Source organism: Pseudogulbenkiania ferrooxidans 2002, from assembly GCF_000174355.1.
GTDB lineage: Bacteria > Pseudomonadota > Gammaproteobacteria > Burkholderiales > Chromobacteriaceae > Pseudogulbenkiania > Pseudogulbenkiania ferrooxidans.
Genome location: NZ_ACIS01000004.1, coordinates 294,754 through 352,424 on the forward strand (window position 1 = coordinate 294,754; position 57,671 = coordinate 352,424).

At 65.3% G+C, this 57,671-nt stretch carries 45 protein-coding genes and 1 pseudogene (2 of these 46 only partly in view); 27 read left to right on the top strand and 19 right to left on the bottom strand.

The window, feature by feature from the left end; genetic code table 11:
• On the bottom strand, nt 1-724 hold the 5' portion of the coding sequence (locus tag FURADRAFT_RS08795; protein ID WP_008953778.1) for an MFS transporter. Its footprint begins 590 nt before the window's first position; only the first 724 of its 1,314 coding nucleotides appear in the window; its start codon is at nt 722-724; the stop codon falls past the left edge of the window.
• A 103-nt stretch (nt 725-827) separates the two neighbouring features.
• Nucleotides 828-1,997, bottom strand: a complete 1,170-nt coding sequence (locus FURADRAFT_RS08800; RefSeq protein ID WP_008953779.1) for a M20 aminoacylase family protein — start codon at nt 1,995-1,997, stop codon at nt 828-830.
• 126 nt (nt 1,998-2,123) lie between these two features.
• Here FURADRAFT_RS08800 and FURADRAFT_RS08805 point away from each other — a divergent pair, with 126 nt between their 5' ends.
• Entirely contained in the window at nt 2,124-3,077 is a 954-nt protein-coding gene (locus FURADRAFT_RS08805) for a LysR substrate-binding domain-containing protein (RefSeq protein WP_008953780.1), read from the top strand.
• Between the two features lie 217 nt (nt 3,078-3,294).
• On the opposite strand, the pseudogene FURADRAFT_RS21035 reads toward FURADRAFT_RS08805, so the two are convergent.
• The 3 genes and pseudogenes from FURADRAFT_RS21035 to FURADRAFT_RS08820 form a co-directional block, all read right to left on the bottom strand.
• Nucleotides 3,295-4,125 (bottom strand): annotated as a pseudogene (locus FURADRAFT_RS21035) (CobW family GTP-binding protein); the annotation flags it as partial.
• 264 nt (nt 4,126-4,389) lie between these two features.
• A complete protein-coding gene (locus FURADRAFT_RS08815; protein WP_008953782.1) occupies nt 4,390-4,593 on the bottom strand; it encodes a YbdD/YjiX family protein in 204 nt (67 codons plus the stop codon).
• 12 nt (nt 4,594-4,605) lie between these two features.
• Nucleotides 4,606-6,669 carry a carbon starvation CstA family protein gene (locus FURADRAFT_RS08820; protein ID WP_008953783.1) on the bottom strand — a complete coding sequence of 688 codons (2,064 nt, stop codon included), beginning with the start codon at nt 6,667-6,669 and terminating at the stop codon, nt 4,606-4,608.
• 280 nt (nt 6,670-6,949) lie between these two features.
• Between FURADRAFT_RS08820 and FURADRAFT_RS08825 the strand changes: the two genes are divergently transcribed.
• Nucleotides 6,950-8,290 carry a cache domain-containing protein gene (locus FURADRAFT_RS08825; protein ID WP_008953784.1) on the top strand — a complete coding sequence of 447 codons (1,341 nt, stop codon included), beginning with the start codon at nt 6,950-6,952 and terminating at the stop codon, nt 8,288-8,290.
• A gap of 136 nt (nt 8,291-8,426) precedes the next feature.
• Complete coding sequence (locus tag FURADRAFT_RS08830) at nt 8,427-9,074, top strand: response regulator (RefSeq protein WP_008953785.1); 648 nt, start codon at nt 8,427-8,429, stop codon at nt 9,072-9,074.
• 193 nt (nt 9,075-9,267) lie between these two features.
• Here the strand turns inward: FURADRAFT_RS08830 and FURADRAFT_RS08835 are convergent, their stop codons facing one another.
• Together FURADRAFT_RS08835 and tsaD are read right to left on the bottom strand one after the other, a co-directional pair.
• Nucleotides 9,268-11,175 carry an ATP-binding cassette domain-containing protein gene (locus tag FURADRAFT_RS08835; RefSeq protein ID WP_008953786.1) on the bottom strand — a complete coding sequence of 636 codons (1,908 nt, stop codon included), beginning with the start codon at nt 11,173-11,175 and terminating at the stop codon, nt 9,268-9,270.
• A gap of 188 nt (nt 11,176-11,363) precedes the next feature.
• Nucleotides 11,364-12,389, bottom strand: a complete 1,026-nt coding sequence (gene tsaD / locus FURADRAFT_RS08840; RefSeq protein ID WP_008953787.1) for a tRNA (adenosine(37)-N6)-threonylcarbamoyltransferase complex transferase subunit TsaD — start codon at nt 12,387-12,389, stop codon at nt 11,364-11,366.
• A gap of 309 nt (nt 12,390-12,698) precedes the next feature.
• Here tsaD and FURADRAFT_RS08845 point away from each other — a divergent pair, with 309 nt between their 5' ends.
• The 12 genes from FURADRAFT_RS08845 to flgL all read left to right on the top strand — a co-directional run bounded on the left by FURADRAFT_RS08845 (nt 12,699) and on the right by flgL (nt 23,446).
• Nucleotides 12,699-13,118: an OsmC family protein gene (locus FURADRAFT_RS08845; RefSeq protein ID WP_008953788.1), complete on the top strand. Its 420-nt coding sequence runs from the start codon at nt 12,699-12,701 to the stop codon at nt 13,116-13,118.
• Nucleotides 13,119-13,338: 220 nt separating this feature from the next.
• A complete protein-coding gene (flgB, locus tag FURADRAFT_RS08850) occupies nt 13,339-13,749 on the top strand; it encodes a flagellar basal body rod protein FlgB (RefSeq protein WP_008953789.1) in 411 nt (136 codons plus the stop codon).
• Nucleotides 13,750-13,751: 2 nt separating this feature from the next.
• Nucleotides 13,752-14,162: a flagellar basal body rod protein FlgC gene (gene flgC / locus FURADRAFT_RS08855; protein ID WP_008953790.1), complete on the top strand. Its 411-nt coding sequence runs from the start codon at nt 13,752-13,754 to the stop codon at nt 14,160-14,162.
• A 17-nt stretch (nt 14,163-14,179) separates the two neighbouring features.
• Nucleotides 14,180-14,872, top strand: a complete 693-nt coding sequence (locus FURADRAFT_RS08860; protein ID WP_008953791.1) for a flagellar hook assembly protein FlgD — start codon at nt 14,180-14,182, stop codon at nt 14,870-14,872.
• 36 nt (nt 14,873-14,908) lie between these two features.
• Nucleotides 14,909-16,168, top strand: coding sequence for a flagellar hook protein FlgE (gene flgE / locus FURADRAFT_RS08865; RefSeq protein WP_008953792.1), 1,260 nt, complete (start codon nt 14,909-14,911; stop codon nt 16,166-16,168).
• A gap of 22 nt (nt 16,169-16,190) precedes the next feature.
• Complete coding sequence (gene flgF, locus FURADRAFT_RS08870; RefSeq protein WP_008953793.1) at nt 16,191-16,931, top strand: flagellar basal-body rod protein FlgF; 741 nt, start codon at nt 16,191-16,193, stop codon at nt 16,929-16,931.
• 36 nt (nt 16,932-16,967) lie between these two features.
• Entirely contained in the window at nt 16,968-17,750 is a 783-nt protein-coding gene (gene flgG / locus FURADRAFT_RS08875) for a flagellar basal-body rod protein FlgG (RefSeq protein WP_008953794.1), read from the top strand.
• A 30-nt stretch (nt 17,751-17,780) separates the two neighbouring features.
• On the top strand, nt 17,781-18,464 hold the full coding sequence (locus FURADRAFT_RS08880; protein ID WP_008953795.1) for a flagellar basal body L-ring protein FlgH: 684 nt from the start codon (nt 17,781-17,783) through the stop codon (nt 18,462-18,464).
• A gap of 36 nt (nt 18,465-18,500) precedes the next feature.
• Entirely contained in the window at nt 18,501-19,601 is a 1,101-nt protein-coding gene (locus FURADRAFT_RS08885; protein WP_008953796.1) for a flagellar basal body P-ring protein FlgI, read from the top strand.
• 92 nt (nt 19,602-19,693) lie between these two features.
• Nucleotides 19,694-20,662 (top strand): flagellar assembly peptidoglycan hydrolase FlgJ, encoded by a 969-nt coding sequence (gene flgJ / locus FURADRAFT_RS08890; protein WP_008953797.1) that lies wholly within the window; start codon nt 19,694-19,696, stop codon nt 20,660-20,662.
• A gap of 48 nt (nt 20,663-20,710) precedes the next feature.
• Nucleotides 20,711-22,507 (top strand): flagellar hook-associated protein FlgK, encoded by a 1,797-nt coding sequence (gene flgK / locus FURADRAFT_RS08895; protein WP_008953798.1) that lies wholly within the window; start codon nt 20,711-20,713, stop codon nt 22,505-22,507.
• Nucleotides 22,508-22,531: 24 nt separating this feature from the next.
• Nucleotides 22,532-23,446 (top strand): flagellar hook-associated protein FlgL, encoded by a 915-nt coding sequence (gene flgL / locus FURADRAFT_RS08900; RefSeq protein ID WP_008953799.1) that lies wholly within the window; start codon nt 22,532-22,534, stop codon nt 23,444-23,446.
• A 64-nt stretch (nt 23,447-23,510) separates the two neighbouring features.
• Here flgL and astE read toward each other — a convergent pair whose 3' ends face one another.
• The 3 genes from astE to FURADRAFT_RS08915 all read right to left on the bottom strand — a co-directional run bounded on the left by astE (nt 23,511) and on the right by FURADRAFT_RS08915 (nt 26,350).
• On the bottom strand, nt 23,511-24,524 hold the full coding sequence (gene astE / locus FURADRAFT_RS08905; protein ID WP_008953800.1) for a succinylglutamate desuccinylase: 1,014 nt from the start codon (nt 24,522-24,524) through the stop codon (nt 23,511-23,513).
• A gap of 225 nt (nt 24,525-24,749) precedes the next feature.
• On the bottom strand, nt 24,750-25,541 hold the full coding sequence (locus FURADRAFT_RS08910) for an enoyl-CoA hydratase-related protein (RefSeq protein WP_008953801.1): 792 nt from the start codon (nt 25,539-25,541) through the stop codon (nt 24,750-24,752).
• Between the two features lie 20 nt (nt 25,542-25,561).
• Nucleotides 25,562-26,350, bottom strand: coding sequence for an alpha/beta fold hydrolase (locus FURADRAFT_RS08915; RefSeq protein ID WP_008953802.1), 789 nt, complete (start codon nt 26,348-26,350; stop codon nt 25,562-25,564).
• A 206-nt stretch (nt 26,351-26,556) separates the two neighbouring features.
• Between FURADRAFT_RS08915 and FURADRAFT_RS08920 the strand changes: the two genes are divergently transcribed.
• From FURADRAFT_RS08920 to aauR, 9 genes are all read left to right on the top strand, one after another.
• Nucleotides 26,557-28,329 carry a GGDEF domain-containing protein gene (locus FURADRAFT_RS08920; protein WP_008953803.1) on the top strand — a complete coding sequence of 591 codons (1,773 nt, stop codon included), beginning with the start codon at nt 26,557-26,559 and terminating at the stop codon, nt 28,327-28,329.
• Nucleotides 28,330-28,861: 532 nt separating this feature from the next.
• Complete coding sequence (locus FURADRAFT_RS08925; protein WP_008953804.1) at nt 28,862-30,007, top strand: ABC transporter ATP-binding protein; 1,146 nt, start codon at nt 28,862-28,864, stop codon at nt 30,005-30,007.
• Nucleotides 30,008-30,017: 10 nt separating this feature from the next.
• Complete coding sequence (locus FURADRAFT_RS08930) at nt 30,018-30,938, top strand: ABC transporter permease subunit (protein WP_008953805.1); 921 nt, start codon at nt 30,018-30,020, stop codon at nt 30,936-30,938.
• Nucleotides 30,931-31,830, top strand: a complete 900-nt coding sequence (locus tag FURADRAFT_RS08935) for an ABC transporter permease subunit (RefSeq protein ID WP_008953806.1) — start codon at nt 30,931-30,933, stop codon at nt 31,828-31,830. Before FURADRAFT_RS08930 ends, FURADRAFT_RS08935 begins: the two co-directional genes overlap by 8 nt.
• A gap of 178 nt (nt 31,831-32,008) precedes the next feature.
• Complete coding sequence (locus tag FURADRAFT_RS08940) at nt 32,009-33,391, top strand: sensor domain-containing protein (RefSeq protein WP_008953807.1); 1,383 nt, start codon at nt 32,009-32,011, stop codon at nt 33,389-33,391.
• Between the two features lie 585 nt (nt 33,392-33,976).
• Entirely contained in the window at nt 33,977-35,866 is a 1,890-nt protein-coding gene (speA, locus tag FURADRAFT_RS08945) for an arginine decarboxylase (RefSeq protein WP_008953808.1), read from the top strand.
• A gap of 464 nt (nt 35,867-36,330) precedes the next feature.
• Nucleotides 36,331-37,632, top strand: coding sequence for a dicarboxylate/amino acid:cation symporter (locus FURADRAFT_RS08950; protein WP_008953809.1), 1,302 nt, complete (start codon nt 36,331-36,333; stop codon nt 37,630-37,632).
• 135 nt (nt 37,633-37,767) lie between these two features.
• Entirely contained in the window at nt 37,768-39,630 is a 1,863-nt protein-coding gene (locus FURADRAFT_RS08955) for a sensor histidine kinase (protein WP_008953810.1), read from the top strand.
• On the top strand, nt 39,623-40,948 hold the full coding sequence (aauR, locus tag FURADRAFT_RS08960) for a two-component response regulator AauR (RefSeq protein ID WP_008953811.1): 1,326 nt from the start codon (nt 39,623-39,625) through the stop codon (nt 40,946-40,948). Before FURADRAFT_RS08955 ends, aauR begins: the two co-directional genes overlap by 8 nt.
• 293 nt (nt 40,949-41,241) lie before the next feature.
• On the opposite strand, the gene FURADRAFT_RS08965 is transcribed toward aauR, so the two are convergent.
• Complete coding sequence (locus FURADRAFT_RS08965; protein WP_040652658.1) at nt 41,242-43,395, bottom strand: methyl-accepting chemotaxis protein; 2,154 nt, start codon at nt 43,393-43,395, stop codon at nt 41,242-41,244.
• 241 nt (nt 43,396-43,636) lie between these two features.
• Between FURADRAFT_RS08965 and mmuM the strand changes: the two genes are divergently transcribed.
• A complete protein-coding gene (gene mmuM / locus FURADRAFT_RS08970) occupies nt 43,637-44,602 on the top strand; it encodes a homocysteine S-methyltransferase (protein ID WP_008953813.1) in 966 nt (321 codons plus the stop codon).
• A 263-nt stretch (nt 44,603-44,865) separates the two neighbouring features.
• Here mmuM and kdpE read toward each other — a convergent pair whose 3' ends face one another.
• The 7 genes from kdpE to kdpF all read right to left on the bottom strand — a co-directional run bounded on the left by kdpE (nt 44,866) and on the right by kdpF (nt 52,926).
• On the bottom strand, nt 44,866-45,549 hold the full coding sequence (gene kdpE / locus FURADRAFT_RS08975) for a two-component system response regulator KdpE (RefSeq protein WP_008953814.1): 684 nt from the start codon (nt 45,547-45,549) through the stop codon (nt 44,866-44,868).
• Nucleotides 45,550-45,551: 2 nt separating this feature from the next.
• Nucleotides 45,552-48,224, bottom strand: a complete 2,673-nt coding sequence (locus FURADRAFT_RS08980; RefSeq protein ID WP_008953815.1) for a sensor histidine kinase — start codon at nt 48,222-48,224, stop codon at nt 45,552-45,554.
• Nucleotides 48,225-48,237: 13 nt separating this feature from the next.
• Nucleotides 48,238-48,813 (bottom strand): potassium-transporting ATPase subunit KdpC, encoded by a 576-nt coding sequence (gene kdpC / locus FURADRAFT_RS08985; RefSeq protein WP_008953816.1) that lies wholly within the window; start codon nt 48,811-48,813, stop codon nt 48,238-48,240.
• 100 nt (nt 48,814-48,913) lie between these two features.
• A complete protein-coding gene (gene kdpB, locus FURADRAFT_RS08990; RefSeq protein ID WP_008953817.1) occupies nt 48,914-51,034 on the bottom strand; it encodes a potassium-transporting ATPase subunit KdpB in 2,121 nt (706 codons plus the stop codon).
• Between the two features lie 13 nt (nt 51,035-51,047).
• Nucleotides 51,048-52,544: a potassium-transporting ATPase subunit KdpA gene (kdpA, locus tag FURADRAFT_RS08995; RefSeq protein WP_008953818.1), complete on the bottom strand. Its 1,497-nt coding sequence runs from the start codon at nt 52,542-52,544 to the stop codon at nt 51,048-51,050.
• The gene (locus tag FURADRAFT_RS21245) at nt 52,541-52,837 is read right to left on the bottom strand and encodes a potassium-transporting ATPase subunit KdpA (protein ID WP_008953819.1); all 297 of its coding nucleotides are present in this window, start codon (nt 52,835-52,837) and stop codon (nt 52,541-52,543) included. Before FURADRAFT_RS21245 ends, kdpA begins: the two co-directional genes overlap by 4 nt.
• Nucleotides 52,834-52,926 (bottom strand): K(+)-transporting ATPase subunit F, encoded by a 93-nt coding sequence (kdpF, locus tag FURADRAFT_RS20700; RefSeq protein ID WP_008953820.1) that lies wholly within the window; start codon nt 52,924-52,926, stop codon nt 52,834-52,836. Before kdpF ends, FURADRAFT_RS21245 begins: the two co-directional genes overlap by 4 nt.
• A 499-nt stretch (nt 52,927-53,425) precedes the next feature.
• Here kdpF and FURADRAFT_RS09000 point away from each other — a divergent pair, with 499 nt between their 5' ends.
• Nucleotides 53,426-55,297 (top strand): methyl-accepting chemotaxis protein, encoded by a 1,872-nt coding sequence (locus FURADRAFT_RS09000; RefSeq protein WP_008953822.1) that lies wholly within the window; start codon nt 53,426-53,428, stop codon nt 55,295-55,297.
• A 7-nt stretch (nt 55,298-55,304) separates the two neighbouring features.
• Here FURADRAFT_RS09000 and FURADRAFT_RS20535 read toward each other — a convergent pair whose 3' ends face one another.
• Nucleotides 55,305-55,547: a hypothetical protein gene (locus FURADRAFT_RS20535; protein ID WP_150105038.1), complete on the bottom strand. Its 243-nt coding sequence runs from the start codon at nt 55,545-55,547 to the stop codon at nt 55,305-55,307.
• A 384-nt stretch (nt 55,548-55,931) separates the two neighbouring features.
• Between FURADRAFT_RS20535 and FURADRAFT_RS09005 the strand changes: the two genes are divergently transcribed.
• On the top strand, nt 55,932-57,671 hold the 5' portion of the coding sequence (locus FURADRAFT_RS09005) for an HDOD domain-containing protein (protein WP_008953824.1). It continues 387 nt past the right edge of the window; only the first 1,740 of its 2,127 coding nucleotides appear in the window; its start codon is at nt 55,932-55,934; its stop codon lies beyond the right edge, outside the window.

Here is a 57,671-nt window from a genome sequence, read left to right on the forward strand (position 1 = left end):
ACACGGCGGCCACGCTGCCTAGCCCTTCCTCGGCGTGGGTGCTGTCGGCGGTTTCGTGCAGGTGACGGCGGATGTACATGCCGATCGGCACCACCAGCATGCCGAGCACGAAGGGCATGCGCCAGCCCCAGCTCTCCAGTGCGTCCGTCGGCAGTAGATAGGTCAGCGCGAGGCCGCACAGCGAGCCCAGCAGCACGCTCAGGGCCTGGCTGAACAACTGCCAGCTGCCGTAGTAGCCGCGAGAATGGTCGTCGGCGTATTCCAGCAGCAGCGAGGTGGACGCGCCCAGCTCACCGCCGATGGCAAAGCCCTGGATCAGGCGTCCCAGCACGATCAGCACCGGCGCGGCGAGGCCGATCTGGGCATAGCTCGGCGTGATGACGAACATGGCCGAGCCCAGCGCCATCAGCCACAGCGTCAGCATCATGGCCGGCTTGCGTCCGGCGCGGTCGGCGTAGGCGCCGATGACGATGCCGCCCAGCGGGCGCATGGCGAAGCCGACGCCGAAGGTGGCGAGCGACAGCATGAGTTGGCCGAAAGCGGTATCGACCGGGAAGAACAGCCGACCGATCAGGGTGGCGAAGAAGGTGTAGACGGTGAAATCGAAAAACTCCAGACCATTGCCCAGGGTGATGGCGGCAATGGAGCGGGCGTTGGCCGAGCGGCTCGCCGGGGCGGCACGGTGAGCGGCCGCCCCGGCCGGCGAGGTGAGGCTGGTTGACATGATGGTTTCTCTCTCTTTGTAGATAGTGATATACGGTCCCGGTCGCCTTGTTGTTTTATTCGGCCGAACCGCCCGACCGGGTGGCGATCCGGTTGGCTATCTCTCAATCCAGGAAACGTTCGGCCAGCTTGACCCAGTAGCTCGCCCCCAGCGGCAGGCAGGCGTCGTTGAAGTCGTAGCCGGGGTTGTGCACCATGCAGCCGCCTTCTCCGTCGCCGTTGCCGATGATCAGGTAGCAGCCGGGGCACTGCTGCAGCAGGAAGGCGAAGTCCTCGCTGCCGGTGAGGGGAACCATGCCGTCGATCAGGCCCTCTTCGCCGAGCCAGTCGTGCGCCACCGCGCGGGCGAGGGCGGTTTCGGCCGGGCTGTTCACCAGTACCGGGTAGCCGCGCCGGTAGTCGACCTCGGCCTTGGCGCCGAATCCTTCCGCCTGCGCGTGCGCCAGGGCGGTGATGCGCTGTTCGAGCAGGTCGCGCACCGCCGGGTTGAGCGAGCGCACCGACAGCCGCATCTCGGCGCTGTCCGGGATCACGTTGGCGGCTTCGCCGGCGCGGATGGCGCCGACGGTGACGATGGCCATCTCCAGCGGCGGCACGTTGCGCGCCACCACGGTCTGCAGCGCCATGGTCAGGGAGGCGCAGACCACCACCGGGTCGACCGAGCGGTGCGGCATGGCGCCGTGGCCGCCACAGCCCTGGATGCGGATGGTGACGGTGTCGGACGAGGCCATGAAGGCGCCGGGCAGAAAGCCGAAACGCCCCGCCGGGTAGCCCGGCATGTTGTGCAGGGCGAAGACGGCGTCGCAGGGAAAGCGCTCGAACAGGCCGTCCTCGAGCATCTTGCGTGCCCCGGCCAGGCCTTCTTCAGCGGGCTGGAAGATCAGGTTGAGCGTGCCGTCGAAGCGACGCGTCTCGGCCAGGTAGCGGGCGGCGGCCAGCAGCGTGGCGGTGTGGCCATCGTGACCGCAGGCGTGCATCTTGCCGGGGTGGTGGCTGGCGTAAGGCAGGCCGGTGGATTCCGTGATGGGCAGGGCGTCCATGTCGGCGCGCAGGCCCAGGCGCTTGGTGCCCGAGCCATGCCGCAGCGTGGCGACCACGCCGGTGCCGCCGATGCCGCGATGCACGTCGTAACCCCAGGCGCTCAGGCATTCGGCGACGAGATCGCTGGTGGCGAACTCCTCGAAGCCGAGTTCGGGGTGAGCATGGATCTGGTGGCGCAGCGCGATCATCTCATTCTCGATGGCGCGGATGCCGGGCAGGACGGGGTCGGTCATGACATTCTCCTCGGGCTAGGCCCGCCGTGGCGGGGGATGGGCTGAACTGATCTTAGTCAGCGCCTGGCTGTCCCGGGAGTACCAGTTTTGTTATCTTGATAACCTTTGGTTGTCGGGTGGGGCAGGATGAAGCTGCATCAATTGCAAGCGTTGGTGGCCATCGCCGAGAGCGGCAGCATCCGTGCCGCGGCGCGGCGGCTCGGGCTGTCGCAGGCGGCGCTGACCAAGGCGGTGCGCGAGCTGGAGGCCGAGCAGCACTTGCCGCTGCTGGTGCGTCACGCCAGTGGGGTGTCGTTCACCGAGTACGGCAGCGCCTTGCTCGGGCACGCGCGCCTGGTGGTGGGACAGTTGCAGCGCGCCGACGCCGAGCTGGCGCGGCTGCGCGGCCAGGCGGAAGGGCGGCTCAGCATCGGCGTGACGCCGTTCATCGAACTGACCTTTCTGCCGGAGGTGGTGCGGCGTTTTCGCGAAAAGATGCCCGAGGTGCGCCTCGAGCTGTTCGAGGGGCTGACTGCGGTGGCGCTGCCGCGTCTGCGCAACGGGGAGCTCGATTTCGTGGTGGGGCCGATGATTCCGGCGATGCCGGCGCCGGAGTTCGAGTGCGAGGATCTGCTGCTGTTCAACAGCGTGGTGATCGCGCGCCAGGGCCATGCGCTGGGCGGGAGCCGCTCGCTGCATGAACTCCTAGACGCGGATTGGGTGGTGAATTACGCGCCCAGCGCCTACGACGCCTTCATGCGCAACCTGTTCTGGCAGCACGGCGCGGCGATCGACGAGCGGCGCCTGGTGCGGGCTCACTCGCTGACCCTGTTGCTGTCGCTGATCCGCCACGCCGACATGCTGAGTTACTGCCCGGAGCCGCTGATCGTGGCCGAACCGCTGCGCGACTGGGTGCAGGTGCTGAGGTTGGCCGAAGGCTTCGAGACCGGGCGGCTCGGCGTGATCAGCCGGCGCGACACCACGCGCAGCACTGCGGCGCAGTGCTTCGTCGATTGCCTGTTGCAGGAAATCCGCCGGCGCAGCCGCTCGGCGCGGGCGGAAGACCGCCAGCTGTGTGACCTGCTGCAGTTGCTGGTGTAGGCCGGAAAGAAGGCCGCCGGCAGGCGACCTTGGGCGGGGAGGGCGTTAAGCCAGGCAGGCGGCGAACTCGGCGCGGATGGCGTCGGCCGGGAGTTGCTGGCCGATCAGCACGATGTCGCAGCGGGGCGTTTCGTCGTCCTGCCATGCCCGGCCGTAGTCGAAAGCCGGTGATGCGGTGCACGCCCTGGAACACCAGGCGGCGCGCTTCGCCAGCGATGGCGAGCACGCCCTTGTAGCGCAGCAGCTGTTCGGCATGCTGCTCGACCAGCCGGTTCATGAAGGCGCTGATGCGTTGCAGGTCGAGCGGGCCGTCGTGGGCCAGATGGAGCGCGGCGATGTCGTCGGCGAACGAGCGTGTGGCGGCCGGGCGGAAGCTCAGGTTGCGCTCGCCTGTTGCCGGGCGCAGCAGGTTTTCGTCGAGGTGGAAGCCGCGCAAGCCGAACGCCAGCGCCGGCGCGATGCGGCCCTGAACCAGCCGATGCTGCACGGCCTGGCTGTTGATGGCAGCAAGACGCGCGCCGAGGCGCTCGAGGCTGGTTTCGTCGACGAGGTCGGTCTTGGAGATCAAGAGGCGGTCGGCGAAGCCGGCCTGCTTGCGCGCCACCAGATGCGCGTCCAACTGCTGCTCGCCGTGCACGGCGTCGACCACGGCGAGCACGCCGTCGAGGGCGTAGGCTTCGGCCAACGTGTCGTCGCTGAAGAAGGTCTGGGCGATCGGCGTCGGGTCGGCGAGCCCGGTGGTTTCGATCACCAGCCGGGTGAAGGCGAGCTCGCCGTCGCGGCGGCGCTGGTAGAGCGAATGCAGGTGGCGCGACAGGTCGCCGCGGATGGTGCAGCACAGGCAGCCGTTGGTCATTTCCACCAGTTCGTCGCGCTCGCGGATCAACAGTTCGCTGTCGATGCTGACCGGGCCGAACTCGTTCTCGATCACCACGATGCGCTCGCCGGCTTGGGCCAGCAGGTGGTTGAGCAGGGTGGTCTTGCCCGCGCCGAGAAAGCCGGTGAGCAGGGTGACGGGGATGGGGGTATGGGTCATGGGCATTTCCATGAGAAGGGCGTATCACACCCTGTGAGGATTAGAACCTGTTGTAGTAGGCGAGCGAGCCACAGCAGGTTGGGCGCTGCCAGCGCACAGGATCCGGAATGGACATATGGTCCATGAGGATTCCTGATCGCTGAGCCGATCACTGCGTGCAAATCCATCGCTGAGCCAATCGAAGATTGGCACGCAGGGATTTGCCCAGCGATAGATCGGCACGCAGTACTGCCGGCGCTCAAGATGCAAAGGCGCAGCCGCCTAATGCGACAGGTTTCAGCAGCAGCGTCCCACCTTGCCACTCCCCCCGCCGTAGCGGGCGTCCTGGCGCTCCCGGAAAAACTCCTCGTACGTCATCGGCGTCTGGTCCGGGTGGGTGGTACGCATGTGCTCCACGTAGGTGTCGTAGTCGGGCAGGCCCACCATCAGGTTGGCGGCCTGCCCGAGATACTTACCCAGTTTGCCAAGCTGGTCGAACATGGTCTGTGTCCGTCAGGCGCGGCCGGCTTCGGCCACCACCGGCGCGGTTTCCTGCACGGTCGGGTGGGCGCTGCGCCAGGCCTGCAGGCAGGCGCGCAGGCCGAAGCCCAGCACGCTCAGCACCACCAGGATGAACAGGATGGCGAGCCCGGCGTCCAGACGGTCGTTGAACACGATCTGGTGCATCTGCTCGATGCTCTTGGCCGGGGCCAGCACCTTGCCTTCGACGATGGCGTTCTGGTACTTGGCGGCGTGTGCCAGGAAGCCCACTTTCGGGCTGTCGGCGAACACCTTGAGCCAGCCGGCGTACAGGGTGCAATACAGCAGCCAGGCCGTCGGCACGATGGTGACCCAGGCGTAGCGCTCGCGCTTGAGCTTGAACAGCACCACGGTGGAGAGGATCAGCGCCACGGCGGCCAGCATCTGGTTGGAGATGCCGAACAGCGGCCACAGCGTGTTGATGCCGCCCAGCGGATCGACCACGCCCTGGTACAGGAAGAAACCCCAGGCCGCCACGCACAGGCCGGTGGCGATCAGGTTGGCCGGCAGCGAGTCGGTCTTCTTGAACGACGGCACGAACACGCCCAGCAGGTCCTGCAGCATGAAGCGTCCGGCACGGGTGCCGGCGTCGACGGCGGTGAGGATGAACAGCGCCTCGAACAGAATGGCGAAGTGGTACCAGAACGCCTTCATGCCGTTGCCGCCGAACACCCCGGAGAGGATTTCGGCCATGCCGACGGCCAGCGTCGGGGCGCCGCCGGCGCGCGAGATGATGGTGTGCTCGCCCAGCGTCTGCGCGGTATGGGTCAGCATCTCGGGGGTGATGACGAAGCCGAATTGCGACACCGCCAGCGCGGCCGATTCGGCGGTGTGGCCGAGCAGGGCGGCCGGGCTGTTCATGGCGAAGTAGACGCCCGGCTCGATGCAGGCGGCGGCCACCAGCGCCATGATGGCGACGAACGACTCCATCAGCATGCCGCCGTAGCCGATGAACGGGGCGTGGCTTTCGTTTTCCAGCAGCTTCGGCGTGGTGCCGGAGGAGATCAGGGCGTGGAAGCCCGATACCGCGCCGCAGGCGATGGTGATGAACAGGAAGGGGAACACGCTGCCCGACCACACCGGGCCGCTGCCGTCGATGAAGCGGGTGACCGACGGCATCTTCAGTTCCGGCATGACGATCACGATGCCGATGGCGAGGCCGAGGATGGTGCCGACCTTGAGGAAGGTGGACAGGTAGTCGCGCGGAGCCAGCAGCAGCCACACCGGCAGCACCGAGGCGATGGCGCCGTAGCCGATCAGGATCCAGGTCAGTTCCTTGCCGGTGAAGGTGAACAGGCTGGCCAGTTCCGGATGCGACGCCACCTGGCCGCCGCCGACGATGGCGAGCATCAGCAGCACGAAGCCGATCAGCGAGATTTCGCCGATGCGGCCCGGGCGGATGTAGCGGGTGTACACGCCCATGAACAGCGCGATCGGGATGGTGGCGCCCACGGTGAAGGTGCCCCACGGGCTGTCGGCCAGCGCCTTGACCACGATCAGCGCCAGCACGGCGAGGATGATCACCATGATCATGAAGGTGCCGAACAGCGCGATCACGCCGGGAATCGGGCCCAGCTCGGACTTGATCAGGTCGCCCAGCGAGCGGCCGTCGCGGCGCGTGGAGATGAACAGCACCATGAAGTCCTGCACCGCGCCGGCGAACACCGCCCCGGCCAGGATCCACAGCATGCCGGGCAGGTAGCCCAGTTGCGCGGCAAGCACCGGGCCCACCAGCGGACCGGCGCCGGCGATGGCGGCGAAGTGGTGGCCGAACAGCACGTTCTTGTTGGTCGGCACGTAGTCGAGGCCGTCGTTCAGGCGCACCGCCGGGGTGGCGCGGCGCGGGTCGAGCTGCATCACCTTGGTGGCGATGAAGCGGCTGTAGTAGCGGTAGGCGATCAGGTAGACGGATACCGCAGCGGCAACGATCCAGAGCGCATTGATCGTTTCGCCGCGATGCAGGGCGACGGTGCCGAGCGCGAACGCGCCGACAAGCGCCACCAGAAACCACCCGAGGTGGCCGGCAAGGCGTTGCATAGTGTCTCTCTCCAGTGTGGCGGCATGGTGTGTGGACATGCCTTCTTGTGTGCGTGCCGACGACGTCGGTGTAGGACGGTCGGCGGACGGCTCTACTATTCGCCATGTCGCGGTAAAGGAAAATTCGCACTACTACCGCAGTCGATCTACGTAGTTCTGCGTAGAGGCGGCTGGGCGTCCTGTTTTGCCGGGTGCGCGTAGTGGGGCTGGCGTTACAATGCGTCGTTGGCAGCACGGCATTGCGGCCGTCTGTCGGTCTTCCATCACCCTTGCCGTCGCCATGCAGACCAAACACAAAGTCGTGCTGCTCACCATCCTGCCCTTGCTGCTGGCGATGCTGGCGCTGGGCGGCTTGCTGGTGCACCGCAGCCAGCGCCTGACCGAGCAGCAGACCCAGCTCATCGAAGAGACCCTGCTCGCCAGCAAGCAGGCCGAACTGCAGCATTACACCCAGCTGGCGATGACGGCGATCGGGCCGCTCTACGCCTCCGGCCGCAACGACGCCGCCACCCAGGAGCAGGCCAAGGCCATCCTGCGTGGCATCAGCTACGGCGAGGACGGCTATTTCTTCGTCTACGATCTTTCCGGCAACAACCTGGTGCATCCGCGCAAGCCGGGCCTGGTCGGCAAGAACCTGTGGGACCTGACCGACCCGCACGGCCGCCACGTGATCCGTTCGCTGCTGGCCGCGGCGACCAGCGGCACGGGGTTCCAGCGCTACGACTGGGAGAAGCCGTCGTCGCACCAGATGACCGAGAAGCTGGGGTACGTGGTGCTGCTGGAGCGCTGGGGCTGGGTGCTAGGGACGGGGGTCTACATCGACGACATCGAGCACGCCACCGACCAGTTGCGCAGCCGCGCTTCGGCCAACGTGCGCGACACCCTGTGGGGCATCGCCGCCGTGGCCGGGGCGGCGGTGCTGCTGGTGTTCGCCGGCGGGGTGGTGCTCAACGTCAGCGAGCACCGCGTCGCCGACGCCAAGCTCAAGGCGCTGACGCAGCGCCTGGTGAATTCGCAGGAGCAGGAGCGGGCGCGCGTGTCGCGCGAGCTGCACGACGGCATCAGCCAGCTTTTGGTCTCGGTGAAGTTCCAGTTCGAGCTGGCGCAGCACAAGCTGGAAGCCGGCGAGCCGGCCCTGGCCGAAGTGGAAAAGGGGTTGGGCGGACTGGGCGACGCGCTGAGCGAGGTGCGGCGCATCTCGCACGATCTGCGGCCGTCGGTGCTCGACATGCTCGGCTTGTCGGCGGCGCTGGGACAGCTTTCTGCGGAATTCGAGCGCCGCAGCGGCATCCGCGTGGCGTTCGACAATACCCTGGACGATACCTGCCTCGACGATCGTCAGGCGGTGGCACTGTTCCGCATCGCCCAGGAGGCGTTTACCAACATCGAGCGCCACTCCCGCGCTCGCAACGTGACGCTGACCCTGTCCCGCGAGAGGTACGGCGTGCGCATGGCGGTGCGGGACGACGGCTGCGGCTTCGACGTCGACAATGTCGACCGCTCCCAGACCCGCGGCATCGGCCTGCGCAATATCCGCGAGCGCGCCGAGCACCTGGGCGGCAGTTGCCTGCTCGGTTCGCGTCCGGGAGAAACCGAGCTGGAAGTGCGGTTGCCGGTATGAGCGGGCGCCGCGCCGCCGCACCCGGGGTAACGGCGGGCTCCCCCGGCGTGCAACGAAAACGGGAGTTGCCGTGAGCACCATCGCCTAGGCAAGATGGCGGCTTGTCCGGCCTCGCCGGCCCCTGCTGGAGTCTGAAATGAGTCTGCAACAACCGAATGCCGTGCCCCGTATCCGCCTGGTGCTGGTGGACGACCACCCCTTGGTGCGCGACGGGCTGCGTGCTCGTCTGAGCAGCGTGCCGCGTCTGGATGTGGTGGGGGAGGCCGGCAGCGGGCGCGAGGCGCTGGAGCTGGCCGACACCCTGCGCCCGGACATCATGCTGGTCGACATCGGCATGCGTGACATGAACGGCATCCAGCTCACCGCCGCGCTGCGCGAGCGCCATCCCGGCGTGGTGGTGGTGATCCTCAGCATGTACGACAACGCCGAATACGTTTCCAGCGCGGTGCGCGCCGGCGCGCGCGGCTACGTGCTGAAGGACGCGCCGTCGCAGGAGATCATCGCCGCCATCGAGGCCGCGGTGGCGGGCGGCAGCTATTACAGCCACGCCGTGACGCACGCCCTGATCGAGCCGGCGCCGCAGCCGGACCCGCTCACCGAGCGCGAGCGCGAGGTGCTGTTGTTGCTCGCTGCCGGGCACAGCAACAAGATGGTGGCGGCGAGCCTGGAGATCAGCGTGCGCACCGTCGAGGCGCACCGTTTGAACCTGCGCCGCAAGCTGGGGGCGGAGAACGTCGCGGCGCTGGTGAAGTACGCCATGGAGCGCGGCTGGATCAAGGGGTAAATCTATCCCATTGGGCGGCTGCGCCTTCGCATCGTGAGCGCCGGCAGTACCGCGTGCTGATCAGGAATCCTCCTGGACTCCGGGTCCATTCCGGTTCCTGTGCGTCGGCGGCACTCGATCTGCTTTGGCTCGCTCACCTACTGGAATAGAGGCTTATTACCGTGGGCTCCACGTGTCCGGCGCGAGCCAGTCGCTACGCCAGGTTGGCCGAAACCCCTTCCAGTTCGTCCTGCAGCAGCAGCCATTCCTCTTCGACCTCGGCCAGCCGCGCCGACACCTCGCCCTGGCGCTTGATGCTGTCGGCGAGCTTGGCCTTGTTGCCGTCCTGGTAGGCTTCTTCCGAGGCGAGGAAGGCATCCAGCTCGGCCTTCTCGCCGGAGAGCTTTTCCAGCTCCTTTTCCAGCTTGCCGAGCTTGGCGAGCAAGGGCTTCTTCAGTGCCGACAGGCGCTGGCGCTCTTCGGCCTCCTGGCGTTTCTGCTCCTTGCGGTTGACGCTCTGGGCGTCCCCGGCGGAGGGTCTGGCGCCTTCGGCCAACTGCTCGAGGCGCCACTGGCGGTAGTCTTCCAGGTCGCCGTCGAACGGCCGCACCGTGCCGTCGGCGACCAGCCAAAACAGGTCGGTGGTCGATTCCAGCAGGGCGCGGTCGTGCGAGACCACCACCAGCGCGCCGGGGAAATCCTGCAGCGCCAGGGTCAGGGCGTGGCGCATTTCCAGGTCGAGGTGGTTGGTCGGTTCGTCGAGCAGCAGCAGGTTGGGCTTTTCCCACACGATCAGCGCCAGCGCCAGGCGTGCCTTCTCGCCGCCGGACATCGGCCCGACCGGGCTGGTGGCGGCGTCGCCACGGAAGTTGAAGCCGCCGAGGAAAGTGCGCAGTTCCTGTTCGCGCGCCTGCGGCGCCAGCCGCGCCAAGTGCTGCAGCGGCGTGTCGTCCATGCGCAGTGTTTCCAGCTGGTGCTGGGCGAAGTAGCCGATCTTCAGCATCTGCGCCCCGATCACTTCGCCTTCCAGCGCCTTCAATTCGCCCGCCAGCAGTTTGACCAGGGTCGATTTACCGGCGCCGTTGACGCCCAGCAGGCCGATGCGGCTGCCGGCTTCCACCGACAGCGACACGCGCTGCAGGATCGGCGTGGCGCCGTAACCGATGGCGACCTTGTCGAGCCGCAGCAGCGGGTTGGGCAGCGCGGCCGGTGTGGCGAAGGTGAAGTCGAACGGCGAGTCGACGTGCGCCGGGGCGATGCGTTCCAGCTTCTCCAGCGCCTTGACCCGGCTCTGCGCCTGGCGTGCCTTGGTGGCCTTGGCCTTGAAGCGATTGATGAACGATTCGAGGTGGGCGATCTGACGCTGCTGCTTGTCGAATTCCGACTGCTGACGCGCCAGCTTCTCGGCGCGCATGGTCTCGAACTGGCTGTAGTTGCCGGTGTAGAGCGTGAGCGTCTGGTTGGCCACTTCGACGATCTGGCCGCATACCGCGTCGAGGAAGTCGCGGTCGTGCGAGATCACCAGCAGCGTGCCGGGGTAGGCCTTGAGCCAGTCCTCCAGCCACAGCACGGTCTCGAGGTCGAGGTGGTTGGTCGGTTCGTCCAGCAGCAACAGGTCGGAGCGGCACATCAGCGCCTGCGCCAGGTTGAGGCGCATGCGCCAGCCCCCGGAGAAGCTGGCCACCGGCCGCTCCTGGGCTTCCGGGTCGAAGCCGAGGCCGGTCAGGAGCTTGGCGGCACGCGCCGGGGCGGCGTAGCCGTCGATGTGGTCGAGCTCGCCATGCAGCTGGCCGATGGCGGCGCCGTCGTTGGCCTGTTCGGCTTCGGCCAACTTGCGCTGCAGTTGACGCAGTTCGGCGTCACCGTCGAGCACGTAGTCGAGCGCGGAGCACTCCAGCGCCGGCGTTTCCTGCGCCACGTGGGCGATGGTCCAGTGCGCCGGCACCGTGGCGTCGCCGCTATCGGCGTGCAGCTGGCCCATCAAGAGGGCGAACAGGCTGGACTTGCCGGCGCCGTTGGCCCCGACCACGCCGACCTTGTAGCCGGGGTTGAGGGTGATGCTGGCGTTGTTGAGCAGCTCTTTCAGCCCGCGGCGCAGGCTGAGGTTTTGCAGTTGGATCATGGGGTTTCCTGCGCCGCTGACGGCGCGGTTCAAATCATCGTCGTGGAGACTATTTCAGTAGGTGAGCGAGCCAAAGCAGGTTGAGTGCCGCCAGCGCACAGGAACCGGAATGTACACGGAGTACATGAGGATTCCGAGCACTGCCGGCGCTCAAGATGCGCAGGCGTAGCCACCTATTGGGATAGGCTCTAGGCGGCGGGCAGGCTGCCCAAATCCCACCTCGGCTTGACGCTGTAGCCGCCGGCCGGCTGGGCGTACTTCAGGCGCATGGCGCCAGCGTAGGCGATCATCGCGCCGTTGTCGGTGCACAGCGCCAAGGGCGGGTAGAACACCTCGAAGCGGCCCTTGGCGGCCAGCGCGTCGAGCGCGGCGCGCAGCTGCTTGTTGGCGCCGACGCCGCCCGCCACCACCAGCCGTGCCATGTTGGCCTGCTTCAGCGCCTTGAGCGACTTGCCGACCAGCACGTCGACGATGGCGTCCTGGAAGGCGCGGCAGATGTCGTTGCGGGTCTGCGGGTCGATCGAGCCATGCTCGGCCTCCTGGTGCCGCACCAGCGTCAGCACCGCGGTCTTCAGGCCGGAAAAGCTCATGTCGAGATCGTCCGACTTCAGCATCGGGCGCGGCAGCGAGAAGCGTGCCGGATCACCGCTTTCGGCCAACCTGGAGAGCGTCGGGCCGCCGGGGTAATCGAGGCCGAGCAGCTTGGCGGTCTTGTCGAAGGCTTCGCCGGCGGCATCGTCGAGCGTCTCGCCCAGCACGTCGTAATCGCCCACGCCGCGCACCGCCATCAACTGGGTGTGGCCGCCTGAGACCAGCAGGGCGACGAAAGGGAAGGCCGGCTTCGGCTCGGCCAGGAGCGGCGAGAGCAGGTGGCCCTCGAGATGGTGCACGCCGACCACCGGGATGCCGAGCCCGAAGGCCAGCGCGTTGGCGATGCTGGCGCCGACCAGGAGCGCACCACCCAGGCCCGGCCCTTGGGTGTAGGCCACGGCGTCCAGGTCGGCGAGCTGCTTGCCGGCCTCGGCCAGGCAGGCCTCGGTGAGCGGGATGGCGCGTCGGATGTGATCGCGGCTCGCCAGCTCCGGCACCACACCGCCGTATTCGGCGTGCATCGCCATCTGCGTGTGCAGCTGATGGGCCAACAGGCCCTGTTCCGTGTCGTACAGTGCGACCCCGGTTTCGTCGCAGGACGATTCAATACCCAGTACCAGCATGGTCAATGTTTTCAAACCTGTTCATGATCTTGCCACGCCCCTGATCGGGGCTCATGTGCATTGCGTGCAAATCTTGCGCTGGGCACATCTTGAAGATGGGCCCGCAGAGATTCGCTCAGCGATCGGAAATCCTCACGTACTGCGTGTAGATGCCGGTTTCTACGCTGCGCTTCGCCCCCGCCGAGGCCCGGTCGCGACAGGTCGCGAGCAGGTTCCCAGCGGGAAAATCTTTTCATTTTACCGGCGAATCTTTGTGAGCCCAAATCGGCAATGGTAGTCTTGCAGGCTTGATTGACCAGGAGGACAACAATGCAGGCCAAACTGAGATGGATCGACGGGGTGTGTTTCATGGGTGAGACCGGCAGCGGTCACGCCGTGGTGATGGACGGCGCGCCCGAAGGCGGCGGCCGCAACCTCGGCCCGCGCCCGATGGAACTGCTGCTGCTCGGCACCGCCGGCTGCACCAGCTACGACGTGCTGGGCATCCTGAAAAAGTCGCGCCAGGACGTGCACGACTGCTGGGTCGATATCGACGCCGACCGCGCCGACACCGACCCCAAGGTGTTCACCCGCATCCATTTCCACTTCGTCGTGGTCGGCCGCGAGCTGAAGCCCGACGCCGTCGAGCGCGCCATCAAGCTGTCCGCCGAAAAATACTGCTCGGCCTCGATCATGCTGGGCAAAACCGCCGACATCACCCACGATTTCGAGCTGCGCGAACCCGCCTGAGCCAGCGGGCTTCGGCCAACGTTGGCAGCGTGTCACGGCGCCACCTTAAGGGTGGCGTTTTTCATCGCTGCCGCTAGGGCGGCAATAGTTGCCGCTTTGCCGTCCTGTCCAGCTTGCCGCTCCGTCGTCCTTCGGGCGAATTCCCGTCTTTTCAAGCCCTTGCCCCTAGTGATCGTGTTGGCATGAAAAATGCTTTTGGGGTGTCATCCAGGAGAAGGTCATGCTCGACAAGATTGCCCACTATTTCGATTTCCAGCAGCAGGCGCTCAATCTGCGCGCCAAGCGCGCCGAGGTGATCGCCAGCAACATCGCCAACGCCGATACGCCGAACTACAAGGCGGTGGATCTCGATTTCGCGTCGGCGCTGCAGTCGGCGCAGGGCACGCAATCGCGTCTGGCCCTGAACGTCACCGACCCGGCGCATATCGCCTCGTCGTCTGGCGCGGGCGGAGCCGGCGCTCCCGAGCTCAAGTACCGCAGCGCGGTGCAGCGCAGCCTGGACGGCAACACCGTGGACATGGACGTCGAGCGCGCGGCCTTCACTGACAACGCCATGCAATACCAGTCCACGCTGACCTTTCTCAATCGCCGCATCTCCAGCCTGAACGAAGCCATCAAGGGAGGTCAGTAAGCATGTCGCTGAGCAACGTCTTCACCATTGCCGGTTCGGCGCTGACCGCGCAGTCGATGCGCCTCAACGTGGTCGCGAGCAACATCGCCAACGCCGAGAGCGCCACCAGCTCGACCGGCCAGCCCTACCAGGGGCGGCACGTGGTGTTCACCGCCATCCCGGTGTCGGCCACTCAGCCGCAGGTGGCCGGCGTGCGCGTGACCTCGGTGGTGGAAGACACCACCCCGCCGCGCCTCAAATACGACCCGGGCAACCCGCTGGCCGACCAGCGCGGCTACGTCAACCTGCCCAACGTCAACCCGGTGGAGGAGATGGCCGACATGATTTCCGCCGCGCGGTCCTACCAGACCAACGTCGAACTGATGAATACCGCCAAGAACCTGCTGCAGAAGACCCTGCAGCTGGGGCAATAAGCCTGGAGGGCTGAGACATGACCGTGACGTCCACGACCAATAACCCCTACACCGTTTTGAACACCGGCAACAGCACCTCGTCGTCCTCTGTCTCGGCGTCCTCGGCGGAAGGTATCCAGAACCGCTTCCTGACGCTCTTGACCACCCAGCTCAAGTCGCAGGACCCGCTGAATCCGATGGAAAACAACGAGATCACCTCGCAGATGGCGCAGATCAGCCAGGTGACCGGCCTCGAGAACCTCAGCAAATCGATCAACTCGCTGCTGCAGAGCCAGTACGGCACCCAGTCGCTGCTGGCGGCCTCGCTGGTCGGCAAGAGCGCGATGATCGACGGCAACACCCTCACCCTGGCGCAAGGCGGCACGGCGCAGGGCGGCGTGATTCTCGATGGCTCGGCGCAGAACCTGGCGATCACCGTGAAGAACGCGAACGGCGAGGTGATCGATACCTTCACCATGAACAATGTCGACAGCGGCCTGACCACTTTCAACTGGGACGGCACCGACAAGGACGGCAACGCCGCCGCCGCCGGGGTGTACACCTTCAGCGTCGCCGCCACCAACGAGAGCAACGGCAAGACCACGTCGGTGACGGCCGAGCCGCTCTCCAACCAGCACGTCGACGCCGTGGTGTGGGACAAGGGCAGCCCCTACATCGTGACGCCGCAAGGCGGCCGCGTGGCGATCGCCAACATCGTTCAAGTGTCTTGATGCTGCAGTACTGAAAGCGTACCGGGAGAGTAAGAAATGGGTTTCCAACAGGGTTTGAGTGGCCTGGCTGCAGCGTCCAAGCAACTGGAAGTGGTCGGCAACAACGTGGCCAACGCCAGTACCAACGGCTTCAAGCGTTCACGCTCCGAGTTCGCCGACATGTACGGCTCCAGCCTCTACGGTGTCTCCAACGCCCAGGCCGGCATCGGCGTACGCACGGCGGAGGTCAGCCAGTTGTTCGACCAGGGCAACATCAACTCCACCGGCAACAACCTGGACCTGGCCATTTCCGGCAAAGGCTTCTTCGTCCTGAAGTCGCCCAGTGCGGCGTCCAGCCAGGATGCCTACAGCCGCAACGGCGCCTTCCAGGTCGATGCCAACGGCTATCTGGTCAACGGCGACGGCTACAAGCTGCAAGGTTATGCCGCCCAGAACGGCGTGATCCAGTACACCGCCACCCCGGTCGACCTGCAATTCCAGACCAGCCTGATCTCGCCGACCGCGACCAGCAACGTCGATCTGGGCGTCAATCTGAACTCCAGTGCGATGGTCATCAGCCCGACGCCGACGGTGAACCCGACGGATACCAGTACTTACAATTCCGCCACCTCGGTCAAGGTCTACGACAGCCTGGGCAATACCCACGACCTCAGCTTCTACTTCGTCAAGGGCACGCCCACCGCGACCGGCACCGACTGGACCGTCAACCTCTATGTCGATGGCACGGCAGTCACCTCGCCCGCCGGGCCGCAGACGCTGAGCTTCGATACCAACGGCGTTTTGACCAGCGGTGGCGTACTCAGCAACATTCAGTACACGGCGACCACGCCTAACGGCAGCACGACGCCGATGACCATTGCCACGGTCGATCTCAGCAAGTCGACCCAGTTCAACTCCTCGTTCGGGGTCAACTCGCTGTCGGCCGACGGTAATGCGCCCGGCACCCTGACCAGCACCAACATCAACAACCAGGGCATCATCGAGGCCACCTATTCCAACGGCAAGACCGTGGCCATCGGCCAGGTGGCATTGGCCAACTTCACCAACGTTCAGGGCTTGCAGTCGATGGGCGGCAACCTGTGGAAGGATGTGGCCAGCTCCACCGGCGGCGCCAAGGTCGGTGCGCCGATGTCCGCCGATCTGGGCGAAATCCAATCCCAGGCGCTGGAACAGTCGAACGTCGATCTGAACTCCGAACTGGTGGACATGATCGTGGCGCAACGCTTCTATCAAGCCAACGCCCAGTCGATCAAGACCGAAGACACCATCCTGCAGACCCTGATCAACCTGCGCTGAGCATTAACGGGATAACGGCACCATGGACCGCATGATCTACCTGGCGATGACCGGCGCCAAACACGTGATGACGCAGCAGGCCACCACCTCGCAGAACCTGGCCAACGTGCACACTAACGGCTACAAGGCCGACCAGGTCTCGTTCCGCGCCTTGCCGGTGGTGGGCGACGGTGCGCCGACCCGCACCTACGTGGTCGACAACACCATCGGCCATGACCTGTCACAGGGCAGCCTGCAGCAGACCGGCAACGACACCGACTTCGCCCTGGGCACCCCGGGTTTCTTCACGGTGCAGACAGCCGATGGCCGCGAAGCCTATAGCCGCGACGGCGGCTTCGTCGCAGATCCCAACGGCATGCTGCGCACCCGCAGCGGCTTGCCCATCCTCGGCGATGGCGGGCCGATCACCGTCCCGACCGGCTCCAGCGTGGTGATCGGTCCGGATGGCACGGTGGTGACCACACCCACGAGCGGTGCCGATCGCACCCCGCAGATCGCCGGCCAGCTCAAGCTGGTCAACCCGGGCGAGCGCGCCGTGTACAAGGGTGAGGATGGCCTGTTCCGCCTCAACGCGGGCGGCAACGCCACGGCCTCGGACGACGTCAAGGTGGTGTCGGGGGCCTTGGAAGGCAGCAACGTCAATGCGGTGGAGAGCCTGGTGCAGATGATTTCCCATGCGCGCCAGTTCGATCTCAACGTCAAGCTGATGCAGACCTCCGACCAGAACGAACAAAAAGCCAGCCAGATTCTCGCCTTGAGCTGAGAGGTTGGCCGAAGCCCAAAATAAGGAACACTCGCCATGATGCGCGCCCTTTACATCGCCAAGACCGGCATGGACTCCAGCCAGTTCCAGCTGGACGTGGTCTCCAACAACCTGGCCAACTCCAATACCAAAGGGTTCAAGAAAGGCCACGCGGTCTTCGAAGATTTGTACTACCAGACCCTGCGCCAGCCGGGGTCGCAACTGACCAACGGCAACAGCCTGCCGACCGGGCTGCAAGTCGGTACCGGCTCCACCGTGGTGGCGACCGCGCGCATCCACTCGCAGGGTAACCTGGAATCGACCGAACAGCCGCTCGACCTGGCCATCAATGGTGACGGCTTCTTCCGCGTGCAACAGCCGGATGGCACCATCGCCTACACCCGCAACGGCGAATTCCGTCGCAACGAGAACGGCGACATCGTCAACTCGTCCGGTTATCTGCTCGATCCGGCGATCAACATCCCGGCTAACGCCACCGGCATCACCATTTCGGAAGCGGGCGTGGTGCAGTATACCCAGCCCAATAGCACCGCCCCCACCACCGCCGGCACCATCCAGCTGACCACCTTTATCAACCCGCAAGGTCTGCAGAGCATCGGCCAGAACCTCTACCTGCAAACCCAGGCGTCGGGCGACCCGCAGGATGGCGACCCCAACACCGATGGTCGCGGCAGTGTGCGCTCGGGTTTTCTCGAGGATTCCAACGTCAACGTCACCGAAGAACTGGTCAACATGATCACCGCCCAGCGTTCGTTCGAAATGAACTCGCGTGCGATCAAGACAGCGGACGAGATGCTGCAGCGGATTGCCCAGTTATAATGCTGGCGTCGACCAGCTAGAGGCCCTGTGATGAAAGCGATTTTCGGTGTGATGGCCATGCTGGCCGTGGCGTTGTCCGGGTGTGCCGTGCCCGAGCCGCCCATCGTGCAGCAGCCGATGAGCGCGAGGCCCCAGCCGGCGCCGCAGGCCCTGCCCGGCAATGGCTCCATCTTCCAGGCCGGAAGCTACCAGCCGATCTTTGCCGACCGCGTCCCGGCACGGGTGGGCGATACGCTGACGGTCACCATCGAAGAGAAAACCACCACGGCGGCCTCCGAGCAGACCACCGGCAAGCGTACCTCATCGCTCAGCAACAGCATGGGGGCGGGTCTGCAGCTTCCCTTCGTTCCCGATTATCTCGAAAAGAAACTGGCAGGGGCCTCCCTGTCGGCCGACGGCTCGGCCACCTCGGGCGGCAAGGGCACCAACCAGGCGAGCTCCTCGTTCGTCAGCTCGATCACGGTGACCGTGATCGACGTGCTGGCCAACGGCAATCTGATGGTGAGCGGGGAGAAGCAGGTACGGCTCAATGGCGATACCGAATACATCCGGCTGTCCGGGGTAGTGAACCCCCGTGACATCAAGACCGGCAATACGGTCTCGTCAACCAAGGTGGCCGATGCCCGTATCGAGCAGCAATCCAAGGGCAACAACCGCTCGTTTGCCGAGCCGGGCTGGCTGACCAAGTTTTTCATGACGGTGCTGCCATTCTGATGGTGGCGATGGCCGGTGCTTTATAGCGGGATGGGAATGAAACGTTTTCTAGGTATGCTGCTGATCGGGGTGTTGGCCATGTCTCCGGCCTTGGCCACGCAGCGGCTCAAGGATATCGCCTCGATCGGCGGTGTTCGCACCAACCAGCTGATCGGCTATGGCCTGGTGGTCGGGCTCGACGGCAGTGGTGACAAGGCCACCTCGTCACCGTTCACATCGCAGTCGATGTCGAGCATGCTCAACCAGCTCGGGGTGCAGATTCCGGTCGGAACCAAGCTCGATCCGAAGAACGTCGCCGCTGTTACCGTCACCGGAACCCTGCCGCCGTTTGCGCGCCAGGGGCAGGCCATCGACGTGACCGTTTCCTCCATCGGTGACGCCAAGAGCCTGCGCGGCGGCACGCTGCTGATGTCGCCGCTGAAAGGCGCGGACGGGCAGATCTACGCGATGGCGCAAGGTAACGTGGTGGTGGGCGGCGCCGGGGCGTCTGCTGCGGGTAGTTCGGCACAGGTCAACCATCTGAGCGTCGGCCGCATTCCCGCCGGGGCGACGGTGGAGCGCGAGGTTCCGACCGCGCTCGGCTCGGGCGGTGTAGTCCAGCTCGAGCTGTTCGAGTCCGACTTCACCACTGCCAATCGGGTGGTGCAGGCCATCAACCGCGAGCTTGGCGATGGCGTGGCCCGTGCGTTGGATGGCAGGCTGGTGGAAGTGGTCGCTCCGCAAGACGCCAATCGCCGCGTGCAGTTCCTGTCCCGGATGGAAAATATTGCCGTGACACCGGCAGAAGCTTCCCCTCTGGTCATTCTCAATGCCCGTACCGGTTCGGTGGTGATGAACCAGTCCGTGACTATCGACCCCTGTGCCGTGGCGCACGGCAACCTCTCGGTCTCGGTCAGCAACACCCCGCAGGTGAGCCAGCCGGCGCCACTGTCGGGTGGACAGACGGTCGTCACCAACCAGGCCAGCGTCAACGTCAAGAGCGAAGGAGGCAAGGTGATCGGGCTGCCGCGCGGGGCCAACCTGTCCCAGGTGGTGAACGCGCTGAATGCGCTCGGCGCCACGCCACAGGACTTGTTGTCCATTTTGCAGGCCATGAAAGCGGCCGGCGCGCTCAAGGCGGAGCTGCAGATCATCTGAGCGTAGCGGCCGGCGTTTGGTGGCAAGGGGAGGGATAGCCCTCCCTTTTTCGTTGGCCCGTTTCTTGCTTTTTCTGCGCCGAGGAGATCAGGATGAGTGTCAGTTTTCCAACGTTGCCGAACGATGCCAGCACGGCCAGCCAGCGCCTCGCCGTCGACCCCGGCCAGACCGCCGCCTTGCAGGTAGCCGCACGCAAAGACCCGCAAGCCGCGATCAAGGCCGCCGCACAACAGTTCGAGTCCCTGTTCATGGGAACCTTGTTGAAGACCATGCGCGAGACGTCGTTCGATGGCGAGGAGGACAGCAATGCCATGGGTACCTACCGCGGCATGCTGGACCAGCAATTGCTCCAGACCATGAGCAAATCGGGAGGGGTGGGCCTGGCCGATGTCCTGTCGCGGCAGCTGGCCCATGCCGCGCAACTGGATAATGATGCGTCCCCCACGGTCGAGCGCTTGGCACCGGCGTCCTCCATGCTGCCGATGGTCAACCAGGCCATCCGTGCGTATCAGACCATGCAGTCGAAGGCGGCTGTAGGGTTGACCAACCCCGCAAGCGAAGCCCCAAGCCCGACGACGGGCGCCGTGGGCGGCACGGCCGAGTCCTTCGTGACCTCCCTGTTACCTCACGCCAGGGACGCCGCCCAGCAACTGGGGGTAGCGCCGGAACTGGTGCTGGCGCATGCGGCGCTAGAGAGCGGCTGGGGAAAACGCTCGATCAAGACGGCTGACGGCAAGGAGAGCCACAACCTGTTCGGCATCAAGGCCGGCGCCAACTGGCAGGGCGATTCCGTCGATGTCTTGACCACCGAGTACGTGAACGGCAATGCCGTCAAGAAAATAGATAAATTCCGCGCCTACGCGTCCTACAGTGAGGCCTTTGCCGACTACGCCAAGTTGCTCTCCGGTTCGTCGCGCTACCAGTCCGCCCTGAACCAGGGGGGCGACATGCTGGCATTCGCGCGAGGGCTGCAAAGTGGAGGCTATGCCACCGATCCCCACTACGCCCAGAAGCTGGTGGGGGTGATGGGTGCGGTTTCCCAGCGTTCTCGCGGGGCTTAAGGCTCAAGATCGTGCCGGGCAGGCCGATATAGCAATCAGAGGTGCGATATGGGTACGAGTATTTTTTCGATCGGCGTCAGCGGGCTGAATGCGGCGCAAGGCGCCCTGACGGTGACCAGCCACAACATCAGCAACGTCAACACTGCCGGCTACACCCGTCAGGTGACGCAGCAGGCTGCGCGTTACCCGCAGAGTGCCAGCTACGGTTTCATCGGGCAGGGGGTCGACCTGACCCACGTCAACCGGGTCTACGACGATTACCTGACCCAGCAGGTGCAAAGCGCCCAGGCCACGGATAGTTACTACTCGGGCCAGCTGGATTTCCTCAAGCAGGTGGACTCCCTGATGGCGGATTCGACGGTCGGTGTCAGTCCCTCGCTGCAGGACTTCTTCGGCAGCCTGCAAACCCTGTCGTCCGACCCGTCCGCCATCCCCAGCCGGCAGACAGCGATCAACAACGCCCAGGCATTGGCCACCAAGTTTCGCACCCTGGATGGCCAGCTGCAGGAAATGGCCAGCGGGGTGAGCACCCGCATCAAGGCCTCTGTGGACACCATCAATGGTTTGGCCAGCCAGATCGCGGACCTCAACCAGCGCATCTCCGGGCTGACCGTGAAGACCTCCGGCGGTACCACGCTCAGCGCCCCCAACGATCTCTTGGATCAGCGCGATCAGGCCATTCTGGAGCTCAACAAACAGGTGAAGGCCTCGGTAGTGCCGCAATCGGATGGCTCCTACAGCGTGTTCATCGGCAATGGACAGACCCTGGTGCTAGGTAACCAGGCCAACCAGCTCGCCACGCAGCCGGACCCGGCCGATCCACAGCAACTGCAGCTGGTGTACCAGAGCACCAGTGGCAGCAATACGGTGATTCCGACCAGCCTGATCCAAGGCGGGGCGTTGGGTGGGTTGTTCGACTTTCGGGATAATACCCTGACCGAGGCACGGACCCGGCTGGGCAATCTGGCCATCGATTTCGCCACCGCGATCAATTATCAGCAGCAACTCGGGCTGGATCTGAATGGCCAGCCCGGCCAGCCCTTGTTCACCGACCTGAGCGCTTACGCCAGCGATCCGCGCGGTGCGGCCAGTGCCTTGCAGGTGACCATGACCGATCCGAAGGGATTGGCTACCGCATCCAACCTGAAACCGGGCAGCCCGGCGGTATCGCCGACCGGTAGTGGCCTCACCATCAGCGGGGTCTACAGTACCTTGCCGGGTAATTATGGTTGGTCGTCCGCCAGTGCCGCCGGCGCACCGGACGTGACCGCCCATCCGTCTTACAACCTGACCAGCCTTTCGATCGACAGCACGACCATGACGGCGACCGTCGTCAACGGTGCCGGGACGACCACGTACAACGTGGTGCCGCAGCCGAATGTCGAGAACGGATACAAGCTGGTATCGGGTAGCCCGGCCGTCGATGCCGGCATTGCATTCAAGCTCTCGGGCCAGTTGACCACGGGACTGACGCTGTCCGTCGTTCCCAATGCGGCCCCGATCGGAGCCGGTGACAACGCGAACCTGCTGGAAATGACCAAGCTGCAGACGCGGCCACTAGTCGACGATGACCGTGCCGATACCAGTTCGTCGCTGACCTCCTTTGCGTCCCACTATGCCAGCATGGTCAGTTATGTCGGCAGCGTGACCAACGAGGTGGCGGTGACCTCCACGGCCCAGACCAATGTCCTGCAGGAGGCGCAAAAAGCGCGCGACGCCATATCAGGGGTCAATCTCGACGAAGAGGCCGCCAACCTCATCAAGTATCAGCAGGCCTATCAGGCCTCGAGCAAGGTCATCCAGATCGCGCAGCAACTTTTCTCTTCGCTGCTGCAGATCGGCTAAGGCCAATACCGGAGACGTATAGCGATGCGAATCAGTACCAGCATGGTGTTCACTCAGGGCTACACCGGTATCCAGGGTAACCAGTACACCCTTAACAAGCTGCAAGAGCAATTGTCCACCCAGAAACGGGTCGTGGTGCCGTCGGACGATCCGGTGGCGTCGGCCCAGATGCTGGAGGTATCCCAGTCGGAAGGGCGTAACCTGCAGTTCGTCAAGAACGGCGACGCGGTCGAGTCCTCTCTGGCCATTTCAGAAACCTCGCTCAACAGTGCCAATGGTCTACTGGCCAGCTTGAAGGAGCTGGCGATTCAGGCCGGCAACGGCGGGCTGGCCACGACACAGCTGAAGATGATCCAGACTGATGTGAAAGAGCGCTTCAACCAGCTGGTGAGTTACGCCAACACAAGCGACAGTCGCGGTAACTATCTATACGGTGGCAATGCCATCGACAGCCCTCCCTTCGTGGCGGACAGCTCGCTCAACGTGACCTACACCGGCGATACGGGGCGTCGCGATGTGCAGATCAGCGCGGAACGGCAGGTGCCGATTACCGAGGTCGGGTCGGCCGTGTACGGAAACGCCAGCAGCGATACAGCGGTGTTCGATACGGTGCGGGATTTCTACAATCTGTTGGGTCAGGATCCGAAGCCGGCAAATTTTTCGACCCAGCTGAGCAGCATCCTCTCCGGGCTGGATGCCGCCCAAGTGAACCTGTCGACGGTCCAGGCCTCGATCGGTTCGCGGCGCAGCGAGAATGAAACACTGCAATCGGTCGGGCAGGATCTCGATGTCCAGTACAAGACGCGGCTCAGCAATTTGGACGATCTGGATCTGCCCAAGACCATCAGCGATTTCACCCTGGCACAGTCAGCGCTGCAGTATTCGCAGCTGACCTTCCAGAAGGTCAGCGGCTTGTCGCTGTTCAACTACCTGTCGTGACCCTAGGGGTGTGCTAACGAAAACAGCCGGGATTTCCCGGCTGTTTTGTCTTTTGGGCGGCTCTTCAGATGGCTACTGGCTCGATGACGATGCCGGCGCGCAGGCCATTACCGACCTTGGGGTTGGGGAACAGGATGCGCTCGTTGCCGCCGTGCGCCTGGTAGCGCACGTCGTGGTCGTCGGCGATGACGAAGCCGTCTTCGAGCAGGGTGAAATTCTCGACCTGATCGTGCAGATGGAGACGGAACTGGTCGCTGTGTTTGACCAGGTCGTATTTGGCTCGGAACAGCTGGAAGCGTTCGTTGGCAAAGGCTGGCAGCGGATCGCGCTGGCCGCTTAGCAGCCGTCGCAAGGCCTGGTTGATGCCTTCGAAGCGTGACAGGTCGTTTTGGCCGAAGGGGCGGGCCTTGCCCAGTTCGAGCGTCAAGGCATCCGTCTGACAGTGACGGCTGGTGTAGTAAGTGAACGTGGCGGCAGGCTGGCTGTGCAGCAGCACCGTGGTGATGTCGGCCGACTCCAGCCAGCACAGCTGTTCGCGGTTGTAGTCGCGCTCGTGGAGGTAGGGGTAGATGGCAAAGCGCTCGAAGACCGAGCCGCGAATCGCGGTGTGCAGGTCGTAGTGCAGCCGCTGGCAGCCGTTCGGGGCCTGCTCGAAAAACGCTGCGGCGGCATTTTCCAGAACCGCGGCGCGCTGCGCTTCGCGGGTGGCTGGGTGCTTGGCGTACTGGCCGTTGAATAGGCGGTTCATGTCGTAATCGAGGTAACGTTCTCCGGCCTGCATCGCGTCCGGATTGCCGAACATCAGCAGCAGGTGCACCGCCAGCGGCAGTCGGCCTTGCTCGATGTCGCGCAGAATGCCGTTGGCAACCTCGATCGGCGCGGTTTCGTTGCCGTGAACACCGCAGGAAATCAGTACGCGGTCGGTATGGTCGTCCAGTTGGGGCGGGACCAGCTCGAGAATGCCTCGCTCGCGCCAGCGTGCCGTCACACCGTTTGCCAATGGCCATTCACGTGCCATGGGAGGCTGGTCTTGCAGGGTGGCGGTCAGAAAATCGTAGGAGAGGGAAGACTGGCTCATCGGGCACGCTTTTCGTGAGGAGGATGGCCCTATTCTTCACGAAAGGGCCGGTGCCGTCTGTAGCGGTGCCGCAGAGATGAAGTTTGATGGCGTAATTGCGGAAGTCCTCCTGCCTGGCAGGCAAGGTTGGCCGAAACGCGACCATGGCGGCGATCAGGCCGGCCCCACGTCACGCCCGTGACCGGGAGCTTGGCCGGTGCAATATCGCCGTGCCGCGGCTTGGGCTCACTCTCGATGAATCCAGGATGGTGCGCGTTGTTCGATAAACGCGGCGACGCCTTCCTGGCCTTCGGTACTGGCATGAACCTGGGCGATGCGCGCGATGGTCGTCTCGATCGCGTCAGCCGTGATGGCCCTGCCGCCCAGTTCGCGCACCAGCTGCTTGGCCTCTGCCATCGCCTGAGGGCCGTTGAGCAAGACCTGGCGGCACATCTGGGCCACCGCCATGTCCAGCTCCTCGTGCTCCACCACCAGATGGATCAGCCCCAGGCGCTTGGCCTTGCCGGCGTTGAAGCGCTCAGCAGTGATGAAGTAGCGCCGGGTGGCGCGCTCGCCGATGGCGCGCATCACATACGGTGCCACCGAGGCCGGAATCATGCCGAGCTTGACGTCGGAGAAGCAAAACAGCGCTTCGGATGCGCCGATCGCGACATCGCAGCAGGCCAGCAGGCCGGCGCCGATGCCAAAGGCCGAGCCCTGGACACGGGCGATGGTCGGTTTCGGGCAGTTGTCGAGGGTACCGAGCAAGGTTGCCAGCAAGCGCGCATGCTGCTTGATCTCCTCCTGGCCGAAGCCTGCCATGCGCTGCATCCAGGCGCTGTCGTGGCCGGCGCAGAAGCTGATGCCTTCGGCCGCTAGCACGATGGCGCGGATGCGCGCATCCGCGATCAGGGTTTCCAGCGTGCTCGTGAGCTGGACGATCATCGTGTCGTCCAGGGCGTTATGCAATTCCGCCCGGTTGAGCCGGAGGGTGGCAATGCCCTGGTCGTCGACGGAGTGCAGGATGGGATGCAGCATGGCGGGTTCTCCCGAGTGTGTCAGGGCGTGCAGAAGCGCAGAATCTCGTGGGCGAAGATGTCCGGTGCTTCGATGTGCATGACGTGGCCGATGGCCGGCAGCACATGCAGCGAGGCGCCGGGGATGCTGTTGGCGAGGATTTCCGACTGGTAGAGAGGCGTCAGGCGGTCTTCGTTGCCGACGATGACGCGGGTGGGAACCTTGATCTCGGCGAGCCAGGTGCGCGCGTCGTGGCGCTTGACCCCGGCGATCAGGCGGGTGACGGCGGGCCAGTCGACCATGCCGGCGATGATCTTCAGCTCGGCCAGCTGGGCGGCGTTGCCGACCAGGAAGCGGCTGGAGAAAAACCAGGGGATGCTCACGTCGTAGCGCAGGTCGAGGCCGCCGGCGGCATCGGCGGCGATCCAGCTGTCGCTGATGCGGGAGTTCACCTCGTCCGACCAGGCCAGGGTCGAGGCCAGGAGCAGGTGCTCGAGGCATTCCGGGTGGCGGTGGGCGAAGTACTGCGCCACCATGCCGCCGTAGGACAGGCCGGCCAGGTGCACCTTGTCGATCGACAGGTGTTGCAGCAGCTGCCACGCCAGCTCTGCCTGCTGTTCCAGCGGGTAGACGTCGGCGACCGGCTTGTCACTCAGGCCCTGACCGAGAAAGTCGAGCCGCAGCAGCTGGTAATGCGCTTCGAGCGGCGGGGTCATCATGGTCCAGGCGGCCGTGGACATGGTGATGCCGTTGAACAGCACCAGCGTCTTGTCACCGTGGCCGCTCAGTTCGTAATAGATACTTTGTCCGTTCAGTGTGGCATGAGGCATGGCTGTGCGTCCCACCGGCATTATCCAGATTTCATTCTATTCCCAAGATTCGGCGCATGGCCAGTCACCGTATTCCCGGCCTGAGACACTGCACCGGCAAAATCTGCTTTTGTAATGATTGGGCGTTCATCGTCACGATCCTGTCATCCTTTAACGATATATTTCACTGCTGTTAAAAAAGTAGTTACACCAGGGACGAGCTTCTTATGCAGGTTTGCGATACCTCCCTTTGCCAGGAGCTGGAAATCATCATCAACGAGCGCAAGCTGTTGCCGGTCTTCCAGCCCATCGTGGACATGGAAGAGGGGAGTATCCTCGGTTATGAAGGGCTGATCCGCGGGCCTTCCAACAGCCCTCTGCACTCGCCCCTCAATCTGTTTGCCGCGGCGGAACGATGTCGTGCGCTGGTCTCGCTGGAGCGGGCCTGCCGGCGTGTCACCGCCGAGGCGTTCATCGAGCATCAACTGCAGGGTTGCCTGTTCCTCAACATCAGTCCGCAGACCTTGCTGGCGCCGGAGCATAAATCGGGCGAGACGCTGGCGTTTCTCAACATGCTGGGGTTGCCCAGCGAACGCATCGTCATCGAGCTGACCGAAACCCACCCCAACGCCACGTACCAGGCGCTGCGCGAGGCGGCGAGCCATTATCGCGACAGTGGCTTCCGTATTGCGCTGGACGATTTGGGCGAGGGCTTCTCCAATATGCGGCTGTGGTCCGAGCTGCGCCCCGACGTGGTCAAACTCGACAAGCATTTCGTCCAGGAAATCCAGCACGATCCGCTCAAGGAGCAGTTCGTGCGTTCGATGGTCGACATCGCGAGGCAATCCGGTGCCTTGCTGGTGGCCGAGGGCATCGAAACGGTAGACGAGTTGCGCGTACTGCGGCGGCTCGGGGTGCGCTACGGGCAAGGCTATCTGTTTGCCCGGCCGGCGCTGCTACCGGCGCGAGAGGTCCCGGCCGAAGTGCGTTCCCTTTTGTACGCCGAGGCGCGCGAGCGCTTGGGGGCGCCACGCCAGGCGATGGCGCGCGATCTGCTGGTCGAGGTCATGCCGTTGGAGCAGACGGTGGCAAACGAAGTTGCCTACCGGCTGTTCGTCGAGGCGCCGGAGCGCTTTGCCATTCCGGTGGTGAGTGGCGGAGTGCCGGTCGGGCTGCTGCGCCGTCACGATTTCCTGGAAAGCTTTGCCCGGCCGTTCAATCGTGAGTTGTACGGCAAGAAGCCGTGCCGCACCCTGATGGATCAGCAGCCGCTGATCGTCGGTGCCGAGATGGGCGTGCAGGAGCTGTCGAGCCTGGTAGTGGCCGCCGAGCGCCGGCACCTGATCGATGGCTTCATCATCACCGAAAACGGCCGTTATCTCGGTATGGGGACCGGCTACGACCTGATGCGCAAGATCACCGAGATGCAGATTTCGGCGGCACGCTACGCCAACCCCCTGACCGGGCTGCCCGGCAACGTGCCGATTTCCGAGACCATCGACCGCCTGCTCGACAGCGGCGAGCCTTTTATCGTGGCCTATGCCGACCTCGATCATTTCAAGCCGTTCAACGATCTCTACGGTTATGCCGCCGGCGATGACCTGATCCGCCTGCTGGGATACTTGCTGCAACAGGTGGCTGACCCGGCCCGCGACTGGGTGGGGCATATCGGCGGCGACGACTTTGTGTTGCTGATGCAGAGCGAGGGCTGGGAGGCGCGTCTGCTCGACGTGATCGCGGCCTTCGATCGCCAGGTCCAGGTGCATTTCGGGCAGGAGCACCGCCTGATGGGGGGCTTCGAAGTGACGGCGCGTAACGGTGAGCTGATCTTCTTCCCGCTCACCAGCGTGTCGATCGGCGTGCTTCCCGCCAAGCCGGGACAGTTCCTGTCGCATCATGAGGTCTCGCTGGCGGTGGCCGATGCCAAGAAGATGGCCAAGAAGCAGGCCGGCAGCAGTCTGTTCATCGAGCGCCGGGGGAAGGGTACGGGCAAGCGCTAGTCCATGTGCTTGATCGTTAAACAGGGCGGACCGGCATAAGCCGGTCTTTTTTATTGCCCGCTCTCGATGGAGTGGCGGGCCTTGTGGCAAACCGTCGTTTCCTTGTGCGTTTCCGTCGTTCGGGCTGTTTTTGAATTGTCAATTTTATTGAACGGCACTACTCTTTTCCCATGCTGGCGGTGCTTGCCGCTGGAGAGGGCGATGCGGATGCCGCGTGGTGGTTCGGGGGCGGAACGGGCGGGAAGCCGTGCTGCCGGGCGAGGGGGCTGCCTGGCTGGCATGGCGTTCGCTTATTGATTTCCATATGACCCCGGCAGATTAAAATGCGCCCTTTTGGGGCGGTTTTGGTATTCTTTCCCGGTTTAAGTGGAGGTGCGTGCCGCCTGGTCGGCACGCGACGCCAGGCAAGAACGCAGGTGTACCGGATTCGGTAACAGACGATAACCAGCACCCCGACGAGAGCGGGGGCATTTGATGAATCGGCGTATCGACGGCGGTGGTCCGACGTGCGCCAGAGGGAGATTTGACCATCATGATGGATGCTGTCGCACAGCCCAAGACGGCGGCCGGGGCTCAGGTTGACGAGAAGCCCTATCTGCAGATATCCGGGATCGTGAAGAAGTTTGGCGATCACTTCGCCGTCGATCATGTCGATCTCACCATTCGCCGCAATGAAATCTTCGCCCTGCTGGGGAGCTCCGGCTGCGGCAAGTCCACGCTGCTGCGCATGCTGGCCGGCATGGAGCGGCCGACCGCCGGCAAGATCATCCTCGACGGCCAGGACATCACCGCTCTCGCGCCGTACGATCGGCCTATCAACATGATGTTCCAGAGCTACGCGTTGTTCCCGCACATGACGGTCGAGCAGAACATCGCGTTCGGCCTCAAGCAGGACAAGCTGCCCAAGGACCAGATCGCCGCACGCGTCACGGAGATGCTCGATCTGGTGCAACTGCGCAAGTTCGCCTCGCGCAAGCCCTACCAGCTCTCCGGCGGCCAGCAGCAGCGTGTGGCGCTGGCGAGAAGCCTCGCCAAGCGTCCGAAATTGCTGCTGCTGGACGAGCCCTTGGGCGCGCTGGACAAGAAGCTGCGTCAGCAGACCCAACTGGAGCTGGTCAACACGTTGGAAACCGTCGGCGTGACCTGCATCATGGTGACGCACGATCAGGAAGAGGCCATGACCATGGCTTCGCGCATCGGCATCATGAGCGAGGGCCGGCTGCTGCAAGTGGGTACCCCGACCGAAATCTACGACTTCCCGAATTGCCGCTTCACCGCGGAGTTCATCGGCGAAACCAATATCTTCGGGGGCCAGGTAGTGGTGGACGAGCCGGACGGCGTGGAAATCGAGTCCACCGAACTAGGTGGGCGCGTCCGGATCGATCACGGCATCACCGGACCCAAGGGCATGCAGGTCTGGGCCAGCATCCGTCCCGAGGACGTGCGGCTCGATCGTGGCGAATTCACCCCGGCGCCGAACGCGGCGCGCGGCAAGATCGAGGACATCGCCTACCTGGGCAGCTACTCGATCTATCACGTGCGGCTGCCCAGCGGCAAGGTGGTGAAGTCGGTGGTGCCGTCGTCGCGCTGGTACGAGGCGGGCGAAGAGCCGCCGACCTGGGGCGAGAGCGTGAACATCCGCTGGCGCCCCGACTTGCCCGTTGTGCTGACTATGTGAGGGAAGGGTGATGACTATGCTGCGTTCCATTCTCGAGCGTTTCAAGCCGGGCAAGGGGGCCGTGATCTCGGTGCCTTACTTGTGGCTGCTGGTGTTCTTCCTGGTGCCGTTCCTGATCGTGCTGAAGATCAGTTTCGCCGATCAGGATCTGGCGATTCCGCCGTTCACGCACCTGCTCAAGTACGACGGCGACATGAGCACGCTGAACATCGCGCTCAACCTGTCCAATTTCCTGTTCATCTTCACCAACGAGCTGTATCTCGACACCTACGTGTCGTCGCTCGAGGTGGCGTTGTTCACCACGCTGGCGTGCTTGCTGATCGGCTACCCGATTGCCTATGCCATCGCCCGTACCAACCCGGCCATCCGCAATGTGCTGCTGATGCTGGTGATGCTGCCGTTCTGGACCTCGTTCCTGCTGCGGGTATACGCCTGGATGGGCTTGCTCCAGCCCAACGGCATCATCAACAACCTGCTGATGTCGATGGGGCTGATCAGCGAGCCCCTGGAGATGTTCCACAACCAGTTCTCGCTCTATCTGGTGATGGTGTACGCCTACCTGCCGTTCATGATCCTGCCGCTCTACGCGCACCTGGTGAAAATGGACGTGACCCTGCTGGAAGCGGCCAACGATCTGGGCGCGCGTCCGTTCAAGACGTTCTGGACCATCACCTTGCCGCTGTCCAAGAACGGCATCATCGCCGGCTCGATGATGGTGTTCATCCCGGCGGTGGGCGAATTCGTGATCCCGGAACTGGTGGGCGGGCCGGACGTGCTGATGATCGGCAAGGTGTTGTGGAACGAGTTCTTCGACAACAACAACTGGCCGATGGCCTCGGCGGTGGCGACCATCATGGTGCTGTTCCTGATCGTGCCGATCGCGCTGTTCCACCGCTATGAAACCCGTCAGCTGGAGGGGAAAAATGTATAACGGCAATCCGCTGCCCAAGACGCTCAAGGGGGTGTTGCTGCTGGGTTTCCTGTTTCTCTATGTGCCGATCGTCAGCTTGATCATCTATTCGTTCAATGCCTCCAAGCTGGTGACGGTGTGGGGCGGTTTCTCCACGCGCTGGTACGCCTCGCTGGTGCAGAACGACCAGATCATCTCGGCAGTGACGCTGTCGATCAAGATCGCGCTGGCCTCCGCGACGGCGGCGGTGGTGCTGGGGACCATCGCCGGCTTCGTTCTGGCGCGTTTCGGGCGTTTTCGCGGCAGCACGCTGTTCGCCGGCATGATGACGGCGCCGATGGTGATGCCGGAAGTGATCACCGGCCTGTCGATGCTGCTCTTGTTCATCTCGATGCAGCAGTTCTTCGGCCAACCTTCGGAACGCGGCTTCTTCACCATCTGGGCCGGTCATACCACGCTGTGCATGGCCTACGTCGCCGTGGTGGTGCGCTCGCGCCTGATCGAGATCGACAAGAGCCTGGAAGAGGCGGCGATGGACCTGGGGGCCCGCCCGATGAAGATCTTTTTCCTGATCACGCTGCCGCTGGTGTCGCAGGCCATTGCCTCGGGCTTCCTGCTGTCGATCACGCTGTCGCTGGACGACCTGGTGACGACGTCCTTCCTGTCCGGGCCGGGGGCGACCACGTTGCCGATGGTGATCTTCTCCAAGGTGCGCCTGGGCCTGAACCCGGAGATCAACGCGCTGGCGGCGATCACCGTGCTGCTGGTGGGGATTTTCGTGCTGGTGGCCAACTATCTGATGCTGAGCGCCCAGCGCAACCGGGCGCGTGCCATGGCGGCGGCCATGCGCGAAAACGACGCGCCGACCCCGCCCGGCAACGGTGCGGGAGGCGCGGTGGCGACGGCCCCCTGATGGCTGGTCCGGAGGCGGACGGATTCGCAAGAGTCTGTCCGCCTTCTTGCTTGGGAGCGGCGGATCGTGCGTGGCGGGGAGGATTTCCTGGTAGTGTGCGATGACTGGCGCTAAATTGGCGGCACCGGACATCGATCGATTCCTAACGCTTTACCTTTTCAGGCAATATGCTTAGCTCATGGACACAAAAAACGGTGCGCCCTTGGCAAGCTTCATCGACCTTCTGCTCGACGCTATCTGTATCGTCGATGTCGAGGGGCGCTTTGTTTTCGTCAGCGCCGCCTGCGAGCGCATCTTTGGCTACACGCAAGCGGAATTGATCGGCAAGCCGATGATCGAGCTGGTGCTGCCGGAAGATCGCGCCAGAACGCAGGAGGCGGCCCGCCAGATCATGGAGGGGGATGCCAAGCCGCATTTCGAGAATCGCTATGTGCGCAAGGACGGCCAGGTGGTCCACATCATGTGGTCGGCACGCTGGTCGGAGGCCGACCAGGTGAGGGTGGCCGTGGCCCGTGACATTACCGAGCGCAAGCGGGCGGAGTCGTTGCAGACGGCGCTGTACGCCATTTCCGAGGCGGCGCATGGGGCCGAGGATCTGCTGGCCTTGTTTCAGCATATTCACCACGTCGTCGGCAACCTGCTGCCGGCGCAGAAATTTTCCGTGGCGCTGTACGACGCAGGGCAAGAGCGCCTGAGTTTTCCGTACCATGTCGATGCCCGCAATCATTCCCCGGTGCCGCGCAACCCTGCCACTACCCTGTTGTGCGAAGAGGTCATCCGTACCGGGCAGCCGCTGCTGCTGACCCCCGAGACGGCGGATGCCTTGCCACCGCCTCTCAGGGCCGCGGTCTCCACGGATGCCGCCTGCTGGCTGGCGGTTCCGCTCAACTCGCTCAAGGGCATCATCGGCGCCCTGGTGCTGAAGAGCTATGCTGATGGCGTGCGTTACACCGAGAAAGACAAGGAGTTGCTGCAGTTCGTCTCGGCCCAGATTGCCACTGCGATCGAGCGCAAACAGCTGCATGCCCGACTGCAGCAGATGGCGCAGTACGACGAATTGACCAGCCTGCCCAACCGCCGCTTGCTGTACGGCCGCCTGAAAGCGGCGCTGGCAAGGGCGCGGCGCGAGCAGGGACGCTTGTCCCTGCTGTATCTCGATCTGGACAAGTTCAAGCAGGTGAACGACAGCTTTGGCCACGCCACTGGTGATCTGCTGCTGCAAGAGGTGGCCCGGCGGCTCAGGCAGTGTGTGCGGGAGAGCGATACCGTGGCGCGCATCGGCGGTGACGAATTCGTGGTGCTGCTGGAGAGCATTGCCTTGCCGGAGCACGCCTGGCTGGTGGCCGAGAAAATCCGCAGCGCCCTCGATCATCCGCTGAACCTCGACGGCCGGCACCTGCGCATCCTGCCGAGTATCGGGATCGCGCTGTTTCCCGAGCACGGCGACGAGGAGCAGCAGCTGCTCAAACATGCCGATGACGCCATGTATCGCGCCAAGAAGACGGCGGAGGGCGCTGCGCAACAGCTCGACGACGGCGCACGTGCCGAGTCATCGGTCTAAGCGCGCAGGCGATTCCCGAGGGTGTGGGCCGTTATCGCCGCAGTTGAGGTCATGCCAGGGGAACGCTGCCGCTCTACGCGCGTCAAACACGGGCCAAAGGGTGGTGTGATGCTGCTTTCATCGTCCTGACATCGTCCGGGGCTAACCTGGTGGGACGGGACGGGGTGGCAGGGCCGGGCGCTGGGTGACGGCGACGGCAAGCCTCTGTCTTGTCTGCCGCCGTTGCACGGCTTGCCCTGGTCTGACGCCATCGCCGGTCTCCGTGCCGATGGGAAGGGGGGCGTGGCATGACCCTGTATTTCCAGTTGCTTTCCGCTTCGGCGCGGTATTGGGCACCGTCGGCGGCCTCTTGTGGCGGCGTGTCGAGCGGCGCTCGGGGGCGGCTGTGGCGCGATGGTGGCGCCGGCTCAAAATTCTCCTTGTCATCGTGCGTGATGTTGCTAAAATCCGCGCTCGTTTTGCATCGCAATAACGCACAAAAAGATTGTTTCGCTCCGACATCCCAGGCCCACATAAAAGCTCGCAAGCCCGAAAGCCGCGCACTAAGGAGCGGGGTTCTCCATCGAATCATTGAAGGAAAAACTCATGGCTTGGTCTGTGGCTGAGAGCCGGAGCCTGTACGGCATCCGGCATTGGGGGGCGGGGTATTTCGAGGTTGGGGACGACGGCCACGTCAAGGTCCGCCCCAATACCCGTCAGCAAAACTGCGAAATCGATCTGTACGACCTGGTGCACGCGCTGTCCGACAAGGGGCTGGACCTGCCGCTCTTGGTGCGCTTCCCGGACATCCTGCAAGACCGCGTGACCCGGCTGTGCGGCGCGTTCGACAAGGCCATCGCCGACGTCGGCTACGGCAGCCAGTACACCGCGCTCTATCCGATCAAGGTGAACCAGCAGGAGGCGGTGATCAAGAGCATCATCGCCACGTCGAGCGTCTCCATCGGGCTGGAAGCCGGCTCCAAGCCAGAGCTGATGGCGGTGCTGGCGCTGGCGCCCAAGGGCTGCACCATCACCTGCAACGGCTACAAGGACCGCGACTTCGTGCGCCTGGCCCTGATCGGGCAGAAGCTCGGCCACCGCGTCTTCATCGTGATCGAGAAGGAGGTCGAGGTCGACCTGGTGATCGAGGAGGCGCAGAAGCTCGGCGTGCGTCCGCTGGTCGGCGTACGCGTGCGTCTGTCGTCGCTGAATTCCGACAACCAGTGGGCCGACACCGGCGGCGAAAAGGGCAAGTTCGGCTTGTCGGCGTCGCAGCTGATCGACGTGGCGGGCAAGATGGACGCTGCCGGCATGGCCGATTGCGTGCGCCTCCTGCACTTCCACATGGGCTCGCAGATCGCCAACATCGCCGACTATCGCCTGGGCTTCCGTGAAGCGATCCGCTACTTCGGGGAACTGCGCGATCTGGGGCTGCCGATCGACCATGTCGACGTCGGCGGCGGCCTGGGGGTCGATTACGACGGCACCCACTCGCGCAACGCCAGCTCGATCAACTACGACATGGAAGAGTACGCGCACGTGATCGTGTCGATGCTGGCCGAGTTCTGCGACGAGAACGGCCTGCCGCATCCGCGCATCATGTCCGAGTCGGGGCGCGCCATGACCGCGCACCACGCCGTGCTGATCATGAACGTGACCGACGTTGAGCGTCTGCCGGAAAGCGTGCCGGAACTGGACGATCTGGACATGCTGGCGCAGCCGGTGCGCAAGCTCTACGAGCTGACCCATCTCACCGACGCCGAGATGGTCACCGAAACCTACCACCGCGCCAGTCATTATGTGGCCGAGGTGGCCGAGATGTACGCCGAGGGTCGTCTCCGTCTGAAGGACAAGGCGACGGCGGAGCAGCTCTATTACGCGCTGTGCCGCCGCCTGCATGCGCAGCTACAGCTGACTCACCAGCGCTCACAGCGCCAGGTGTTCGATCAGCTGACCGACAAGATGGCCGACAAGTATTTCTGCAATTTCTCGGTGTTCCAGTCGCTGCCGGATACCTGGGCCATCGACCAGGTGCTGCCGATCATGCCGGTGCATCGTCTCGACGAGCAGCCGACGCGGCGCGCGGTGCTGCAGGACCTGACCTGCGACTCCGACGGCAAGATCAAGCACTACGTCGATCAGCAGAGCATCGAGTCGACCATGGCGGTGCACGCGGTGAAGCCGGGTGACGAGTACCTGATCGCGACCTTCCTGGTCGGCGCCTACCAGGAGATTCTGGGCGACATGCACAACCTGTTCGGCGACACCGACTCGGTCAACGTGTTTGTGCGCGAGGGCTGCCGCCTGGAGTTTTCGGGCGTGGAGGAGCACGACACCATCGAGGACATGCTGCGTTACGTGCACCTGTCGCCGGAGGAAATCCTCAATCGTTACGAGGAAAAGGCGCGTGCCGCCAAGCTGTCGGCCGACGAGCGCAACACCTACTTCGCCGAGTTCTGCCGCGGACTGAAGCAGTCGTCCTACCTGTCGGTCTGATCACCCCGTAATTCCCTTGCCAAAGGTTGGCCGAAGCAACGTCTTCGGCCAACCTTTTTTCGTTTGGGCGGGCAGGAAAGCCGCCGCCGCCGCCCGCTCCGCTCGTTCGGATAACCGAACAGCGCCGAAGACGCCATTCCGCCTATCCGTATCCATGCCGATGTCGTTAAAAAAAACTCAATAAAAACAGTGTGTTGTGACGCCTATTCGGGCCGTAAGGCTGGCACGCTTCGTGCAATATAAGGAGCCGCCGGCCAGGGTGATACCCACCAACCCTGGCGGGCCAACAACAAAACGATTTCCGGCCGCAGCGCAGCAGCGCGCGCGCAGGGACCACCAAACGGTCCACCCCGGTCGCTCAGGCCGGATGGACGAGCAAAGGCGGGGACGGTTGGCAAGACCGGCCCCAACGCCCTGGCCACGACGATGGCCGCGGGGGCAGACCTTCACTGGAGAGGCATTTAGTGAAACTCAATAGACTGACCACTTTCATCCTGGCCGCCATGGTGCTGGGTATCCTGACCGGCTACGTATGGCGCGAGATGGCCACCGACGAGGCCGCGATCAAGTCGTTCGCCGACAACATTTCGATCCTGACCGACGTCTTCCTGCGACTGATCAAGATGATCATCGCCCCGCTGGTGTTCTCCACCCTGGTGGTCGGCATCGCCAAGATGGGCGACACCAAGACCGTCGGCCGCATCGGCGCTAAGACCATGGTGTGGTTCATGACCGCTTCGTTCTTCTCGCTGAGCCTGGGCCTGGTCATGGTCAACCTGCTCAAGCCGGGTGTCGGCCTGGGTCTGCCGCTGCCGGACGTGCACGCCTCCAGCGGCATCGAGGCGGGCGCCATCACGCTGAAGGATTTCGTCACCCACGCCATTCCGAAGAGCGTGGTCGAGGCGATGGGCAAGAACGAGATCCTGCAGATCGTGGTGTTCTCGGTGTTCTTCGGCTGTGCCGGCGCCGCCATCGGCGAGCGCGCCAAGCCGGTGGTCGACATGCTCGACTCCGTTGCGCACATCATGCTGAAGGTGACCGGCTACGTGATGAACTTCGCGCCGCTGGCCGTGTTCGCCGCGATTGCCGCCATGGTGGCCAAGGAAGGCCTGGGCATTCTCGCCACCTACGGCACCTTCATGGCCGAGTTCTATCTGTCGATCGGCGGCCTGTGGCTGGTGCTGATTCTGGCCGGCGGCCTGTTCCTCGGCCGTCGCGTGCTGACCTTGATGAAGATGGTGCGCGAGCCGGCGCTGCTGGCGTTCTCCACCGCCAGCTCGGAAGCCGCCTACCCGAAGACGCTGGAACTGCTGGAGCGCTTCGGCTGCTCGCGCAAGGTGGCCAGCTTCGTGCTGCCGATGGGCTACTCGTTCAACCTTGACGGTTCGATGATGTACTGCACCTTCGCCACCATCTTCATCGCCCAGGCTTACGGCATCCATCTGACGCTGGCCCAGGAAATCACCATGATGCTGATCCTGATGGTGACCTCGAAGGGCATGGCCGGCGTGCCGCGCGCCTCGCTGGTGGTGATCGCCGCCACGCTGTCGCAGTTCAACATTCCCGAAGCCGGCCTGCTGCTGCTGTTGGGCATCGACCACTTCCTCGACATGGGCCGTTCCGCCACCAACGTAATCGGCAATGCTATCGCCGCCAGCGTGGTGGCCAAGTCCGAGGGTGCCCTGGGCGCCGGCGAGCTGGAGGGCGAGGACGACGATACCGATCCGGACGCCGAGGCCGACGACCTGGCACCGGCACGTGCCTGATCCCCGCTCCTAGCTTCATCTCGAACGGCCTCCTGCGCGAGGCCGTTTTCCTTGCAGGGCTGTCTTCGCCGACGGCTCTGTGATAGAACGATACAAGATCGTCTTCGCCGAATCCTCCTAATCGACCCCATCGTGATGCTGCGCATTCCCAAACGTTTTCTGCCCTACCTGCTGGCCGTGGTTTTCGGGCTGATGCTGGCCATCGGCTACATCACCTACCGGGTGAGCGAGAACAGCGGCATCGAGGCGCTGGCCGACAGCGGCACGCGCCAGCTCGAGCTGCACGCGCGCGGGCTCGAAAGCGAGATCGACAAGTACAGTTTCGTACCCAACATCCTCGGGCTGGAGGAGCGCATCCTCAATGTGCTGACCGCGCCCGATCCGTTTCCCGGTCCGCAGGATCTGGCCAACCGCTACCTGGAAGAGCTGAACCAGCAGACCTCGACCAGCACCATCTACGTCATCAACACCGAGGGGCGGGTGCTGGCGTCGAGCAACTGGCGCCGCGCCGACAGCTACGTCGGCGAGGACCTGTCGTTTCGCGACTATTTCCAGGAAGCGCTCAAGGGCGGGCAGGGACGTTCCTACGGCGTTGGCACCACGCGCGCCGAGCCCGGCTACTACCTGGCAAAAGGGCTGAAGAAGAATGGCAAGATCATCGGCGTGGCGGTGGTCAAGGTGCGGCTCGACCAGCTCGAGCCGAGCTGGCAGTGGGCCGACACCGACGCCTTCGTCAGCGACGAGAACGGCGTTATCATCCTGGCCTCGGAGCCGGAGTGGAAGCTGCACACGCTGAATCCGCTGTCGCCGGCACGGCGCGAGGAGCTGGCGCGCAGCCTGCGCTACTACTGGGCGCCGTTGCCCTTGCTGCAGGTGGCGCAGCGCCGGACCCTGGACGTGGGGCTGGAGCGCTGGGCGTTGCAGATGCCGGGGGGCGTCAAGGGGGTGAACCGCCCCACCGACTTCCTGGCGCAGACGCGCAGCCTGAAAGATACCTCGTGGAAACTGACCCTGCTCACCCCGCTCAAGACGGTGCGCAAGACGGCGCTGAGCAACGCCGCGCTGGCGGTGGCGGGCTTTGTCATCCTGGTGATCCTGCTGGTGGCGTGGAACGAACGGCGCAAGGTGCTGGCGGCGCGCTTCGCCGCGCGCGAGGCGTTGGAGCGCGCCAACAGCCAGCTCGAGCGCAAGATCGCCGAGCGCACCGCCGACCTGATCGCCAGCAACGACCGCCTCAAGGCCGAGATCCGCGAGCGTCAGCTCGCCGAGCACACGCTGCGCAAGGCGCAGGACGGCTTGGTGCAGGCGGGTAAACTGGCGGTGATCGGGCAGATGTCGACCAGCATCGCGCACGAACTCAACCAGCCCCTGGCGGCGCTGCGCACGCTGTCGGGCAACACCATGAAGTTCCTGGCGCGCGGCAAGCTGGAGACGGCTTCGGCCAACCTGCAGACCATCAACGAGCTGGTGGAGCGCATGGGCAAGATCACCACCTCGCTGCGCTCGTTCGCGCGCAAGTCGACCGAGCCGATCGGCGAGGCCAGCGTGCTGCAGGCGGTGGACGCCGCGCTGTTCCTGCTGCAGCCGAGGCTGGCCAGCCCGCCGGTGAAGGTGGTGCGCGAGCTAGACGACTGCCGCGTGCTGATCGACCAGACCCGGCTCGAGCAAATCCTGGTCAACCTGATCGGCAACGCGCTCGACGCGATGCAGGCCAGCCCGCGGCGCGAGTTGCAGCTCTCGTTGCGCCTGCTTGGCGAGAACTGCCGGCTGTCGGTGCGCGACAGCGGGCCGGGTTTGCCGGAGGAAGTGCGCTCGCGCCTGTTCGAACCGTTTTTCACCACCAAGCCGGAAGGGCGCGGGCTGGGGCTGGGGCTGGCGCTGTCGGCCGGCATGGCTACCGAGGTCGGCGGCTCGCTGATCGCACAGAACCCGGACGGCGGTGGTGCCGAATTCATCCTGACGCTGCCGCTGGCGGCAGTAAAGCAGAACCATGACTGAAGAAGAATTGTTATCCGTCCTGATCGTCGAAGACGATCCTACCGTGCGCCTGGGCTGCGAGCAGGCGCTGCAGCTGGAAGACATCCCGGTGATCGGCGTGGACAGCGCCGAGGCGGCGCTCAAGCATGTCGGGCCGGATTTCGCCGGCATCGTCATCAGCGACATCCACCTGCCCGGCATGGACGGCATGGCGCTGATGCGCCGCCTCAAGGAGCAGGAGCGCGCGCTGCCGGTGGTGCTGATCACCGGCCACGGCGACGTGACGCTGGCGGTGCAGGCGATGAAGGACGGCGCCTACGATTTCGTCGAGAAGCCGTTCTCGCCCGAGCGCCTGGTGGACGTGGCGCGGCGCGCGCTGGAGCAGCGCCGCCTGACGCTGGAGGTGGCGGCGCTGCAGCGCCAGCTGCACGGCCGCACCGCGCTGGAGCAGCGCCTGATCGGCCGCTCGCCGGCGATCCAGCAGTTGCGCCAGCTGATCATGAACGTGGCCGATACTTCGGCCAACGTGCTGATCCACGGCGAGACCGGCACCGGCAAGGAGCTGGTGGCGAGCTGCCTGCACGAGTACAGCCGGCGCAACGCGCACAACTTCGTCGCTCTCAACTGCGGCGGCCTGCCGGAAAACCTGTTCGAGAGCGAGATCTTCGGCCACGAGGCCAACGCCTTCACCGGTGCCGGCAAGCGCCGCATCGGCAAGATCGAGCACGCCAACAAGGGCACGCTGTTCCTCGACGAAGTGGAAACCATGCCGATCAACCTGCAGATCAAGCTGTTGCGGGTGCTGCAGGAACACAAGCTGGAGCGGCTGGGCTCGAACCAGCTGTTGGACGTCGATTGCCGCCTGATCGCCGCCACCAAGGAAGACCTGGAGCTGCTGGGGCAGCAGGGGCGCTTCCGTTCCGATCTCTACTACCGCCTCAACGTGGTGACGCTGGAGCTGCCGCCGTTGCGCGAGCGGCGCGAGGACATCCCGCTGCTGTTCGAATCGTTCCTGCAGCAGGCGGCGCTGCGCTACGGCCGCGAGGCGCCCGAGGCCGACCGCCAGACGCTGTCGCGGCTGATGGCGCACGACTGGCCGGGTAACGTGCGCGAGCTGCGCAACGTCGCCGAGCGCTTCGCGCTGGGCCTGCCGGTGTTCAAGGGGGCCGCGTCCGGCGACACTCCGCCGCCGAGCTTGGCCGAGGCGGTGGAGGCGTTCGAGAAGGCGATGATCGCCGAGGTGATGCGTCGCCACGACGGCAACCTGAGCCAGACCAGCGTGGCGCTCAACATGCCGAAGACCACGCTGTACGACAAGGTCAAGAAGTACGGGTTGTAAGAGCCTATTCAAGGTCTTTTTCCAGCTGCGCTGGCCCGGCAAATGGCCTGCTGCCAGGCGGACGGCGCAGACCTTAGTCTGGGCAGTTTGCCGAGCCAGCCCTTCGGGGCCGGGTACTACCGGCGCATCGCGTCGTCGTTCGCCCCTGGCCGTGAATGACACGGCGGCGGGACTCTCTTCTCGCGCTGCATCCGGCAGTATCCGGCCGCCGCCGCAAAAAAGACTTGAACAGGCTCTAAGCCCTGACGGGGTTGGCCGAAGACGGTGGCTTCGGCCAACCCCGGGCGGCCCCCTCAGGCTCCCTGGCCGCTGACCTGGAACTTGCCGGTGAGCATGGCCAGTTCGGCGATGGTGTGGCGCGTCTGTTCCACGCTCTGGGTCAGCGCCAGCTGCGCCAGCTGCATGCTGCCCGCCACCGAACCGATGGCGTGGGTGTCGCTGGCGTGCTCCTGGCCGCTGTGGGTCAGGGTGCGGATGGTGTCGATCAGGCCATCGACGATCTCCCGCACCTCGCGGTTCTCTCCGGCCGAGGCTTCGGCCAACCTCAACCCCTCTTCGAGATGGCTCATGCCGCCTTGCATGGTGTCCACCGCGGCGGCGGCCTGGCGCTGCACCTTCTGGATCATCTGGTCGATTTCCTCGGTATTGCGGCTGGTGCGCTCGGCCAGCTTGCGCACTTCGTCGGCCACCACGGCAAAGCCGCGCCCGGCCTCGCCGGCGCGCGCCGCCTCGATCGCGGCGTTGAGCGCCAGGAGGTTGGTCTGGTCGGCGATCTCGTGGATCAGGCTGACCACTCGGCCGATGTCGCGCGTGCTGTTGCCCAGGTCGTTGATGATGTCGGCTGAGGCGCCGACGGTTTGGCGGATGGCCAGCGTCCGGCTGCTGACCTCGGCGAGCTGGCGCCGCGCCGCCTCGGCCTGCTGCGCCATCGCGGCCTGCATCCCGCCGGCGTGATGGTTGGCGTCGTCCAGCGCCGTCATCTGCTGGGCCAGGCCTTCCCGTGTCTTGTCGACGGTGCTGAACACCTGGCCTGCCGCCACCGCGGCCCCGGCGTTGTGTTCGGCCATGCGGCGGTTGTGCTCCTCCAGGTGGCGGCTGACGCGCACCAGCTGCGCCAGCGTGGTGTCGAGGTGGTCGATCAGGCTGTTGACCCACTGCGCCATCACCCCGGTTTCATCGGCCGACAGCTGCTGGCGGTCGATGCGCAGCGTCAGGTTGCCGCCGCCCTCGGCGACGTTGCGGATCATGCCGGAGACGCCGCGCAGACGCAGCGCCAGCGGCCGGGTGCAGAGTTGGCGGAAGGCCGTGGCGCCGGCCAGCAGCATCGCGCCGTAGCCGGCAAGGCGCAGCCACAGCGGCAGGCCGTCGAGCGTCGATGCCCCCAGCGAGGCCGTGCCCAGCACCAGCTGGATCAGCAGAAAGCCACGCATCAGCTGGTAGCTGATCGGGCGGTAGCGGTAGACCTCCTCCAGGTCGGCCTCGCACATCATGCCCCAGGTGTCGGGGGAACCGGGCAGCTGGAAGGTGATCCCCTTGCCGACCACCGGGATGTGGCGGTAGTCGGAATAGCCGGGGTAGGTGACGAACAGGTTCTGCCCCTGGCGGATGGTTTCGCGTACGCCCGGGTGGAGTTGGCCGGTGGCGGGGTCGTTGAAGGTCAATTCGAACTCGGTGTGCTCGCGCACGCTGACCGTGCCGTAGTCGGTCTTTACCCCGTCCTTGAGGTTGTCGCCGCCGGTGAAGGCGCGGTCTTCGAAGCGCGAGCGCGACAGCGCGGTGCCCGGCGCGATGCCGGGGTCGAAGACGGAGCGGACCATGAACAGGTAGTTGTCGCCCGATTCGTGGAAGATGTGGCCGGCCTCGCGCTGGATCAGGTCGCCCAGCACGTCGTTGGGCACCCGTGCGCACAGGCAGCCGAGGGTGTCGCCGCCGCGGTGCAGCGGCAGGTAGAACATCATCGTCACCGCGTCGTGAAAGCGCGAGCTGCGCGCCCCCAGCGCGCGCGTCTCGGCGTCCAGGTAGGGGCCGTGCAGCCAGCGTTGCTGCAGACCCTTGTCGAGCGCCGCCGCCGGCACGCCCGGCTGGCCGCAGCGGCGTGGGGCGGTGGACGCCAAGACGCGGTTGGCGGGCGACACCACGAACAGCTCGGTGACCTCGGCCAGGCTCTGGTAATAGCCACCCAGCAGCGCAGGCCAGTCGGCGGCGGGCTGGCTCGCTAGCTGTTCGCTCAGACCGGCCAGCGCCTGCCAGTGCTGCTCGGTCCATTGCGTCAGTGCTCTTACCCGGGTGCGGGCGAAGCTGTCGAACACGTTTTCCATCGTCGCGTAGCGGTCGCGGCTGAGAAAGCACGACCAGCGCATCGCGAGCTTGCCGGTCTTGCCAAACAGCGGCAGCCAGCGGCGCTCGGCCGCGCTCAAGTTCATCTGTCCGCTCTGTAATGACGACATGGTTTTCCCCTTTGGCTTGTTGTTGCTGTGACAACAAGCAAAATCGGTTCCCGTGCTATTCCAAAGGCGTAGTCCATTTGGCGTATTGCGAACTCTTCGATTATGAAAAATGGGCGGTCATGGTGCATGCCATGGTGCACGGCTGGTGCGGCGCACCACGAGCGGGCGTATCGGCGATGGATTGAGCGTCCCCGTCATTGAACGCATAATTCCTCATCTTCCAACGCAGACCACGATAATCATGACTTCCCCAACCACCGACCCCGTCGCCGCCATCCTGGCCGACTATCCGGTGCTGATCCTGGACGGCGCCCTGGCCACCGAGCTGCAGCAACGCGGCTGCGACCTCAACGACCCGCTGTGGTCGGCGCGCGTGCTGATCGAAGAGCCCGAGCTGATCCGCCAGGTGCACGAGGATTACTTCGCCGCCGGCGCCGACGTCGCCACCACCGCCAGCTACCAGGCCACCTTCGAAGGCTTCGCCCGGCGCGGTTACGACGCCGAGGCGGCAGCCGCGCTGATGCGCCGCGCCGTCACGCTGGCGGTCGAGGCACGCGATGCCTTCTGGAGCGACCCGGCGCACCGTCAGGGTCGGCCGAAACCCCTGGTGGCGGCCTCGGTCGGCCCGTACGGCGCGATGCTGGCCGACGGCTCGGAATACCGCGGCGATTACGGCCTCGGCGAACAGCAGCTGATGGATTTCCACCGTCCGCGCCTCAAGGTGTTGCTCGAGGCCGGCGCCGATCTGCTGGCGTGCGAGACCATCCCCTGTCAGGTCGAGGCGCGCGCCCTGGCGCGGCTGCTGGCCGAGGAATTCCCGTCCGCCCGTGCCTGGATCAGCTTCAGCTGCAAGGACGGCGAGCATACCTGCCAGGGCGAGAAGCTGGCCGATGCCGTGGCGGAGCTCAATGAGGTGGAGCAGGCGGTGGCGGTGGGGGTGAACTGCACCGCGCCCGAGTTCATCCCGGCGCTGGTGGCCGCCGCCCATGGCGCCACCACCAAGCCGCTGCTGGTCTACCCGAACTCCGGCGAGCATTACGACCCCGAGCACAAGTGCTGGCATGGCCACGCCGACGCCAACCGTTTCGCCGAGGCGGCGCGCGGCTGGCACCAGGCCGGGGCGCGCCTGATCGGCGGCTGCTGCCGTACCACGCCGCAGGACATCCGCGCGGTGGCGGAGTGGGCGCGGCCGGCTGCCGGGCACTGAGCCCCGCGGCGGCTTGGCGGACGCCTCGAGCCGTCTGGTCCGGGCAGGCTGTGCCACACGAGAAACCCGATCGATTTGATCGAGTTTTTTCGTTGCGGGCTGGCGGCGGCGTCAGTGTCTCGTAGCCGGTTTACGCTCTCGCCAACGCAAGCGAGGCAAGGCAAAAGCGGCCGAGGAGGCCGGAGTTCGCACGTGGCAAATGAGCATTCCGAAGACGTTTTCGACGCCGTATCGCCGCAGCGCAGCAGATCGTCAACCGGTTCTCAGGTCTGCAGCCGGTAGCCCACGCCCAGCTCGGTGAGCAGGTGCTTGGGCTGTGACGGGTCGTCTTCCAGCTTCTGGCGCAGGTGGCCCATGTAGATGCGCAGGTAGTGCGGGCGCTCGACGTAGTCCGGGCCCCAGGTGTCGAGCAGCAGCTGGCGGTGCGTCAGCACGCGGCCCTGGCCCTTGATCAGCGCCGAGAGCAGGCGGTATTCGACCGGGGTCAGGTGCACCTCGGTGCCGGCACGGCTGACGCGGCGCTGCGGCAGGTCGACGCAGACCTGGCCGAAGCTGATCCGGCTCTGCCCCGCGGCGGCGGTGGCGCCGCGCCGCAGTTGGGCGCGCAGCCTGGCCAGCAGTTCCGGCACGCCGAAGGGCTTGACCAGATAGTCGTCCGCCCCCTGATCGAGCGCGGCCACCTTTTCCTCTTCCTGGTGGCGTGCCGACAGCACCACGATCGGCACCGCCGACCAGCCGCGCAGCTCGCGGATCACCTCGCGCCCGTCCATGTCCGGCAGGCCGAGGTCGACAATCACCAGCTCGGGCTGGCGCGTGGCAGCCTCGATCAGGCCGCGTCCGCCGCTGTCGGCTTCGAACACGGCAAAACCTTCCGCCTCCAGCGCGGCGCGCAGGAAGCGGCGGATTTGCGGGTCGTCCTCGATGATCAGCAGGCGGCGGTCGTTCATTGTCATTCCAGTACGTCGGGTGGGGGCGGGGGTTCACCCAGGGGCAAGCGGAAGGTGAAGCGGGCTCCGCCTTCCGGGCGGTTTTCGGCGCGGATCTGGCCGCCGTGGGCGTCGAGTATGGTACGGCATAACGCCAGGCCCAGCCCGACGCCGGGGATGGCCGATTCGCCGTGGCCGCGCGTGAACTTGTCGAACAGCCGGGTGGGGTCTCCGGGCGGCAGGCCGGGGCCGTTGTCGCTGACGCTGACCGCGAGCCACCGGCCGTCGACACGCGCGGAGAGCCGCACCTCGCTGCCTGGCGGGGTGTATTTCGCGGCGTTGTCGAGCAGGTTGACCAGCACGCGCTCGATCAGCAGCGCGTCGAACTCACACAAGGGCAGCTCGGGAGGCAGGTCGGTGGCGATGGCGTGGCGCGCCAGCGGAATGCTCATCTGGCGCAAGGCGCTGCCGGCCACTTCCTCGATCGATTGCCAATCCTTCTTCAGCGTCACGCCCTCGGCCTGCAGCCGCGCCATGTCGAGCAGGTTGCCGACCAGGCTGCCCATGCGCCGCGCCTCGTCCTGCAGCGATTGCAGCAGCTCGTGCCGCGCACTGTCGGCCAGGTCGTCGCGCTGCAGGGTGTCGGCGACGCCGATCAGCGAGGTCAGCGGCGTGCGCAGGTCGTGCGACAGCGTGGTCAGCAAGGTATTGCGCAGCCGGTCGGATTCCATCGCCAGCAGCGCGTCCTGCGCCACTTCGACGTAGTGCACCCGTTCCAGCGCCAGCGCGATCTGCGCCACGCAGGTGTCCATCAGGCGGCGCTCTTCCGGGGCTGGCTCTGCTTCGTCAGCGACGAAGGCCAGCACGCCGCGCGTGCGCATCGGTGCCTTGAGCGGCAGGTAGCGCGCCGGGCTGGCCGGCAGCGTGGCGGTGCCGCGCCCGGCCGGGACCTGGTGGTCGTACACCCATTGCGCCACCGCGGCGTCCACCGCCAGCACCGCTTCGGCCGGCGCGCCGGCCGGCCGTATCCGCTCGTGCTGGTCCGGCAGCAGGATCACGCTGTCGACGCGGAACATGTCGCGGAAACCGAGCTCGGCGATTTCGACGATCTGCGCCGTGGTCAGCGCGGCGGAGAGCTCGCGGGCGAGGCGGGCGAGCTGGGCGGTGCCTCGCTCGCGCCGTTGCGCCGCCACCGCCTCGAAGCGCAGCCGCGCCGCCAGTTGGCCGATGATCAGCGCCACCGCCAGCATCAAGCTGAAGGTGAACAGGTACTGGGTGTCCGCCACCGTGAACGAGAAGCGTGGCGGCACGAAGAAGAAGTCGAAGCCCAGCACCGCCAGGCAGGCGGCCAGCGCGCCCGGGCCGCGGCCGAAGCGGATCGAAATCAGCACCACGGCGAGCAGGTAGACCATCACCACGTTGGCCGGGTCGAACACTTTCAGCAACAGCGCGGCGGGCAGGGTGGTCAGCGCCGACAGGAAGGCGGCCCAGCCGTAAGCGCGCCAGTCGATGGGGCCGCGCGGGGCGGGCTTGGCTGGCGTTGCGGTGGCCGGGGCGGGCTCGGCGCTGACCAGGTGGATGTCGAGGTCGCGGGCGTGCCGGCCCAGCCGTTCCAGCAGCGTGCTGCCGGTCAGCCGTTGCCAGCGGCTGGGGCGCGGCTGGCCGATGACCAGCTTGCCGGTGTTGCGGCTCTGGGCGTAGGCCGTGACCGTCGCGGCCAGGTCGGAACCGGCCAGCGCGACGGTTTCCGCGCCCAGTTCTTCGGCCAACCTCAGCACCGCCAGGGTGGCCTGGCGCGCCGCGTCCGGCCGACGCTGCAAGGCCGGGGTTTCCACGTGCAGGGCGATCCAGTCGGCCTTGAGCGCGGCGGCCAGGCGGGCCGTGGCGCGCACCACCTTCTCGGCCTGGTCGTCGGCGCCGACGCAGGCCAGGAGCCGCTCCTTCACCTGCCACACCCGTTCGATCTCCTGGTCGGCGCGGTAGGCGCGCATCTGGGCGTCGACGCGGTCGGCGGTGCGGCGCAGCGCCATTTCCCGGAGGGCGATCAGGTTGCCCTTGCGGAAAAAGTTCTGCCGCGCGTTGGCGGCGGCTTCCGGCATGTAGACCTTGCCCTCGTGCAGCCGCACCAGGAGTTCGTCCGGCGGCAGGTCGACCAGCGTCACCTCGTCGGCGGCGTCGAATACCCGGTCGGGCACGGTTTCGCGCACGCGGATGCCGGTGATGCTGCCGACCACGTCGTTGAGGCTCTCCAGGTGCTGCACGTTGAGCGTGCTGTAGACGTCGATGCCGGCCGCCAGCAGTTCTTCGACGTCCAGCCAGCGCTTGGCGTGGCGGCTGCCGGGTACGTTGGAATGCGCCAGCTCGTCCACCAGCAACAGCGGCGGGCGGAGGGCCAGCGCGGCGTCGAGGTCGAACTCGGCCAGGGTGCGGCCGCGGTAGTCGATGGCGCGCGACGGCAGCAGCGGCAGGTCGTCGAGCAGGCGCGCGGTTTCGGCGCGGCCGTGGGTCTCGACGATGCCGGCCAGCACCGCCTCGCCTTCGGCCAACCTTTGCCGCGCCGCGCTCAGCATGGCGTAGGTCTTGCCGACGCCGGCGCAGGCGCCGAAGAAGATCTTCAGCCGGCCGCGCCGGGCGGCCTCCTCGTCGCGGCGCAGCTCGTCGAGCAGGCGGTCGGGATCGGGACGGTCGTCGTTCATGGGGTCGGTTTCATCATGGACGTTGTTGGTCCAGGGCCAGGTTGAGTTTCAGCACGTTGACGCGGGCTTGGCCGAACATCCCCCATTGTGGGCCCTCGGTATGCTGGGCCACCAGCGTGCGCAGCGCGGCGGCGCTCAGGCCACGGGCGCGGGCCACGCGCTCCACCTGATAGTAGGCTGCCGCCGGCGAGATGTCCGGATCGAGCCCGCTGGCCGAGGCGGTGGCGAGTTCCACCGGCACCGGGCCGGTCTGTTCCGGCTGAGCGGCATGCAGTGTGGCGACGCGTGCCTTCACCGCGTCGCGCAGCGCCGGGTTGGTCGGGCCCAAGTTGGAACCACCCGAGGAACCGGCGTTGTAAGGCATCGGACTGGTGGCCGACGGCCGGCTCCAGAAGTAGCGCGGGCCGCTGAACGATTGGCCGATCAGTGCGCTGCCGACTACCTCGCCGCCGCGGTGGATCAGGCTGCCGGCGGCCTGTTCGGGAAAGAACAGCCGGGCGAGCCCGGTGACGGCGGCCGGGTAGACGAGGCCGGTCAGCACGCTCAACAGCAGGAATAGCGTGAGAGCCGGGCGGATCAGGGTTTTCATGGTGGTGATTTCTCCAGATTGGTTTAGAGAGAGGAGGGCGCTGTCTCCGTCCTGGGCATGGCCGAAGCGAAGTGCACGTCGCCCTCCTGGGCCGGCTCGCTTATGCCAGGCCGAGCACGCCCAGCGCCACGTCGATCAGCTTGATGCCGACGAAGGGCACGATCAGCCCGCCCAGTCCGTAGACCAGCAGGTTGCGCCGCAGCAGCGCGCCGGCGCCGAGCGCGCGGTATTTCACCCCCTTCAGCGCCAGCGGGATCAGCACGATGATGATCAGCGCGTTGAAGATCACTGCCGACAGGATGGCCGAATCCGGGCTGTTGAGCCGCATCACGTCCAGCACCTTGAGCTGCGGATAGGTGGCGGCGAAGGCGGCCGGGATGATGGCGAAGTACTTGGCCACGTCGTTGGCCACGCTGAAGGTGGTCAGTGCGCCGCGCGTCATCAACATCTGCTTGCCGGTCTCGACGATCTCGATCAGCTTGGTCGGGTTGGAATCGAGGTCGACCATGTTGCCGGCCTCCTTGGCCGCCTGCGTGCCCGAGTTCATCGCCACCGCCACGTCGGCCTGCGCCAGCGCCGGCGCGTCGTTGGTGCCGTCGCCGGTCATCGCCACCAGCTTGCCCTCGGCCTGGGTGTCGCGGATCAGCTTGAGCTTGTCTTCCGGGCGTGCCTCGGCGAGGAAGTCGTCCACCCCGGCCTCGGCGGCGATGGCGGCGGCGGTGAGGCGGTTGTCGCCGGTGATCATCACGGTCTTGATGCCCATGGCGCGCAGCTCGGCAAAGCGCTCCTTGATGCCGCCCTTGACGATGTCCTTGAGCTCCACCACACCCATCACGCGTTTGCCTTCGGCCACCACCAGCGGCGTGCCGCCGCGCCGGGCGACCTCGCTGGCGGCGTCATACACCGCCAGCGCCCACTGACCGCCCAGTGCTTCCACGTGCGCCTTCACCGCCTCGGCCGCGCCCTTGCGGATCTCGCGCACGGCACCCGCCGCCGGAATGTCCACGCCGGACATGCGGGTCTGGGCGCTGAACGGGATGAAGTGCGCGTCGTGCAGTTCGCGTCCGCGCAGGCCGAAGCGCTCCTTGGCCAGCACCACGATGGAGCGGCCTTCCGGGGTCTCGTCCGAGAGCGAGGCGAGCTGCGCCACGTCGGCCAGCTCCTGTTCTGTCACCCCCGGCGCCGGCAGGAAGGCGCTGGCCTGGTTGCCGAGCGTGATGGTGCCGGTCTTGTCCAACAGCAGCACGTCGACGTCGCCGGCCGCCTCCACGGCGCGGCCCGAAGTGGCGATCACGTTGGCCTGCATCATGCGGCTCATGCCCGCCACGCCGATGGCGGAGAGCAGGCCGCCGATGGTGGTCGGGATCAGGCACACCAACAGCGCCACCAGCACGGTGATGCCGACCGGGCTGCCGCCACCGGCGGCCTTCACGCTGTAGAGCGAGAACGGCAGCAGCGTGGCGCAGGCCAGCAGGAAGATCAGCGTCAGCGCCACCAAGAGGATGGTCAGCGCGATCTCGTTCGGCGTCTTCTTGCGGCGCGCCCCTTCGACCATGGCGATCATGCGGTCGAGAAAGGCCTCCCCGGGGTTGGTGGTGACGCGCGCTACCAGCCAGTCGGACAGCACGCGCGTGCCGCCGGTGATGGCCGAGAAATCGCCGCCGGATTCGCGGATCACCGGGGCCGATTCGCCGGTGATGGCCGACTCGTCCACCGACGCCACGCCGTCGAGCACCTCGGCGTCGGCCGGCACGGTGTCGCCGGCCTCGATCAGCACGATATCGCCGCGGCGCAGGCTGGCCGAATCGATCACCGTGACCTTGGCGTCGTGACGCGCCTCCGCCAGCTTCTTCGCCACCACGTTTCTGCGCGAGCCGCGCAGCGCCGCGGCCTGGGCCTTGCCACGGCCTTCGGCCAACGCTTCGGCGAAGTTGGCGAACAGCACGGTGAACCACAGCCAGGCCGCGATGCCGAGGATGAAGCCGGCCGGCGCCTCGCCCTGGCCGGCGAGCGCCTGCGCGCCGAGCACGGTGGTCAGCACGCTGCCGACCCACACCACGAACATCACCGGATTGCGCAGCTGGGCGCGTGGCGACAATTTGCGGAACGACTCGGCGATGGCCGGCTTGACCAGCGTCGGGTCGAACAGCGCCAGCGCCCGGGCGTGGCGTTGCGTCGGCGTGTGTTGCGGGAGGGATGAGGGTTTGGTCATATCGTTCATGTTTTCTCTCCGCTTAATGGCCGAACAGTTGCAGCTGCTCCACCACCGGACCCAGCGCCAGCGCTGGGATGTAGGTCAGCGCGCCGACGATGATCACGGCCCCCACCAGCAGCACCACGAACAGCGGGCCGTGCGTCGGCATGGTGCCGGCCGAGACCGCCAGGCGCGGCTTGGCAGCCAGTTTGCCGGCGATGGCCAGCACCGCGATGATCGGCACGAAGCGGCCGAACCACATCGCCAGCCCCAGCAGGATGTTGTAGAAGGGGGTGTTGGCGGACAGGCCGGCGAAGGCCGAACCGTTGTTGTTGGCGGCCGAGCTGAAGGCGTACAGCGCCTCGCTGAAGCCGTGCGCCGCCGGGTTGGCCAGACCGGCCAAGCCATCCTTGCTCAGCACCGCGACGGCGGTACCGCCCAGCACCAGGAGTGGGGTGATCAGGATGGCGATCGACACCATCTTCATCTCGAAGGCTTCGATCTTCTTGCCGAGGTACTCCGGGGTGCGACCGATCATCAGCCCGGCCAGGAACACGGCCAGCATGGCGAAGATCAGCATGCCGTAGAGTCCCGAGCCGACCCCGCCGAACACCACCTCGCCCAGTTGCATCAGCCACATCGGCACCATTCCGCCCAGCGGCAGCAGGCTGTCGTGCATGGCGTTCACCGCGCCGCAGCTGGCGGCCGTGGTGATGGTGGCGAACAGCGTCGAGGCGACGATGCCGAAGCGGGTTTCCTTGCCCTCCATGTTGCCGGCCGCGCCATCCACGCCGAGCTGGGTCAGGAGCGGGTTGGCGTGCATCTCCGACCACTGCACCACGGCGAACATGGCGATGAAGATCAGCGTCATCGCCGCCAACAGCGCCACGCCCTGGCGCATGTCGCCGACCAGACGGCCGAACATGAAGCACAGCGCCGCCGGGATCAGGAAGATCGACAGCATCTGGGCGAAGTTGGACAGCGGTGTCGGGTTCTCGAACGGATGCGCCGAATTGGCGTTGAAGAAGCCGCCGCCATTGACGCCCAGCATCTTGATCGCTTCCTGCGAGGCGACCGGGCCCATGGCCAGGGTCTGCTTGTCGGTTTTCAGGGTGTCCAGTACCGGCTTGCCGGCGGCGTCGAGCACGGGCTGGCCGTGCGCGTCGGTCTTCGGCTGCTGGTAGGTGACCGGCTCGGTCAGCTTGACGTCCTGGTAGGCGCTGAAATTCTGGATCACGCCCTGGCCTACCAGGAACAGCGCGAATAGCAGCGACAATGGCAATAGCACGTAGCCGGTGGCGCGGCCGAGGTCGAGCCAGGCGTTGCCGAGACCGGCCGCCGAACGCCGCACGAAGCCCCGGATCAGCGCCACCACCACCGCCAGCGCCGTCGCCGCCGACAGGAAGTTCTGCACCGTCAGCGCCAGCATCTGGGTCAGGTAGCTCATCGTCGTCTCACCGCCGTAACCCTGCCAGTTGGTATTGGTGACGAAGGAGACGGCGGTGTTGAAGGCCGAGCCGGCCTCCACCGCCGTCATGCCAAGCAGGGTTGAGCGGCAGAGCACCCTGCAGGCGCTGCACGGCGTACCACCGCGAGCACCCCGACGATGTTGAACAGCAGGATGGCCGTGGCGTAGCGCCACCACGGCATGTCTTCGTCCGGGTCGCTGCCGATCAGTCGGCACAAGCCGCGCTCGAAGCGGCCGAGCCAGGCACAGCGGGCGCTCAGGCGGCCGTCCAGCACGATGGCCAGGTAGCGCCCGAGCGCCCAGGCCAGGGTCAGCAGCACGATCAGGTAGAGACCGAGCTGCCAGAGGGGAGAGGCGTTCATTCCAGTTCCTCCGCATTGAGCAGGGCGTACAGCAGGTAGGCCAGCAACAGCACGGCAATCAGCCCTGCCAGGGCGTACAGGGTGTTCATTTCTTGGCCTCCAGGCGGCGACAGGCGCTGACCAGAAGCAGCGCCAGCGCGCTGCATGCCGCGATCAGGGCCAGGTAGATCAAGTCCATGGTGGTCTCCATGACGGAATGGGTAGGGACGGTTGAAGCTTAGGGAAGGGGGCGTAAACGGCGTGTCGTAATGCGGGAGCGGGATATAAAAAAAACGTAAATGGCATGGCGGGCCGCGCCGGCCGGCACCGACAGCGGATGCACGCTCAGCCAGCAGGGGGCGGCAGGGTGAGATGGCCGGGCGCTGTCGCGAAAAAGCACTGGCAATCCGCGCCTACGGGGTTTATATGAAATTTGTATTAACTGTCGCGTGATTTTGTAAGCAGTTTTTGTATACTGTGTCCGCTCGACTGCGCCAAAGCGAAGCAAAGCGGGCAAGAAACAGCAATCAGGGGAACGCGGCAGCGTGCGAGGCGGGATGACACCGCCCTGCTGCCGTGAAGAACAATAGCCGTAACGAGACACACACTATGAAATCCTTACGTACTCGCATGATGGTCTTCGTCATCGCCGTGGTCGTGCTGCTGTCGGCACTGCTCACCGGCGCGGCCTACTGGCAGATGCGCAGCAGCCTGCTGGAGTCGATCCGCAACGAGATTCATCAAGCCGCCAGCGGCAAGACCAGCTTTGTCACCGAATGGGTGCAGTCACGCCAGGCCGTCGTCGCCGCGGTACTGCCGCATTTTGGCCAGGGGGACCTGAAGCCGGTACTCGACCAGGCGCATGACGCCGGCGGTTTCGACGACATGTACCTCGGGCAGCCGGACAAGACCATGACCCAGTTCAGCAAGGCCGTACTGGTGCCGCCGGGCTACGACCCGACCGGCCGCCCGTGGTACAAGGCCGCCGCCTCCTCCGAGGAGGCGATCGCCTCGCCGCCCTACATCGACGCCGCCACCAAGCGCCCGATCATCACCTTCGCCAAGGCACGCCGCGACGGCGGCAACGTGGTGGCGGTGGCGGGCGGCGACGTCACGTTGCAGCGCGTGGTCGATGAAATCGTTTCGGCCAAGCTGCCCGGTGACGGCTACGCCTTCCTGATGACCCAGGATGGCCTCACCATCGCCCACCCAGCGCCGGATTCCGGCCTGAAGAAGATCACCGACGTGATGCCGGGCTACGATCCGGCGGCTGTCAGCAAGGATGGCCAGATTCAAGAGATCAGCCTGGGCGGCAAGACCTACCTGAGCACGCTCTACCCGGTCGGCAAGACTGGCTGGCTGCTGGGCGTGATGGTGCCGCTGGCGGCCGCCACCAGCCAGCTCGACCACTTGCTGCTGCTGATGGTCGGCCTGCTGGTGGTGGGCGTGGTGATCGCCTCGGTGGTGGTGTACGGCGGCGTGGCACGCATGATGTCCGGCCTGTCGCTGATGCGCGACGCCATGCGCGACGTCGCCAGCGGTCACGGCGACCTGACGCTGCGCCTGCCGGTGAAGTCGCAGGACGAAGTGGGCCAGATCGCCGAAGCGTTCAACCAGTTCATGGCCAAGCTGCGCGAGATGTTCCTGACCGTGCGCCACGAATCGCAGGCGCTGGCCGACGACGCCGCCCAGCTCAACCGCGTGGCCGAGCAGATCGCGGACGATTCGCGCGTGCAGTCGGGTGAACTGTCGGCCACGGCCGCCACCATCGAAGAGATCACCGTCAGCATCAACCACATCGCCGACCACGTCGGCGAGACCGAGACGCTGGTGTCCGAATCGCGCCAGAACTCGATCGAATCGCATAAGAGCATGGCCGAAGTGGCGCACGAGGTGGAATCCATCGTGCACTCGGTGGAGTCGCTGCAGCAGGTGATGAACGGCTTGTCCGGCCAGTCCGAGGAGATCAAGGGCATCGTGGCGGTGATCCGCGACATCGCCGACCAGACCAATCTGCTGGCGCTCAATGCGGCGATCGAGGCCGCGCGTGCCGGTGAGCAGGGCCGCGGCTTCGCCGTGGTGGCCGACGAAGTGCGCAAGCTGGCCGAGCGTACCGCGGTGGCCACGGTGCAGATCGCCCAGATGATCGACCGCGTCATGGAGCAGACCGGCCAGGCCATCGCCCACGCCGACACCACCAACGCCCGCGTCGCCACCGGCGTGGCGCTGTCACGCGAGGCCGCCGGCAAGGTCGAGCGCATCAAGGGGCACGCCGAGGACATCTCGGTGCGCATGAGCGAAATCACCTCGTCCACCTCGGAACAGGGGGTGGCCACCAACGAGATGGCGCGCAGCGCCGAGCGCGTCAACGCCATGGCGCAGCAGACCGACGCCTCGCTGCAGGACGCGCTGAAGACCATCCAGACGCTGGCGCAGCGTGGTGACGAGCTGCGCAGCCTGGTGTCGAAGTTCAAGCTGTGACGATGTCCTAAAAACGCTCGCCTAGTTTGAATGACTCGCCCCGGTTTGCCGGGGCGATTGGAGCAAAAGCAGCGGGGATAATCCGAACCGGTTTCTCGCGATGAGTCAGCGCGGTATGCATGGCCATGGAGCGATCCATGGCCATTTTTCTTTCCTCTCTCCACTCCCTGCCGGCAACCAGCTTGCCTATATCAGCCATGGCGAAAACAGCACCCAAGACATTCAATAGGCTATGATCCTGTGGATTCAAGGCCGTTCGGTTTTCATCCGACGGGCAACGCCATCACGACCACCCCGATAGTCATAAGTAAATGACTATTTCATAAAAATATGCAGGTTAAAAACCAGGGAAATAAATAATCGGGTTTTTCAAAAATCATTATTTATGCAAATGGGTTTTTGGGGCGGTGGCGATGAGAAACACGAATACTGGGAGGGATTGAATCAGGAAATAGGCAATTTAATTTGCGATGTGTATAAATATAAAAATCGGATATGCTGTTCTCCTGCTCCCGGTTTATGATTGCGCCGATTATGATAAATGAAAATGCCGGATGCAGTTCGAGCCCAGGTGTGTATCTGAGTCTGTAAGCGGCTGGTGATTGGGCTGCTGCAAAGGGAGGTCGTGACGACGATGGATAGACTGCTCGCCACCAAGGGGGGGAACCCAAGCGCAGCCGGCTCGGCGCAGCGTGACATTCGCGGCAAACTCATGCTTGCGCGCTTGCCCACGATGTCGCCCATCCTGGTGCAACTGTTGGATTTGTGCCAGCGCGATGATCTGAATTTGTCCGATCTGTCGGCGTTGATCGGTCGTGACGCCGGCATGGTCGCGCAGATATTTGCGCTATCCACCTCGGCCGCATTCCAGGGCCGCACTCGCCCGGCCACGCTCGATCAATGCCTTTCCCTGCTTGGCATGAATACCATCAAGACGCTCGTGATCAATGGGTCGGTCATGCAGGTTTTCAACCGCCTGGTAGATTGGCAAGAAGTCGATCTGGGCGAATTCTGGGGCCACTCCCTGCGCACGGCATTGATCGCCCGCGAACTGGCGCGACGGATGCATTATCCCAGCCTGGAAGAAGCCTATCTGGGGGGCTTGGTACATGACATTGGCCGCCTGGCTTTGCTGGCAACGGTCCCGGAGGACTACCAGAGCATCTTCCGCGACTACCAGGACGGCGAATCGCTGTGTGCGGCGGAGCATGCCGCGTTTGGGCTCACCCACGTCGAAGTGGGCGCCTGGATGGTGGAAAAATGGCAACTGGATTCGTTTCTTGGCGACTGTGTGCTGTATCACCACGAGCCGTTCGAGCGCATGGTGTCGGCCCCGCCGCTGGTTCGCATCGTTCTCCTCGCCGATTACCTGGCCGCTTTCAACAGTCCGGAACAACCTCAGCCCGATGCTTCCGTCGTGGCGCTATGCGGCGCGCCGCTCGACGATCTGCCCGCCATGCTCGCTGCCGTCGAGCGTGACCTGCTGAGCATCGCCGAACAGCTGGGCATACGCCTTGCCGGCCCCAAGGAGGGCGAGCAGGCTTCTCAAGCCGATGCCCTGCTGGCCGCGCGCCTTCAGGACATGCTGCTGGTCAATCAGGCCCTGGGCCAAGCCGGCGGTAACGCCTCGGCCATGCAGATGACGGTGCAAGCGCTCAAGATTCTGTTCGATCTGGACGCGGCGCTTTGCTTCGAAGCGGTCGAGGGGGAAAGCGAGCGGTTCCGCGCCAAGCCGTTGGCTCACCATTCGGCCAAGCTGGCGCAACTGGAGTTCGTCCGTGGCAGCAGCACCTCTTTGCTGGCACGGGCCTTGGATGGCATGCCGCAGCTGGTCATGCGCCAAGGGCAATTGCCCTTGCTCGACGACCAGGTGCTGCGCAGCCTGGGCGGAGAAGGCATGCTGCTGCTGCCGCTGCGTACGGCGTCTGCCCGGGGTGGCGTGCTGGTGGCCGCGATCGACAGCGCGGATCGGGCTGCAGCGCTGGCGGCCAAGCTGCCCTGTATTGCGGTTTTTGGGCGCTTGAGCGCAGATCGCATTGCCATGCAGCTCCGCTCCGGCAATGCCGCGGCGCTGGGCGGCGGGGAGGCTGGCGCGGACAGCCGGCTCAATCGACTGGTGCACGAACTCAACAACCCGCTGGCGATCATCCGGAATTACGTCTCCATCCTCGAGGCAGCCAGCGCCGGCAAGGGCGCGCCCCAACCCGAGCTGGCGATCGTGCGTGAGGAAATCGACCGGGTGGCTCACATGCTGCGCGCCGCACGCGAACAGCAGGCCGAGGGAGAGTCGGCGCGGGGGCCGGTCAAGCTCAACCGTATCGTGGAGGATCTGGCGACCTTGTTCCGAGGGTCCATTCCGTTTGCCGGCTTGGTC

Excerpts from the sequence above, each read along its gene's own strand:
- FURADRAFT_RS08800 (WP_008953779.1), bottom strand. The coding sequence starts at position 1,997 with ATGACCGACCCCGTCCTGCCCGGCATCCGCGCCATCGAGAATGAGATG.
- FURADRAFT_RS08805 (WP_008953780.1), top strand. The coding sequence starts at position 2,124 with ATGAAGCTGCATCAATTGCAAGCGTTGGTGGCCATCGCCGAGAGCGGC.
- FURADRAFT_RS08815 (WP_008953782.1), bottom strand. The coding sequence starts at position 4,593 with ATGTTCGACCAGCTTGGCAAACTGGGTAAGTATCTCGGGCAGGCCGCC.
- FURADRAFT_RS08820 (WP_008953783.1), bottom strand. The coding sequence starts at position 6,669 with ATGCAACGCCTTGCCGGCCACCTCGGGTGGTTTCTGGTGGCGCTTGTC.
- FURADRAFT_RS08825 (WP_008953784.1), top strand. The coding sequence starts at position 6,950 with ATGCAGACCAAACACAAAGTCGTGCTGCTCACCATCCTGCCCTTGCTG.
- FURADRAFT_RS08830 (WP_008953785.1), top strand. The coding sequence starts at position 8,427 with ATGAGTCTGCAACAACCGAATGCCGTGCCCCGTATCCGCCTGGTGCTG.
- FURADRAFT_RS08835 (WP_008953786.1), bottom strand. The coding sequence starts at position 11,175 with ATGATCCAACTGCAAAACCTCAGCCTGCGCCGCGGGCTGAAAGAGCTG.
- tsaD (WP_008953787.1), bottom strand. The coding sequence starts at position 12,389 with ATGCTGGTACTGGGTATTGAATCGTCCTGCGACGAAACCGGGGTCGCA.
- FURADRAFT_RS08845 (WP_008953788.1), top strand. The coding sequence starts at position 12,699 with ATGCAGGCCAAACTGAGATGGATCGACGGGGTGTGTTTCATGGGTGAG.
- flgB (WP_008953789.1), top strand. The coding sequence starts at position 13,339 with ATGCTCGACAAGATTGCCCACTATTTCGATTTCCAGCAGCAGGCGCTC.
- flgC (WP_008953790.1), top strand. The coding sequence starts at position 13,752 with ATGTCGCTGAGCAACGTCTTCACCATTGCCGGTTCGGCGCTGACCGCG.
- FURADRAFT_RS08860 (WP_008953791.1), top strand. The coding sequence starts at position 14,180 with ATGACCGTGACGTCCACGACCAATAACCCCTACACCGTTTTGAACACC.
- flgE (WP_008953792.1), top strand. The coding sequence starts at position 14,909 with ATGGGTTTCCAACAGGGTTTGAGTGGCCTGGCTGCAGCGTCCAAGCAA.
- flgF (WP_008953793.1), top strand. The coding sequence starts at position 16,191 with ATGGACCGCATGATCTACCTGGCGATGACCGGCGCCAAACACGTGATG.
- flgG (WP_008953794.1), top strand. The coding sequence starts at position 16,968 with ATGATGCGCGCCCTTTACATCGCCAAGACCGGCATGGACTCCAGCCAG.
- FURADRAFT_RS08880 (WP_008953795.1), top strand. The coding sequence starts at position 17,781 with ATGAAAGCGATTTTCGGTGTGATGGCCATGCTGGCCGTGGCGTTGTCC.
- FURADRAFT_RS08885 (WP_008953796.1), top strand. The coding sequence starts at position 18,501 with ATGAAACGTTTTCTAGGTATGCTGCTGATCGGGGTGTTGGCCATGTCT.
- flgJ (WP_008953797.1), top strand. The coding sequence starts at position 19,694 with ATGAGTGTCAGTTTTCCAACGTTGCCGAACGATGCCAGCACGGCCAGC.
- flgK (WP_008953798.1), top strand. The coding sequence starts at position 20,711 with ATGGGTACGAGTATTTTTTCGATCGGCGTCAGCGGGCTGAATGCGGCG.
- flgL (WP_008953799.1), top strand. The coding sequence starts at position 22,532 with ATGCGAATCAGTACCAGCATGGTGTTCACTCAGGGCTACACCGGTATC.
- astE (WP_008953800.1), bottom strand. The coding sequence starts at position 24,524 with ATGAGCCAGTCTTCCCTCTCCTACGATTTTCTGACCGCCACCCTGCAA.
- FURADRAFT_RS08910 (WP_008953801.1), bottom strand. The coding sequence starts at position 25,541 with ATGCTGCATCCCATCCTGCACTCCGTCGACGACCAGGGCATTGCCACC.
- FURADRAFT_RS08915 (WP_008953802.1), bottom strand. The coding sequence starts at position 26,350 with ATGCCTCATGCCACACTGAACGGACAAAGTATCTATTACGAACTGAGC.
- FURADRAFT_RS08920 (WP_008953803.1), top strand. The coding sequence starts at position 26,557 with ATGCAGGTTTGCGATACCTCCCTTTGCCAGGAGCTGGAAATCATCATC.
- FURADRAFT_RS08925 (WP_008953804.1), top strand. The coding sequence starts at position 28,862 with ATGATGGATGCTGTCGCACAGCCCAAGACGGCGGCCGGGGCTCAGGTT.
- FURADRAFT_RS08930 (WP_008953805.1), top strand. The coding sequence starts at position 30,018 with ATGACTATGCTGCGTTCCATTCTCGAGCGTTTCAAGCCGGGCAAGGGG.
- FURADRAFT_RS08935 (WP_008953806.1), top strand. The coding sequence starts at position 30,931 with ATGTATAACGGCAATCCGCTGCCCAAGACGCTCAAGGGGGTGTTGCTG.
- FURADRAFT_RS08940 (WP_008953807.1), top strand. The coding sequence starts at position 32,009 with ATGGACACAAAAAACGGTGCGCCCTTGGCAAGCTTCATCGACCTTCTG.
- speA (WP_008953808.1), top strand. The coding sequence starts at position 33,977 with ATGGCTTGGTCTGTGGCTGAGAGCCGGAGCCTGTACGGCATCCGGCAT.
- FURADRAFT_RS08955 (WP_008953810.1), top strand. The coding sequence starts at position 37,768 with ATGCTGCGCATTCCCAAACGTTTTCTGCCCTACCTGCTGGCCGTGGTT.
- aauR (WP_008953811.1), top strand. The coding sequence starts at position 39,623 with ATGACTGAAGAAGAATTGTTATCCGTCCTGATCGTCGAAGACGATCCT.
- FURADRAFT_RS08965 (WP_040652658.1), bottom strand. The coding sequence starts at position 43,395 with ATGTCGTCATTACAGAGCGGACAGATGAACTTGAGCGCGGCCGAGCGC.
- mmuM (WP_008953813.1), top strand. The coding sequence starts at position 43,637 with ATGACTTCCCCAACCACCGACCCCGTCGCCGCCATCCTGGCCGACTAT.
- kdpE (WP_008953814.1), bottom strand. The coding sequence starts at position 45,549 with ATGAACGACCGCCGCCTGCTGATCATCGAGGACGACCCGCAAATCCGC.
- FURADRAFT_RS08980 (WP_008953815.1), bottom strand. The coding sequence starts at position 48,224 with ATGAACGACGACCGTCCCGATCCCGACCGCCTGCTCGACGAGCTGCGC.
- kdpC (WP_008953816.1), bottom strand. The coding sequence starts at position 48,813 with ATGAAAACCCTGATCCGCCCGGCTCTCACGCTATTCCTGCTGTTGAGC.
- kdpB (WP_008953817.1), bottom strand. The coding sequence starts at position 51,034 with ATGAACGATATGACCAAACCCTCATCCCTCCCGCAACACACGCCGACG.
- kdpA (WP_008953818.1), bottom strand. The coding sequence starts at position 52,544 with ATGACGGCGGTGGAGGCCGGCTCGGCCTTCAACACCGCCGTCTCCTTC.
- FURADRAFT_RS21245 (WP_008953819.1), bottom strand. The coding sequence starts at position 52,837 with ATGAACGCCTCTCCCCTCTGGCAGCTCGGTCTCTACCTGATCGTGCTG.
- kdpF (WP_008953820.1), bottom strand. The coding sequence starts at position 52,926 with ATGAACACCCTGTACGCCCTGGCAGGGCTGATTGCCGTGCTGTTGCTG.
- FURADRAFT_RS09000 (WP_008953822.1), top strand. The coding sequence starts at position 53,426 with ATGAAATCCTTACGTACTCGCATGATGGTCTTCGTCATCGCCGTGGTC.